The organism is Streptomyces sp. NPDC127098 (assembly GCF_042722465.1).
Lineage (GTDB): Bacteria > Actinomycetota > Actinomycetes > Streptomycetales > Streptomycetaceae > Streptomyces > Streptomyces millisiae.
Genome location: NZ_JBHXFJ010000063.1, coordinates 1 through 45610, shown reverse-complemented (window position 1 = coordinate 45610; position 45610 = coordinate 1). Strand labels below are relative to the sequence as shown.

37 protein-coding genes and 3 tRNA genes are annotated in these 45610 nt (G+C 72.2%); 13 read left to right on the top strand and 27 right to left on the bottom strand.

The genetic code is table 11. The annotated features are described in order from the left end of the window. Window positions 1–172: 172 nt before the first annotated feature. From ACFWI8_RS29410 to ACFWI8_RS29365, 10 genes are all read right to left on the bottom strand, one after another. Entirely contained in the window at window positions 173–4072 is a 3900-nt protein-coding gene (locus ACFWI8_RS29410; protein WP_387097706.1) for a DNA-directed RNA polymerase subunit beta', read from the bottom strand. A 94-nt stretch (window positions 4073–4166) separates the two neighbouring features. Next, on the bottom strand, window positions 4167–7652 hold the full coding sequence (gene rpoB / locus ACFWI8_RS29405) for a DNA-directed RNA polymerase subunit beta (RefSeq protein ID WP_387097696.1): 3486 nt from the start codon (window positions 7650–7652) through the stop codon (window positions 4167–4169). A 480-nt stretch (window positions 7653–8132) separates the two neighbouring features. Further along, window positions 8133–8519, bottom strand: coding sequence for a 50S ribosomal protein L7/L12 (gene rplL, locus ACFWI8_RS29400; RefSeq protein ID WP_387097693.1), 387 nt, complete (start codon window positions 8517–8519; stop codon window positions 8133–8135). A gap of 71 nt (window positions 8520–8590) precedes the next feature. Then, window positions 8591–9136, bottom strand: a complete 546-nt coding sequence (gene rplJ, locus ACFWI8_RS29395) for a 50S ribosomal protein L10 (RefSeq protein ID WP_311603824.1) — start codon at window positions 9134–9136, stop codon at window positions 8591–8593. Between the two features lie 311 nt (window positions 9137–9447). Then, window positions 9448–10371, bottom strand: coding sequence for a hypothetical protein (locus ACFWI8_RS29390; protein ID WP_387097690.1), 924 nt, complete (start codon window positions 10369–10371; stop codon window positions 9448–9450). A 134-nt stretch (window positions 10372–10505) separates the two neighbouring features. After that, window positions 10506–11225 carry a 50S ribosomal protein L1 gene (gene rplA / locus ACFWI8_RS29385; protein WP_311603827.1) on the bottom strand — a complete coding sequence of 240 codons (720 nt, stop codon included), beginning with the start codon at window positions 11223–11225 and terminating at the stop codon, window positions 10506–10508. Between the two features lie 77 nt (window positions 11226–11302). After that, window positions 11303–11734: a 50S ribosomal protein L11 gene (gene rplK, locus ACFWI8_RS29380; RefSeq protein WP_113689416.1), complete on the bottom strand. Its 432-nt coding sequence runs from the start codon at window positions 11732–11734 to the stop codon at window positions 11303–11305. Window positions 11735–11910: 176 nt separating this feature from the next. Beyond that, entirely contained in the window at window positions 11911–12729 is an 819-nt protein-coding gene (nusG, locus tag ACFWI8_RS29375; protein WP_311603829.1) for a transcription termination/antitermination protein NusG, read from the bottom strand. A 42-nt stretch (window positions 12730–12771) separates the two neighbouring features. Continuing rightward, window positions 12772–13041 carry a preprotein translocase subunit SecE gene (gene secE / locus ACFWI8_RS29370; protein WP_132934052.1) on the bottom strand — a complete coding sequence of 90 codons (270 nt, stop codon included), beginning with the start codon at window positions 13039–13041 and terminating at the stop codon, window positions 12772–12774. Window positions 13042–13122: 81 nt separating this feature from the next. Next, a tRNA-Trp gene (locus ACFWI8_RS29365) sits at window positions 13123–13195 on the bottom strand. Window positions 13196–13364: 169 nt separating this feature from the next. On the opposite strand from ACFWI8_RS29365, the gene ACFWI8_RS29360 reads away from it, so the two are divergent. Together ACFWI8_RS29360 and ACFWI8_RS29355 are read left to right on the top strand one after the other, a co-directional pair. After that, window positions 13365–14597 (top strand): pyridoxal phosphate-dependent aminotransferase, encoded by a 1233-nt coding sequence (locus ACFWI8_RS29360; protein ID WP_387097685.1) that lies wholly within the window; start codon window positions 13365–13367, stop codon window positions 14595–14597. A 69-nt stretch (window positions 14598–14666) separates the two neighbouring features. Continuing rightward, window positions 14667–15686 carry an adenosine deaminase gene (locus tag ACFWI8_RS29355; protein ID WP_387097682.1) on the top strand — a complete coding sequence of 340 codons (1020 nt, stop codon included), beginning with the start codon at window positions 14667–14669 and terminating at the stop codon, window positions 15684–15686. A 10-nt stretch (window positions 15687–15696) separates the two neighbouring features. Here ACFWI8_RS29355 and ACFWI8_RS29350 read toward each other — a convergent pair whose 3' ends face one another. The 7 genes from ACFWI8_RS29350 to ACFWI8_RS29320 all read right to left on the bottom strand — a co-directional run bounded on the left by ACFWI8_RS29350 (window position 15697) and on the right by ACFWI8_RS29320 (window position 19004). Further along, a complete protein-coding gene (locus ACFWI8_RS29350) occupies window positions 15697–16752 on the bottom strand; it encodes a UDP-N-acetylmuramate dehydrogenase (RefSeq protein WP_387097679.1) in 1056 nt (351 codons plus the stop codon). A 70-nt stretch (window positions 16753–16822) separates the two neighbouring features. Further along, on the bottom strand, window positions 16823–17257 hold the full coding sequence (locus tag ACFWI8_RS29345; RefSeq protein ID WP_387097676.1) for a PPOX class F420-dependent oxidoreductase: 435 nt from the start codon (window positions 17255–17257) through the stop codon (window positions 16823–16825). Window positions 17258–17550: 293 nt separating this feature from the next. Next, on the bottom strand, window positions 17551–17985 hold the full coding sequence (locus ACFWI8_RS29340) for a MaoC family dehydratase (protein ID WP_387097673.1): 435 nt from the start codon (window positions 17983–17985) through the stop codon (window positions 17551–17553). 2 nt (window positions 17986–17987) lie between these two features. Then, a complete protein-coding gene (locus ACFWI8_RS29335; RefSeq protein WP_387097670.1) occupies window positions 17988–18443 on the bottom strand; it encodes a MaoC family dehydratase N-terminal domain-containing protein in 456 nt (151 codons plus the stop codon). A gap of 109 nt (window positions 18444–18552) precedes the next feature. After that, window positions 18553–18717 carry a 50S ribosomal protein L33 gene (rpmG, locus tag ACFWI8_RS29330; RefSeq protein WP_062207566.1) on the bottom strand — a complete coding sequence of 55 codons (165 nt, stop codon included), beginning with the start codon at window positions 18715–18717 and terminating at the stop codon, window positions 18553–18555. 96 nt (window positions 18718–18813) lie between these two features. Beyond that, a tRNA-Met gene (locus ACFWI8_RS29325) sits at window positions 18814–18886 on the bottom strand. A gap of 45 nt (window positions 18887–18931) precedes the next feature. After that, a tRNA-Thr gene (locus ACFWI8_RS29320) sits at window positions 18932–19004 on the bottom strand. Between the two features lie 138 nt (window positions 19005–19142). Between ACFWI8_RS29320 and ACFWI8_RS29315 the strand changes: the two genes are divergently transcribed. From ACFWI8_RS29315 to ACFWI8_RS29300, 4 genes are all read left to right on the top strand, one after another. Then, the gene (locus ACFWI8_RS29315) at window positions 19143–20321 is read left to right on the top strand and encodes a hydrolase (RefSeq protein ID WP_387097667.1); all 1179 of its coding nucleotides are present in this window, start codon (window positions 19143–19145) and stop codon (window positions 20319–20321) included. Between the two features lie 128 nt (window positions 20322–20449). After that, window positions 20450–22333 (top strand): exo-alpha-sialidase, encoded by a 1884-nt coding sequence (locus ACFWI8_RS29310; RefSeq protein ID WP_387097664.1) that lies wholly within the window; start codon window positions 20450–20452, stop codon window positions 22331–22333. Between the two features lie 23 nt (window positions 22334–22356). After that, window positions 22357–23028: an NAD(P)H-binding protein gene (locus ACFWI8_RS29305; protein WP_387097661.1), complete on the top strand. Its 672-nt coding sequence runs from the start codon at window positions 22357–22359 to the stop codon at window positions 23026–23028. Between the two features lie 79 nt (window positions 23029–23107). Then, window positions 23108–24301: an exo-alpha-sialidase gene (locus ACFWI8_RS29300; protein WP_387097658.1), complete on the top strand. Its 1194-nt coding sequence runs from the start codon at window positions 23108–23110 to the stop codon at window positions 24299–24301. A gap of 1 nt (window position 24302) precedes the next feature. Here the strand turns inward: ACFWI8_RS29300 and ACFWI8_RS29295 are convergent, their stop codons facing one another. Genes ACFWI8_RS29295 through ACFWI8_RS29275 form a run of 5 tightly spaced genes read right to left on the bottom strand, consistent with a single transcriptional unit; the run spans window position 24303 to window position 31115 of the window. After that, complete coding sequence (locus tag ACFWI8_RS29295; RefSeq protein ID WP_387097655.1) at window positions 24303–25235, bottom strand: dihydrodipicolinate synthase family protein; 933 nt, start codon at window positions 25233–25235, stop codon at window positions 24303–24305. A 42-nt stretch (window positions 25236–25277) separates the two neighbouring features. Continuing rightward, window positions 25278–26300 carry an oligopeptide/dipeptide ABC transporter ATP-binding protein gene (locus ACFWI8_RS29290; protein WP_387097702.1) on the bottom strand — a complete coding sequence of 341 codons (1023 nt, stop codon included), beginning with the start codon at window positions 26298–26300 and terminating at the stop codon, window positions 25278–25280. An 11-nt stretch (window positions 26301–26311) separates the two neighbouring features. Beyond that, on the bottom strand, window positions 26312–28540 hold the full coding sequence (locus ACFWI8_RS29285; protein ID WP_387097652.1) for a dipeptide/oligopeptide/nickel ABC transporter permease/ATP-binding protein: 2229 nt from the start codon (window positions 28538–28540) through the stop codon (window positions 26312–26314). After that, complete coding sequence (locus tag ACFWI8_RS29280; protein WP_387097699.1) at window positions 28537–29478, bottom strand: ABC transporter permease; 942 nt, start codon at window positions 29476–29478, stop codon at window positions 28537–28539. The genes ACFWI8_RS29285 and ACFWI8_RS29280 overlap by 4 nt, the downstream gene beginning before the upstream one ends. A 14-nt stretch (window positions 29479–29492) precedes the next feature. Further along, window positions 29493–31115, bottom strand: a complete 1623-nt coding sequence (locus tag ACFWI8_RS29275; RefSeq protein ID WP_387097649.1) for an ABC transporter substrate-binding protein — start codon at window positions 31113–31115, stop codon at window positions 29493–29495. Between the two features lie 192 nt (window positions 31116–31307). On the opposite strand from ACFWI8_RS29275, the gene ACFWI8_RS29270 reads away from it, so the two are divergent. From ACFWI8_RS29270 to ACFWI8_RS29260, 3 genes are all read left to right on the top strand, one after another. After that, window positions 31308–32045 (top strand): FadR/GntR family transcriptional regulator, encoded by a 738-nt coding sequence (locus ACFWI8_RS29270; RefSeq protein ID WP_387097646.1) that lies wholly within the window; start codon window positions 31308–31310, stop codon window positions 32043–32045. Between the two features lie 63 nt (window positions 32046–32108). Then, complete coding sequence (locus tag ACFWI8_RS29265; RefSeq protein ID WP_387097643.1) at window positions 32109–33113, top strand: S1 family peptidase; 1005 nt, start codon at window positions 32109–32111, stop codon at window positions 33111–33113. 108 nt (window positions 33114–33221) lie between these two features. Continuing rightward, on the top strand, window positions 33222–34883 hold the full coding sequence (locus tag ACFWI8_RS29260; RefSeq protein WP_387097640.1) for a DNA repair helicase XPB: 1662 nt from the start codon (window positions 33222–33224) through the stop codon (window positions 34881–34883). Between the two features lie 14 nt (window positions 34884–34897). On the opposite strand, the gene ACFWI8_RS29255 is transcribed toward ACFWI8_RS29260, so the two are convergent. Next, a complete protein-coding gene (locus tag ACFWI8_RS29255) occupies window positions 34898–35077 on the bottom strand; it encodes a hypothetical protein (protein WP_387097637.1) in 180 nt (59 codons plus the stop codon). A 297-nt stretch (window positions 35078–35374) separates the two neighbouring features. Between ACFWI8_RS29255 and ACFWI8_RS29250 the strand changes: the two genes are divergently transcribed. Next, window positions 35375–37498 (top strand): HelD family protein, encoded by a 2124-nt coding sequence (locus ACFWI8_RS29250; RefSeq protein ID WP_387097634.1) that lies wholly within the window; start codon window positions 35375–35377, stop codon window positions 37496–37498. Here ACFWI8_RS29250 and ACFWI8_RS29245 read toward each other — a convergent pair. The 4 genes from ACFWI8_RS29245 to ACFWI8_RS29230 form a co-directional block, all read right to left on the bottom strand. Next, the gene (locus ACFWI8_RS29245) at window positions 37412–38497 is read right to left on the bottom strand and encodes a YbhN family protein (RefSeq protein WP_387097626.1); all 1086 of its coding nucleotides are present in this window, start codon (window positions 38495–38497) and stop codon (window positions 37412–37414) included. The genes ACFWI8_RS29250 and ACFWI8_RS29245 overlap by 87 nt on opposite strands. Next, complete coding sequence (gene ftsH, locus ACFWI8_RS29240; RefSeq protein WP_387097623.1) at window positions 38487–40466, bottom strand: ATP-dependent zinc metalloprotease FtsH; 1980 nt, start codon at window positions 40464–40466, stop codon at window positions 38487–38489. The genes ACFWI8_RS29245 and ftsH overlap by 11 nt, the downstream gene beginning before the upstream one ends. Window positions 40467–40583: 117 nt before the next feature. After that, on the bottom strand, window positions 40584–41849 hold the full coding sequence (locus ACFWI8_RS29235) for a Cmx/CmrA family chloramphenicol efflux MFS transporter (protein ID WP_387097620.1): 1266 nt from the start codon (window positions 41847–41849) through the stop codon (window positions 40584–40586). A 156-nt stretch (window positions 41850–42005) separates the two neighbouring features. Further along, entirely contained in the window at window positions 42006–42380 is a 375-nt protein-coding gene (locus ACFWI8_RS29230) for a hypothetical protein (protein WP_387097617.1), read from the bottom strand. A gap of 108 nt (window positions 42381–42488) precedes the next feature. Here ACFWI8_RS29230 and ACFWI8_RS29225 point away from each other — a divergent pair, with 108 nt between their 5' ends. From ACFWI8_RS29225 to ACFWI8_RS29215, 3 genes are all read left to right on the top strand, one after another. Then, on the top strand, window positions 42489–43436 hold the full coding sequence (locus tag ACFWI8_RS29225) for a MurR/RpiR family transcriptional regulator (RefSeq protein ID WP_311603860.1): 948 nt from the start codon (window positions 42489–42491) through the stop codon (window positions 43434–43436). 103 nt (window positions 43437–43539) lie between these two features. Next, a complete protein-coding gene (gene murQ / locus ACFWI8_RS29220; protein WP_387097613.1) occupies window positions 43540–44451 on the top strand; it encodes an N-acetylmuramic acid 6-phosphate etherase in 912 nt (303 codons plus the stop codon). Then, complete coding sequence (locus ACFWI8_RS29215; RefSeq protein WP_387097610.1) at window positions 44448–45377, top strand: phosphotransferase family protein; 930 nt, start codon at window positions 44448–44450, stop codon at window positions 45375–45377. The genes murQ and ACFWI8_RS29215 overlap by 4 nt, the downstream gene beginning before the upstream one ends. Window positions 45378–45610: the final 233 nt, after the last annotated feature.

Below are 45610 nucleotides of genomic sequence, written 5' to 3'. Positions count from 1 at the left end.
GCGCGGCACCGCACGGCCGCAGGCCGACACGGCCGCAGGCCGACACGGCCGCAGGCCGACACGGCCGCAGGCCGACACGGCCGCAGGGCCCGGCGCGTGGCGGCGAAGCCGCCGAGCCGGGCCCTGCGAGCCGGCCGCTCGGGCACAGCGCCCAGCGAACCGGTGGTGAGATTCAGCCCTGGTAGGGGCCGTAGTCGTAGTCCTCCAGCGGAACCGCCTGGCCGGAGCCGGTGCCGAACGGCGAGTAGTCGATGTCGTCGTAGCCGACCGCCGAGTACATCGCCGCCTTCGCCTCCTCCGTCGGCTCGACCCGGATGTTCCGGTAGCGGGACAGGCCCGTGCCGGCCGGGATCAGCTTGCCGATGATCACGTTCTCCTTGAGGCCGATCAGCGAGTCCGACTTGGCGTTGATCGCCGCGTCGGTGAGGACCCGCGTCGTCTCCTGGAAGGACGCCGCCGACAGCCACGACTCGGTGGCCAGCGACGCCTTGGTGATACCCATCAGCTGCGGACGGCCGGAGGCCGGGTGGCCGCCCTCGGCCACGACCCGCCGGTTCTCGGACTCGAACTTCGAGCGCTCGACGAGCTCGCCCGGCAGCAGCTCCGCGTCGCCGGACTCGATGATCGTCACCCGGCGCAGCATCTGCCGGACGATGATCTCGATGTGCTTGTCGTGGATGGCCACACCCTGCGAGTTGTAGACCTTCTGGACCTCGCCCACCAGGTAGACCTGGACGGCACGCTGGCCCAGGATCCGCAGCACGTCGTGCGGGTTGGCCGCGCCGACGGTCAGCGGCTGGCCGACGGTGACCTGGTCGCCCTCGCCCACCAGCAGCCTGGCGCGCTTGGAGACCGCGTAGGAGGTCTCGTCCGAGCCGTCGTCCGGGGTGACCACGACCTTCTTGGTCTTCTCGGTCTCCTCGATCCGCACCCGGCCGGCCGACTCGGAGATCGGCGCGACACCCTTCGGGGTCCTGGCCTCGAAGAGCTCGACCACACGCGGCAGACCCTGCGTGATGTCCTCACCGGCGACACCGCCGGTGTGGAAGGTACGCATGGTCAGCTGGGTGCCGGGCTCACCGATCGACTGGGCGGCGATGATGCCGACCGCCTCGCCGATGTCGACCAGCTTGCCGGTGGCCAGCGAGCGGCCGTAGCACATGGCGCAGGTGCCGACGGCGGACTCGCAGGTCAGCACGGAGCGGGTCTTGACCGTCTCCACGCCGTGGTTGACCAGCTCGTCGATGAGCACGTCGCCCAGGTCGGTGCCGGCCGGGGCCAACACCTTGCCGTCGACGACGATGTCCTCGGCCAGGCAGCGGGCGTAGACGCTGCTCTCGACGTTCTCCGCCTTGCGCAGCACGCCGTCCGCACCGCGGGACGCGATCGCCAGCTTGAGGCCGCGCTCGGTGCCGCAGTCCTCCTCGCGGATGATGACGTCCTGCGAGACGTCCACCAGACGCCGGGTGAGGTAACCCGAGTCGGCGGTACGCAGCGCGGTGTCGGCCAGACCCTTACGGGCACCGTGCGTGGAGATGAAGTACTCAAGCACGGACAGACCCTCGCGGAACGAGGCCTTGATCGGCCGCGGGATGGTCTCGTTCTTCGCGTTGGAGACCAGGCCACGCATACCCGCGATCTGACGCATCTGCATCATGTTTCCGCGGGCCCCGGAGTCGACCATCATGAAGATCGGGTTCGTCTTCGGGAAGTTCTCGTTCATCGCGGTGGCGACCTCGTTGGTCGCCTTGGTCCACAGGGCGATGAGCTCCTGCGTCCGCTCGTCCTTGGTGATCAGACCACGCTCGTACTGCTTCTGGACCTTCTCGTCCTGAGCCTCGTAGTCGGCCACGATCTGCTTCTTGGCCTCGGGCACGACGATGTCCGAGACCGCGACGGTGACACCGGACCTGGTGGCCCAGTAGTAACCGGCGGACTTGAGGTTGTCCAGCGCGGCCGCGACCACGACCTTGGGGTAGCGCTCGGCCAGGTCGTTGACGATCTGGGAGAGCTGCTTCTTGCCCACGGACTGGTCGACGAACGGGTAGTCCTCGGGCAGCAGCTCGTTGAAGAGCGCGCGGCCCAGCGTGGTGCGCAGCCGGAAGCTGTCGCCCGACTGGTACTCCGGCTCGCCCTCGACCGGCTCCGGCGCGACCCACTCCCGCGGCGGGACGGTGCCCACCGGGAAGCGGATGTCGATCTTCGCCTGGAGCGAGAGCTCGCCGGCGTCGAACGCCATGATCGCCTCGGCGGTCGAGGAGAACGACCGGCCCTCGCCGCGGACCTCCCGCTCCTCCTCGTCGGTGGTGAGGAAGAACAGCCCCAGCACCATGTCCTGGGTGGGCATGGTCACCGGGCGGCCGTCGGCCGGCTTCAGGATGTTGTTCGAGGACAGCATCAGGATGCGGGCCTCGGCCTGCGCCTCGGCGGACAGCGGCAGGTGCACCGCCATCTGGTCGCCGTCGAAGTCCGCGTTGAACGCGGTGCAGACGAGCGGGTGGATCTGGATCGCCTTGCCCTCGACCAGCTGCGGCTCGAAGGCCTGGATGCCGAGGCGGTGCAGGGTCGGGGCGCGGTTCAGCAGCACCGGGTGCTCGGCGATGACCTCTTCGAGGACGTCGTACACGACGGTGCGCTGGCGCTCGACCATGCGCTTGGCCGACTTGATGTTCTGCGCGTGGTTGAGGTCCACGAGCCGCTTCATCACGAACGGCTTGAACAGCTCGAGCGCCATCGCCTTGGGCAGGCCGCACTGGTGCAGCTTGAGCTGCGGGCCGACGACGATGACGGAGCGGGCCGAGTAGTCGACGCGCTTGCCGAGCAGGTTCTGCCGGAAGCGGCCCTGCTTGCCCTTGAGCATGTCGGACAGCGACTTCAGCGGCCGGTTGCCAGGCCCGGTGACCGGACGACCACGGCGGCCGTTGTCGAACAGCGCGTCGACGGCCTCCTGGAGCATCCGCTTCTCGTTGTTGACGATGATCTCGGGCGCGCCCAGGTCGAGCAGCCGCTTGAGGCGGTTGTTCCGGTTGATGACCCGGCGGTACAGGTCGTTCAGGTCGGAGGTCGCGAAGCGGCCACCGTCCAGTTGCACCATCGGGCGCAGGTCCGGCGGGATCACCGGGACGCAGTCGAGGACCATGCCCTTGGGGCTGTTGGAGGTCTGCAGGAACGCGGAGACCACCTTGAGCCGCTTGAGGGCGCGGGTCTTCTTCTGACCCTTGCCGGTGCGGATGATCTCGCGGAGGCGCTCGGCCTCCTCGTCCAGGTCGAAGGTCTCCAGCCGCTTCTGCAGCGCGGCGGCGCCCATCGAGCCGTCGAAGTAGGTGCCGAAGCGGTCCCGCAGCTCGCGGTAGAGCAGCTCGTCGCCCTCCAGGTCCTGGACCTTGAGGTTCTTGAAGCGGTTCCAGACCTCGTCGAGGCGGTCGAGCTCGCGCTGCGCGCGGTCCCGGAGCTGCTTCATCTCGCGCTCCGCGCCCTCGCGCACCTTGCGGCGGGCGTCGGCCTTGGCACCCTCGGCCTCGAGCTCGGCCAGGTCGGCCTCCTGCTTCTTGGCCCTGGCCTCCAGGTCGGCGTCGCGGCGCTGCTCGATCTGCTGGCGCTCGACGGAGATGTGCGCCTCAAGCGACGGCAGGTCGCGGGTGCGACGCTCCTCGTCCACGTACGTGATCATGTACGCGGCGAAGTAGATGACCTTCTCCAGGTCCTTGGGGGCCAGGTCCAGCAGGTAGCCGAGCCGGGACGGCACGCCCTTGAAGTACCAGATGTGGGTCACCGGCGCGGCGAGCTCGATGTGGCCCATCCGCTCGCGACGCACCTTGGCGCGGGTCACCTCGACGCCGCAGCGCTCACAGATGATGCCCTTGAAGCGGACGCGCTTGTACTTGCCGCAGTAGCACTCCCAGTCCCGGGTGGGGCCGAAGATCTTCTCGCAGAAGAGGCCGTCCTTCTCGGGCTTGAGGGTGCGGTAGTTGATGGTCTCCGGCTTCTTGACCTCGCCGTGTGACCACTGACGGATGTCGTCGGCGGTCGCCAGGCCAATCCGCAGTTCGTCGAAGAAGTTGACGTCGAGCACTCTCGTCAATCCCTCTCAGTGTCGTGTCATCAATGGTCTGATCGGGGTCTCGGGGCGGCCGGCGGAGCCGTGTGCGCTCCGCCGGCCGGACCCGTCAGACCTCTTCGACGCTGCTCGGCTCGCGCCGGGACAGGTCGATACCCAGCTCTTCCGCGGCGCGGAAGACGTCCTCGTCGGTGTCGCGCATCTCGATGGACATGCCGTCCGAGGACAGCACCTCCACGTTGAGGCAGAGCGACTGCATCTCCTTGATGAGGACCTTGAAGGACTCCGGGATGCCCGGCTCGGGGATGTTCTCGCCCTTGACGATGGCCTCGTAGACCTTCACGCGGCCGGTGACGTCGTCGGACTTGATGGTCAGCAGCTCCTGGAGGGCGTAGGCGGCGCCGTACGCCTCCAGCGCCCATACCTCCATCTCGCCGAAACGCTGTCCGCCGAACTGGGCCTTACCACCCAGCGGCTGCTGGGTGATCATCGAGTACGGGCCGGTCGAACGGGCGTGCAGCTTGTCGTCGACGAGGTGGTGCAGCTTGAGGATGTACATGTAGCCGACCGAGATCGGGTCGGGGAACGGCTCGCCGGAGCGGCCGTCGAACATCCGCGCCTTACCGGTGGGCAGCACCAGGCGGTCGCCGTCGCGGTTGGGGATGGTGGACTCGAAGAGACCGGCCATCTCGTCCTCGCGGGCACCGTCGAACACCGGGGTGGCGACGTTGGTGCCGGGCGCGACGTCGTCGGCGCCGATGGCCGCAAGACGCTGCTTCCACTCCGCGTCCGTGCCCTCGACCTTCCAGCCCTGGGAGGCCAGCCAGCCCAGGTGGATCTCGAGGACCTGGCCCGGGTTCATCCGGGAGGGCACGCCCAGCGGGTTGAGGATGATGTCGACGGGGGTGCCGTCCTCCAGGAACGGCATGTCCTCGACGGGCAGGATCTTGGAGATCACGCCCTTGTTGCCGTGCCGGCCGGCCAGCTTGTCACCGTCGGTGATCTTGCGCTTCTGCGCCACGTAGACGCGGACCAGCTGGTTCACGCCCGGGGGCAGCTCGTCGCCCTCCTCGCGGTCGAAGACGCGCACGCCGATGACCTTGCCGGTCTCACCGTGCGGCACCTTCAGCGAGGTGTCACGGACCTCACGCGCCTTCTCGCCGAAGATCGCGCGCAGCAGCCGCTCCTCGGGGGTCAGCTCGGTCTCGCCCTTCGGGGTGACCTTGCCGACCAGGATGTCGCCGGCCTCGACCTCGGCGCCGATACGGATGATGCCGCGGTCGTCCAGGTCGGCCAGGACCTCCTCGGAGACGTTCGGGATGTCCCGGGTGATCTCCTCGGGGCCCAGCTTGGTGTCCCGGGCGTCGACCTCGTGCTCCTCGATGTGGATCGAGGAGAGGACGTCGTCCTGCACAAGACGCTGGGAGAGGATGATCGCGTCCTCGTAGTTGTAGCCCTCCCACGGCATGAAGGCGACCAGCAGGTTCTTGCCGAGCGCCATCTCGCCGCGCTGGGTGGAGGGACCGTCGGCGATGACCTGGCCCGCGATCACCCGCTCGTTCTCCTCGACCAGGACCTTCTGGTTGTAGGAGGTGCCCTGGTTGGAGCGGTGGAACTTGGCCAGCCGGTGGGTGACGTGGGTGCCGTCGTCGTTGGCGATGGTGATGTAGTCGGCGGAGACGTCGCTGATGACGCCGTCCTGCTCGGCCTTGATCACGTCGCCCGCGTCGACCGCGGAGCGGTACTCCATGCCGGTGCCGACCAGCGGGGACTCCGCCTGGATCAGCGGCACGGCCTGGCGCATCATGTTCGAGCCCATGAGCGCGCGGTTGGCGTCGTCGTGCTCGAGGAAGGGGATCATGGCCGTCGCGACCGACACCATCTGGCGCGGCGAGACGTCCATGTAGTCGACCTCGGTGCCGGCGACGTAGTCGACCTCGCCGCCCCTCCGGCGGACCAGCACGCGGCCCTCGGCGAACCGGTAGTCGTCGGTCAGCCGCGCGTTGGCCTGCGCGATGACGAACCGGTCCTCCTCGTCCGCGGTCAGGTAGTGGACCTCGTCGGTGACGACGCCGTCGGTGACCTTGCGGTAGGGGGTCTCCACGAAGCCGAACGCGTTCACCCGGCCGAAGGCGGCGAGCGAACCGATCAGGCCGATGTTCGGGCCCTCTGGGGTCTCGATCGGACACATCCGCCCGTAGTGCGACGGGTGCACGTCACGGACCTCGAGGCCGGCCCGCTCACGGCTCAGACCACCGGGGCCGAGCGCGTTCAGGCGGCGCTTGTGCGTCAGCCCGGAGAGCGGGTTGGTCTGGTCCATGAACTGGGACAGCTGGCTGGTGCCGAAGAACTCCTTGATGGAGGCGACGACCGGCCGGATGTTGATCAGGGTCTGCGGCGTGATCGCCTCGACGTCCTGGGTGGTCATGCGCTCGCGGACGACGCGCTCCATCCTGGCCAGGCCGGTGCGGACCTGGTTCTGGATGAGCTCGCCGACGTTGCGCAGGCGGCGGTTGCCGAAGTGGTCGATGTCGTCCGTCTCGACGACGATCGTCCGACCGCTCGCGGTGGTGGTCTCGGTCTCGCCCGCGTGCAGCTTGACCAGGTACTTGATCGTGTTGACGATGTCCTCGACGGTGAGCACGCCGGCGTCCAGCGGCTCGTCCCCGCCGAGCTTCTTGTTGATCTTGTACCGGCCGACCTTGGCCAGGTCGTACCGCTTCGGGTTGAAGTACAGGTTCTCCAGCAGGGTCTGCGCGGCCTCGCGGGTCGGCGGCTCGCCCGGGCGGAGCTTGCGGTAGATGTCGAGCAGCGCGTCGTCCTGGCCCTGGGTGTGGTCCTTCTCCAGGGTGGCCCGCATCGACTCGTACTCGCCGAACTCCTCGAGGATCTGGTCCGAGGTCCAGCCGAGGGCCTTGAGCAGCACGGTCACGGACTGCTTGCGCTTGCGGTCGATGCGCACGCCGACCATGTCGCGCTTGTCGATCTCCATCTCCAGCCAGGCACCCCGGGAGGGGATGATCTTGGCGGAGAACAGGTCCTTGTCGGACGTCTTGTCGATCGTGCTGTCGAAGTACGCGCCCGGCGAGCGGACCAGCTGCGTCACGACGACGCGCTCGGTGCCGTTGATGCAGAAGGTGCCCTTGTCGGTCATGAGCGGGAAGTCGCCCATGAAGACCGTCTGGGACTTGATCTCACCGGTCTCGTTGTTGGTGAACTCGGCGGTGACGAAGAGCGGGGCCGCGTACGTGAAGTCGCGCTCCTTGCACTCGTCGATCGAGTTCTTCGGCGGCTCGAAGCGGTGGTCACGGAAGGTCAGGGACATGGAGCCCGAGAAGTCCTCGATCGGGGAGATCTCCTCGAAGATCTCCTCCAGACCCGACTTCGTCGGAACGTCCTGTCCACTTTCCAGCGCGGCCTCGACGCGGGCTTTCCAGGCGTCGTTACCGAGGAGCCAGTCGAAACTCTCGGTCTGCAGCGCAAGGAGATTCGGAACCTCGAGCGGTTCCTTGATCTTCGCAAAGGAGACGCGCAGCGGTGCGGTGCTGGCGCCGTTGTTCGTACTGTTGGTCGAGGCGTTGCGCGAGGCGGCCAAGAGGGGGTCCTTCCGAGGGCTCGGACTCTCTGCGCGCGTGCCCGCCCCCCTGGTGACGGGCAGAGAGAAGCTAGGCAGCGCAAAGGGTCAGTGTAGCCACATGACCCACTGATGTCCAATGCCACTATCAACCATCGAGGAGCCACCCTCGGTGTTCTCTCAAGCCGACCCGCTCCCGACCGCCTCGGTCGCCGGGTGCGGACCCGTCTGCCGGATGTTTCCCGCGTGCGCCGGGATCCATGCCTCGGAACATGGACCTATCTGGCCACGCGACCTGAGAATCGCGCGCCCGCCGCGGTTCGTCAAGGCCCGAGGCGACCCCTCGGCCCCCGTCGACGGCCGAAGATCACCATACCCGTCACCCGCGTCAGGGCAAGCAGGCGGCCGACACAAAGCCGCGGGGCGACCACCCTGATGGGTGATCGCCCCACAGCGACCGCGTGGACGGCGGTCAGAGGATCTCTCGGCAAGAGACCGGGGTCACTTGACCTCGACGCTGGCGCCGGCGCCCTCGAGGGCCTCCTTGGCCTTGTCGGCGGCCTCCTTGTTGACCTTCTCGACGACCGCCTTCGGGGCGCCGTCGACGAGCTCCTTGGCCTCCTTCAGGCCGAGCGAGGTCAGCTCGCGCACGACCTTGATGACCTGGATCTTCTTCTCGCCGGCACCGGTCAGGATGACGTCGAACTCGTCCTTCTCGGGCTCGGCCTCGGCGGCGGCGCCACCACCGGCCGGGGCGGCGGCGACGGCGACCGGGGCGGCGGCCTCGACGTCGAACCTCTCCTCGAACGCCTTCACGAAGTCGGAGAGCTCGAGGATGGTCATGCCGGAGAACTGCTCGAGCAGCTCGTCCTGGGACAGCTTCGCCATGATGGCGGTCCTTCCTGCTAAGTCGGCTGGGTGCCGGGGAAACCGGGTGTGTGACGTGAGTGGGCGGATGCCTACTCGGCGGGAGCCGGCTCGCCGGCACCTTCCTGCTCGGCCTTCGCGCGCAGCGCGTCCACGGTGCGGACGAACTTCGTGAGCGGGGCCTGGAAGGTCGCCGCGGCCTTGGCCGTGGTCGCCTGCAGGGCACCCGCCAGCTTGGCGAGCAGTACCTCGCGGGACTCGATGTCCGCGAGCCTGTTGACCTCGTCGGCGGTCAGCGACTTGCCGTCGATGAAACCGCCCTTGATGACGAGCGCCGGGTTCTCCTTGGCGAAGTCGCGCAGGCCCTTCGCCGTCGCGACCGGGTCACCGGTCACGAAGGCGACGGCCGTGGAGCCCTTGAAGTACTCGTCGAGTCCGTTGACCCCGGCCTCCTTGGCCGCGATCTTGGACAGCGTGTTCTTCGCCACGCTGTACTGAGCGTTCTCACCGAGCGAACGGCGCAGCGTCTTGAGCTGCGCGACGGTGAGACCGGTGTACGCGGTGACGACGGCCGCGTTGGACTTCGCGAACTTCTCCTGAAGTTCCGCGACGGCTGCCGCCTTGTCGGTGTTCGCCATAACCTCGGCCCTCCTTCCGGGTTCTGCCGGGTGATGAAAACCGCACGGAAGGAAGGGTCACGCAGAAACGGACAGCGCCCCAAAAAGAAAGCGCCCCGGCGCAGGCGCTCAGGGCGTAGAACGGGGACCATGGGTCCACCACATCGCACACGATCACCTGCGCAGGCCGTCCGCACTCGGCGGATCCTTCGGCCACCTGAACCCTGACGGGACCAGGCAGCGACCAGCGGTCTTTGGCTACCGCAGCAATGTACGCGAACGGCTCGGCGCCAGGCAAATCCAGTGCCCGGCGCCGGCCGGCGGGGGTGCGGTCAGAGGGACTCGGGCTGGACGCCCATGCTCTCCATCAGCTCCATGAAGTCGACGTAGGAGCCCTCCTCGGGGGCAGCCACGTCGACGTCGGCGCCGAGGTCCGTGTAGCGCACCTCGGTGGTCACCGGGCCCATCTCGGAGTCGAACGCCTGGCGGATCTGGATCGGGAAGTCGTTCTCGTCGACCCAGACGTCGATGTCGTACGACTCGATGCCCGACTGCTCCATGTTGTCGGTGAGCTGCTGGAGCTCCTCCTCGGTGAAGACGTCCGCCGCGCCGTTGTTCTGCAGGGCATCCTCGACGGAGACCGTGCCCTGGTAGTGCTCGACGGTCACGCCGTCGATCTCCTCCTCGCCGACCGACTCGATGTCGGGTGACTGGAGCAGCAGCCCCATCTGCGCGGACGGGTCCTGGCTGGCCTCGTCGAAGCCCATGTCCATGGCCTGCGCGAGGGCCGGGTCGCCGGACTCCTCGGCGAGCGCGCCCATGTCCATCATCATCCACTCGCGGCCGTCGAACTCGGCCGCGAAGGACTCGCCCAGGTTCATGTACATCACGTCGTTGAGCATGACCATGCGCATCTCGGAGGGAGCCTCGGGGCCGAGCTGCATCGCCTCGCCGCTCAGGGTGGCGTCCAGCACGACGCCGTCGCCCCAGGACATGAAGCCCGAGATCTCGACCTCACCGCCGGTCGCCGTCGTGGGCCCCGAGGTCGTCGCCGTGAAGCCGGCGGAGGTGATCTCGGTGGTGGACTCGGCTGCGGCCTGCACCGCGCTGAAGGCGTCGCCCGACGTGGCCCCACCGTCGCGCTCGCCGCCGCCGAAGGCGCCCTCGTCACCGTCCTCCGAACCGCTACAGGCCGCCGTGGCGCCGACCAGCACCACCGCGGCGGCGCTCAGTGCGGCTCGGTGTATGGAACGCATGCTTCCCCCCTGGGAATTGTGAACAAGTACACCAGTTCTCCACCTTAACCCGGGCTGCCGACAACGGCGAACGCCCGCTCCCGCTCTGTGACAGAACGGGAACGGGCGTGGTGGTGCTCGCGGTTCGTCGCGCGTCAGGCGGCGACGCCGTCCTCCTCGAGGAGGTCACGCGTGCGGTTGGGGTCGACCGGCACACCGGGGCCCATCGTCGTGGTGATGGTGGCCTTCTTGAGGTAACGCCCCTTCGCCGCGGACGGCTTGAGCCGCAGGATCTCGTCCAGCGCGGCGGCGTAGTTCTCCACGAGCTGCTGCTCGCTGAAGGACACCTTGCCGATGATGAAGTGGAGGTTGGAGTGCTTGTCCACCCGGAACTCGATCTTGCCGCCCTTGATGTCGGTGACGGCCTTGGCGACGTCGGGGGTGACGGTGCCGGTCTTCGGGTTCGGCATCAGGCCGCGCGGACCGAGCACCCGGCCCAGGCGACCGACCTTGCCCATCAGCTCGGGCGAGGCGACCACGGCGTCGAAGTCGAGGAAGCCCTTGGCGACGCGGTCGATCAGCTCGTCGGAGCCGACGATGTCGGCGCCGGCGGCCTCCGCCGCCGCCGCACGGTCACCGGTCGCGAAGACCAGGACCCGGACGGTCTTGCCGGTGCCGTGCGGGAGGTTGACGGTGCCGCGGACCATCTGGTCGGCCTTGCGCGGGTCGACGCCCAGGCGCATGGCGACCTCGACGGTCGCGTCGAACTTGGCCGTCGAGGTCTCCTTGGCGAGACGGACGGCGTCGAGCGGTGCGTAGACGGCGGTCTTGTCGACCTTCGCGTCGGCGCCGCGGAGATTCTTGCTGCGCTTCACTGCTGCTCCTGCAAGCTGGCGAATGGAGTCGTGGTCCGGACCAGCGCCTGGCCCTGCCACGGTTGGGGTTGCTGCGATCAGCCCTCGACGGTGACGCCCATGGAACGGGCGGTGCCGGCGATGATCTTCTCGGCGGCGTCCAGGTCGTTGGCGTTGAGGTCGGGCATCTTGGTCGTGGCGATCTCACGGACCTGGGCGCGGGTGATCTTCGCGACCTTGGTCTTGTGCGGCTCGCCCGAGCCCTTCTCGACGCCGGCGGCCTTGAGGATCATCTTCGCGGCCGGCGGGGTCTTGGTGATGAAGGTGAAGGAGCGGTCCTCGTAGACCGTGATCTCCACCGGGATGACCCAGCCGCGCTGCGACTCGGTCGCCGCGTTGTAGGCCTTGCAGAACTCCATGATGTTGACGCCGTGCTGACCCAGCGCCGGGCCGACCGGCGGAGCCGGGTTGGCGGCACCCGCCTGGATCTGGAGCTTGATCAGCCCCGTGACTTTCTTCCTGGGAGGCATGCTCTCCGGGTCCTTAACCTCGTGAACGGTGCGCGTCCGCCCTGGCCGGGCGGAGGCATACCGCACCACGGTACCGGCCGCCGCTTCCCCGCCCAAATCCGGGCCCTCACGGCCGCAGGGGCCCTGACCGCGGCGGAACCGCGGTCAGGGCCCCTGCGGGCCGAACGTGCGAGGCGTCAGTTCTTCTGGATCTGGTCGAAGCTCAACTCGACCGGCGTCTCGCGGCCGAAGATCTCGACGAGGCCCTTGACCTTCTTGGAGTCCGGGTTGATCTCGTTGATCGTGGCCTGCAGCGTGGCGAACGGGCCGTCGGTGACGGTGACCGAGTCGCCGACCTCGAAGTCGAGGACCTGGACCTCGACCTTGCGGCCGCCGGCCGCCGCGCCCTCGGCGCCCGCCTCGGCCGCGGCCTTCTGCTCGGCCTCGGGGGCCAGCATCTTGACGATCTCGTCCAGCGTCAGCGGGTACGGGTCGTAGGCGTTGCCCACGAAGCCGGTGACGCCCGGGGTGTTGCGGACCACGCCCCAGGACTCGTTGGTCAGGTCCATCCGCACCAGGACGTAGCTCGGCAGCTTGTTCTGCTTGATGGTGCGGCGGTCGCCGTTCTTGATCTGGACGACTTCTTCCTGCGGCACCTCGACCTGGAAGATGTAGTCCTCGACGTTGAGCGAGACGGCGCGCTGCTCGAGGTTGGTCTTCACGCGGTTCTCGTAACCCGCGTAGGTGTGCACGACATACCACTCGCCGGGGAGGACCCGCAGTTCCTCGCGGAGCTGCGCCACGGGGTCCACCGGCTCCTCAACCGCTTCTTCCGCGGGCTCGCCGGCCTCGTCCTCGTCCTCGACGCGGACCGCGGCCTCCTCGGCGGGCTCGCCGGCCGCGGCCTCGGCAGCTTCCTCCTGGTCGACGGTGTCCGCTGCCTCGACAATGTCACGCGCGGTGTCCTCGCCCTCGACCTCGGCGGACGCGGCGTCATTGTGGTTCGGGTCAGACACGGTAGCTGCTTCTTCCTGACTTACGACACGGAGGTGAATGGGTCAGCCGAAGACGTACTCGACGGCCCGGCTGAATCCAAAGTCAATCACGGTCAGGATGCAGATGACGACGATCACGAAGACGATCACCGCCGTCGTGTAGGTCGAGAGCTGGCGCCTGGAGGGCCAGACCACCTTGCGGAGCTCGGCGACGACCTGGCGGTAGAAGAGTGCGAGCCGACCCAACGGGCCGCGCTTGGCGCGACGGCCGCGGCGTTTGCCGGTGCCCTCCCCCTGGGGCTGGGGCTCGGGGGTCTCCACGGAGTCTGTGATCCCAGCCACTCGTCCTCACCTGATCCCGGTCATGGTCAAAGGCCGCCCGGCCACCCGGACGGCTGTTCACCTTACGTGTAGCAGGGCCGGAGGGACTTGAACCCCCAACCGCTGGTTTTGGAGACCAGTGCTCTACCAATTGAGCTACGACCCTTTGCCGCGTGGTGCCCGACAACGTACCGCATCGGAAGCGCCACCGGTGAGGAGTGTACGTGCTGAATCGCCGCCCGTCGAACGGGTAGGAGCGCGGGAGCAGTGATCCACGCGAGGACGGTGGGAGATCCCATGTGCCACAGCCGTGCCATGTCTGGGACGATGCCCCTATGAGTGCCGCGACATCCCCAGCTCCCGAAGCGCCCCGGGTCTCGGCCCGGATCGGCGCCATCTCCGAGTCGGCCACGCTGGCCGTGGACGCCAAGGCCAAGGCCCTCAAGGCCGCCGGCCGTCCGGTGATCGGATTCGGCGCCGGCGAGCCCGACTTCCCGACCCCCGACTACATCGTCGAGGCGGCGGTCGAGGCGTGCCGCGCCCCCCGGTTCCACCGCTACACGCCGCCGGGCGGGCTGCCGGAGCTGAAGGAGGCGCTGGTCGCCAAGACGCTGCGCGACTCGGGTCTGACGATCACGCCGTCCCAGGTGCTGGTGACCAACGGCGGCAAGCAGGCGATCTACGAGGCGTTCGCGGCCCTGCTCGACCCGGGCGACGAGGTCATCGTGCCGGCCCCTTACTGGACGACGTACCCGGAGTCGATCCGGCTCGCGGGCGGCGTGCCCGTGGAGGTGGTCGCGGACGAGACCACCGGATACCGGGTGAGCGTCGAGCAGTTGGAGGCGGCGCGCACCGAGCGCACCAAGGTGCTGCTGTTCGTCTCGCCGTCCAACCCGACCGGCGCGGTGTACTCGCGTGCGCAGACCGAGGCGATCGGCCGCTGGGCCGCCGAGCACGGCCTGTGGGTGCTGACGGACGAGATCTACGAGCACCTGGTGTACGGCGACGCCGAGTTCAGCTCGCTGCCAGTGCTGGTCCCCGAGCTCGCCGACCGCTGCGTGATCGTCAACGGCGTGGCCAAGACGTACGCCATGACCGGCTGGCGGGTGGGCTGGCTGATCGGCCCGCAGGACATCGTGAAGGCCGCCACCAACCTCCAGTCGCACGCCACCTCCAACGTGAGCAACGTGGCGCAGGCCGCGGCGCTCGCCGCCGTCTCCGGCGACCTGACGGCGGTGGCCGAGATGCGGTCCGCCTTCGACCGGCGCCGCCGCACGATCGTGCGGATGCTCGACGAGATCGAGGGCGTCGACTGCCCGGAGCCCGAGGGCGCGTTCTACGCCTACCCGTCGGTCAAGGCGCTGCTCGGCAAGGAGATCAGGGGCCGGCGGCCGGCCACCAGCCTGGAGCTCGCCGCGGTGCTGCTCGAGGAGGCGGAGGTGGCGGTGGTGCCGGGTGAGGCGTTCGGCACCCCCGGCTACCTGCGGCTGTCCTACGCGCTGGGCGACGACGACCTGGTCGAGGGCGTCTCGCGGATCCAGAAGCTGCTGGCCGAGGCACGGGACTGAGGTTCGGGGAGGTCCCCCTGGGGGGTATGCGACTACCGGACGTCGCCGCGTATACGGCAGGATCTGAAGATGGATCGTGTACGTGACGTCCGGTCGCTCCCCAAGGCGCACCTGCATCTGCACTTCACCGGGTCGATGCGTCCCGGAACGCTGCTCGAGCTGGCCGACAAGTACGGGGTCAGCCTGCCGGATGCGCTGAGCGGGGACCGGCCGCCACGGCTGCGGGCCACGGACGAGCGCGGCTGGTTCCGCTTCCAGCGGCTCTACGACGCGGCGCGCGCCTGCCTGCGGGCCCCCGAGGACATCCAGCGGCTGGTCCGCGAGGCGGCCGAGGAGGACCTGGCGGACGGCTCGCGCTGGCTGGAGATCCAGGTCGACCCGACGTCGTACGCGCCGCGGCTCGGCGGCCTGATCCCCGCGCTGGAGATCATCCTGGACGCGGTGGAGACCACGGCCCGGGAGACCGGCCTCGGGATGCGGGTGCTGGTTGCGGCCAGCCGGATCAGGCACCCGCTGGACGCCCGCACGCTGGCCCGCCTCGCCGTCCGCTACCGGGACCGCGGGGTCGTCGGGTTCGGCCTGTCCAACGACGAGCGCCGGGGCATGGCGCGCGACTTCGACCGGGCCTTCGCGATCGCCAGGGACGGCGGGCTGCTGGCCGCGCCGCACGGCGGCGAGCTGTCGGGCCCGGCCAGCGTCCGCGACTGCCTCGACGACCTGCGGGCCGCGCGGATCGGCCACGGGGTGCGGGCGGCCGAGGACCCCTACCTGCTGGAGCGGCTGGCCGCGGCACGGGTGACGTGCGAGGTGTGCCCCGCGTCCAACGTGGCGCTCGGGGTCTACGAGACGCTGGCCGACGTGCCGCTGCGGACCCTGTGGGGCGCCGGCGTGCCGATGGCGCTCGGCGCGGACGACCCGCTGCTCTTCGGCTCGCGGCTGGCCGCGCAGTACGAGATCGCCCGGGAGCACCACGGCTTCACCGACGTCGAGCTGGCCGAGCTGGCCCGCCAGTCGGTGCGGGCCTCGGCGGCGCCGGAGGACGTGCGGGAGAAGATCCTGGTCGAGATCGACGAGTGGCTGGCCGTGTAGGGCCCGGCGCTCAGAGGGCGATGCCGACCAGCACCGGCTCGTTGACCAGGGTGACGCCGAACGCCGCGCGGACCCCGTCCCGCACCTCGCGGGCGAGGTCGAGCACGTCGGCGGCCGTGGCCTCGCCGCGGTTGGTGAGGGCGAGGGTGTGCTTGCCCGAGATGCGGGCGCGGCCCGTGCCGTACCCCTTGGTGAAGCCGGCACGGTCGATCAGCCAGGCGGCCGACGTCTTGGTGCGGCCCTCGCCGGCCGGGTAGGCGGGCGGCGCGGCGTCGGGCCCGAGGCGGTCGGCGACGCGGGCGAGGAACGCGGCGTGCTCGGCGTCGTCCAGGATCGGGTTGGTGAAGAACGAGCCGGCGGACCAGGTGTCGTGGTCCTCCGGGTCGAGCACCATGCCCTTGCCGGTGCGCAGCTTGAGGACGGCCTCGCGCGCCCTGCCGACGGGCACCCGCGCCCCGGGGGCCACGCCGAGCAGCCTGGCGGCCTCGGCGTAGCGGATGGGCCCGGAGAGGCCGCCGGCGTCCTCCAGGTCAAGCCGGACCCGCAGCACGACGTGGCGGTCGGGCTCGGCCTTGAAGCGGCTGTGCCGGTAGGCGAAGCCGCACTCGGCGCCGGGGATGGTGACGACGGCGCGGGCGACGCGGTCGTAGGCGACGACCTCGCTGATGACGGAGGAGACCTCCTGGCCGTAGGCGCCGACGTTCTGGATCGGGGTGGCCCCGGCGGAACCGGGGATGCCGGCCAGGCACTCGACGCCGGCGAGCCCGGCGTCCACGGTGCGGGCGACGGCGTCCGACCAGTTCTCGCCGGCGGCGAGCTCCAGGCGGGTGCCGTCGAGGTGGTGTCCCGTGGTGGCGACGCGCAGCGCGGTGCCGGGGAAGCCGGCGTCGCCGACGAGCAGGTTGCTGCCGCCGCCGACGACCAGCAGCGGCGTCCCGGCCTCGTCGGCGGCGCGCACCTCGGCGACCACCTCGTCGTCGGTCTCGGCCACCACGAGCCGCCGCGCCGGGCCTCCGACCCGGAGGGTGGTCAGGGGCGCGAGCGATGCGTTCTGGGTCTCCTGCACCACCCCAGCCTAAGCGCCCTGCCGGGCGCGACGGCCCGAAGGGCGTGGGTGGCGCGGCCGGTCCGGTACGTCAACCGACGCGGGCGCCGTAGACGTGGTCGACGGTCATGGTCATGAGCACCCGGCGGTCCGAGACCATCACGGAGCGGTACTCGTCCCAGTCCGGGTGCTCGCCGGCGGCCCTGCGGTAGTACTCCACCAGGGCCTCGACCTCGGGCCCGTGCGGGTCGGTCCCGGGACCGGTGAGCGTGGCCACGCCCTCGGCCGTGGCCCACGACCACCCGTCGGCGCTGGTGACCTCCAACGTGGCCCGCGGGTCGCGCCGCAGGTTCACCGTCTTGGCCCGCCCCTCGGTAATGGAGACGAGGATGACCTCGGCCTCCCGGTCGTAGAACGGCATGACGGGCGACAGCTGCGGCCGCCCGTCGGCCTTGATGGTCGCCAGCACCCCGAGCCGGCTCTCCGCGAGCAGCTCACGCGGATCGAAGGACGCGGTCGTCGTCATGAGACGATCATCGCCCCTGACACCGTGTCAGGGTCAAGCGGAGCCCCCTCCGGCCGGCGGCCGCCGAGGAACTGCGCCGAGCCGAGTGGCGAGCCTTCGGCCCGGTACCCGCTTCGCGGGACGGGACCGGCGAAGCCAGCCCCTGCGGGCGGCCGGGGGGACATCGAGCCGGTCCGCCGGGCGGCCACGGCCGGCACGGATACCCGAGCCCTGCGGCCTTCCGAACCCGGAGCGGCGAAGCCGCCGGCAGGGCTGAGGCCCCTTCGAGGCGTTCAGCCCGCCAGGGCGGCCTGTCACGAAAGGCGGACGACCGCCCGGGCGAGGCCGAGGACCTTCTGGCCGGCGCTGCGCGCGGTGATGTCGACGCGGACGGTGCGGGCCTCGTCGTCGAGGAGGGCCGCGACCTTGGCGGTGACCTCGATCTCCGCGCCCTTGTCGTCGTCGGGGACGACGACCGGCTTGGTGAAGCGCACGCCGTACTCGAGCACCGCGCCCGGGTCACCGGCCCAGTCGGTGACGACGCGGCCCGCCTCGGCCATGGTGAACATGCCGTGCGCGATCACGTCCGGCAGGCCCACCTCCCTGGCGAACCGCTCGTTCCAGTGGATGGGGTTGAAGTCGCCCGAGGCGCCCGCGTACCGCACCAGCGTGGCGCGGTCGACCGGGAAGACGACGCCCGGCAGCTCGGTCCCGACCTCGACGTCCGCGTACGCGATCCTCGCCGCCACGCCTACTCCCCCGCCCCGCTCATCCTGGCCACCAACTTGGTGTGCACGGTCACCACATGCTCGCCGGACGCGTCGTGCACGTCGCCGCGCACGTCCACGATCTCGTTGCCGGCGCGCGAGCTCACCGCCTCGATGACCGAGGTCACCGAGAGCCGGTCGCCGGCGCGCACTGGGCGGGCGTAGGCGAACTTCTGGTCGCCGTGGACCACCCGGCTGTAGTCGAGGCCGAGCTGCGGGTCCTGGATGACCGTCTGGGCCGCCGCGAAGGTGATGGAGAACACGAAGGTCGGCGGGGCGATCACGTCCGGGTGGCCGAGCGCCTTGGCCGCCTCCGGGTCGGTGTAGGCCGGGTTGGCGTCCCCGATGGCCTCGGCGAACTCGCGGATCTTCTCGCGCCCCACCTCGTAGGGCACGGTGGGCGGGTAGCTCCGCCCCACGAAGGACTCGTCCAGTGGCATGGGACCCCTCTCGACTCGACTGCCCGGCCTGACGGTGACCGGCCAGACAGCCTACGAGGCCGCTCCCGGGGACGGGAGCGGCCTCGTCTACGAAACTCTGCGATCGCTGTTAGCGGGTCTCGCGGTGTGCGGTGTGCGCGTTGCAACGCGGGCAGTGCTTCTTCATCTCCATACGGTCCGGGTCGTTACGCCGGTTCTTCCTGGTGATGTAGTTCCGCTCCTTGCACTCCACGCAGGCCAGCGTGATCTTCGGGCGGACGTCGGTGGCAGCCACGTGAGTGCTCCTTGACGGATGGACGGGTAAAACACTTGCTTCAACACAGAGAGAGTAGCCGATCGGAGGACTTAGCCCTCAATCGGCTACTGGGGGTAGCGGCGACCGGACTTGAACCGGTGACACAACGATTATGAGCCGTTTGCTCTACCGACTGAGCTACGCCGCCCCTGAGATGAGAGTCCCCGCCCGATGACGGAGACCGACATCCCAGAGCCCCAAAACGGAATCGAACCGTTGACCTTCTCCTTACCATGGAGACGCTCTGCCGACTGAGCTATTGGGGCGAGCGCTGAAGAGATTACACGGTCCCGGGCAGAAGGAGAAATCCATAGGGAGTGGGGACCAACCGCCGGCCACCACGGCGGTACGACTATTCCCTCCTTGCCCTCCCGGGCCCCGCCCGCCCCGTACGCTCCATGCCGATGCTTGCACTCAGGGGACCTCGGCTCGCCGACGGGCGCACCGTCGACCTCCTGCTGAGCGCGGAGCGGATCGAGGCCGTCGGCACCCCGGGGAGCCTGGCCCCGCCCGCCGGCGCGCAGGAGGCGGATCTCTCCGGCTATCTGCTGCTCCCGGCGCCCGCCGAGCCGCACGCCCACCACGACACGGCCCTGACCGGCTCCGGCGGCGGGCCGCCGGCGACCGGCCAGGCGGCGCTGCGCCGCCGCATCACGGAGGCGGCGCTGATCCAGCTCGGGCACGGGGCCACCGCCCAGCGCAGCCACGTCAGGATCGGCGGCGCCGAGTCGCTGGCGGCGCTCGAGGCCGCCCTGGAGACGGCACGGGCGCTGCGCGGCCTGGCGGAGCTGAGCGTGGTCGCGGTGCCCCGGCTGCTGACGGGCCTGGCCGGGGCCGAGAACCGGGCGCTGCTGAGCGAGGCGGCCAAGATGGGCGCCGGGGCGCTCGGCGGCTCGCCCGATCTCGACCCTGATCCGGCCGGCTACCTGGACGTCGTGCTGGGCATCGCGGAGGAGCACGGTTGCGCGATCGACCTGCACACGGACGGCGCCGACCCGGCCAGGCTCGCCCGGCTGGCGTCGGCGGCCGGCGCCTGCCGGTCCGGGGTGGTGATCGGCCCCTGCGGCGGGCTCTCGCTGCTGGCGCCGGAGGACGCGGCGCGGGCGGCGGGGCGGCTCGCGGCCGCCGGGATCACCGTGGTCTGCCTGCCACAGGGCCCGTGCGGGCTCGCCGCCGCACGGGGCGGGGCGGCGGTGCGGCTGCTCACGACGGCCGGGGTGCGGGTGGCGGCGGGCGGCGGGGCGCTGCGGGACGCGGTCAACCCGGTGGGGCGCGGGGATCCGCTGGACACGGCGCACCAACTGGCGGCGCGCGGCCTCTACCGCCCGGCCGAGGCCTACCGGGCGGTCAGCGGCCGGGCCAGGGCCGCGCTCGGGCTGCCCGAGGTGCGGATCGAGGCGGGTTTTCCGGCCGAGCTGCTCGCGGTGCGGGGGCGCACGGTGGCCGACGCGCTCTCCCTGGCATACAGCAGGCTGGTGATCCACCGGGGCCGGATCGTGGCCAGGACCAGCGCCGTTCGCGAGTACTGCGGTGCGGGGGCGGCCGGTGGGCCGGAACTCCCGCGCCAGGCCACCGGATACTGACCGGCCACGGCTCCTTGTCACAGTCTTCGCAACAGGAGACACTTCGTGACGGTTCGTCGGACGTGGGATGTCGGACGTACCGAGCCGCGTTCGTCGAGCGATGCCCGAGCCGGAAGGCAGGTCCTGGCATGGCGTTGACCCTTCGTCGAGCGGCGGTCGCCGCCGCGACCCTCGCTCTCACCCTCCCCCCCCTCCCCTCACTCGCCGCCGCGCCGAGCGCCGAACCGGGCGTCGCGCCAAGCGCCGACCCGACGGCCATCGAGCAACAGGTGATCTTCCGCGCCGCCGAGGACGGCGGGTACGCCTGCTTCCGCATCCCCGCCATCGTGCGCACCAACGCCGGCACCCTGCTGGCGTTCGCCGAGGGCCGCACCAACGACTGCACGGACGGCGGCGACATAGACATCGTCGTCAAGCGGTCCACGGACGGCGGCCGCACGTGGAGCCCGTACCAGGTGATCGACGAGGGCGACGGCGACACGCACGGCAACCCGGCGCCCGTCGTGGACACCAGGACCGGCCGGATCCTGCTGCCGTCCACCCGCAACCCGGGCGTGCCGGGCGGCGGCGACTGCCAGGCGCCGTGCCAGCGGATCCCGTACCTCTCCTACAGCGACGACGACGGCCTCACCTGGTCGGAGCCGCGCAGCCTGGCCGAGGAGCTGCGTCCCGACGACTGGAACTCCTGGTACGCCACGGGCCCGGTGCACGGCGTCCAGCTGACCAGGGGCGAGCACGCCGGCCGGCTGGTGTTCACCGTCAACGCGGAGAGCTACGCGGACGGTCGCATCACGCACGGCCATGCCGCACTCGCCTACAGCGACGACGGCGGGGACAGCTGGACGCTCGGCGCGGTGGACAGCTACCCGGTGGCTGTCGACGGCACCTGGCGGCAGCGGCCTTCCGAGGCGACGCTGGCCGAACTGCCCGACGGCACGCTCTACATCAACGGCCGGGAGCAGGGCGGCACCGACCTGGGCCACCGCACGCACGCCTGGAGCAGGGACGGCGGCGAGACCCTCACCGCGCCGTACCGGGCGGTGCCCGACCTCTACGCGCCGCAGGTGCAGGGCTCGGTGCTGCCGTTCGACGACGAGCGGCTGCTGCTGGCGGTGCCGTCCGATCCCGACCGGCGGCGCCGGATGATGGTGCGCTCCTCGTGGGACGGCGGCCGGACCTGGGAGAGCGTCGAGCAGGGCGCGCTGGTCACCACCGACTGGTCGGGCTACTCGGACATGGTCAGGATCGACGGCGCGACGGTCGGCCTGATGTACGAGGCGGGCCCGGTGGACGCGCGGGACGAGATCAGGTTCGCGCGCTTCGGCGCGGACTTCCTCGGCCCACGGGACGGCGCGGGGCCGACGACCCGCGACGCGGCGCGCGGCGCCGCACCCGCCACCGTGCACGGCGGCGCGGCCACGACGGACGGGCGGTTCGGTGCCGGCGTGGCGTTCGACGGCGCCGACGACGCGGTGCGGCCACCGTACCGGGAGGAACTCCCGCTCGGCGACGGCGACTTCACGGTGAGCCTGTGGTTCAGGTACGAGGCGACGAGCGGGCAGCACCCCTTCCTGTGGATGGGCGGGGTGGGCGGGAACAATCCACAGGTGTGGATCCGCGCCGAGCCCGGCAGCGGGCGGATCCGCGCGCTGCTGACCGCCAGGGACGGCGGGTCGCCGCCCGCCTCGGCCTCGGTGGACGCGCCGGCCGCCCACAACGACGGCCGGTGGCACCACCTGGCGTTCACCCGGTCCGACGGCCGGCTCTCGCTGGCGGTGGACGGCGGCGAGCCGGTGACGGCGGCCGACGTGGCGGGCAGCGTCAGCCGCAACTCCACGTTCGGCGTCCACCTCGGGCAGCGTCCTGACCGCCTGCAGTGGATGTCGGGAGCGCTCGACGAGGTGCGGGTGTACGACCGGGCGCTGTCGGCGGGCGAGTTGGCGTGGCTCAGGGCGTTCAACGTCGGCCCCCGGGACGCCGTCGTGTCGCTGCCGCTGGACCGCGTCCGGTAGCGGCATGACGTACGGTCGCCGGTATGCGCACAGTCATCGCGGGTGGACACGGAAAGATCGCGCTGCGGCTGGAGAAGCTGCTGGTGGCGCGGGGCGACGAAGCGGTGGGGCTGATCAGGAACCCGGAGCACGCCGCGGAGCTGCGGGCGCTGGGTGCCGAACCGGCGGTCTGCGACCTGGAGTCGGCCTCGGTCGCGGAGGTGGCCCGCGCCCTGGAGGGCGCGGACGCGGCGGTCTTCGCGGCGGGCGCGGGCCCGGGCAGCGGGGCGGCCCGCAAGGAGACGATGGACCGGGCCGGTGCCGTGCTGTTCGCGGACGCGGCGGAGCTGGCCGGGGTGCGGAGGTTCCTGGTGGTCTCGGCCATCCACGCGGACCGGGAGCCGCCACCCGGCACCGACCCGGTGTTCGTCGCCTACCTGCGGGCCAAGGCGGCGGCGGACGCGGACATCAGCGCCCGCACCGGGCGCCTGGCGTGGACGATCCTGCGGCCCGGCGGCCTCACGGACGAGCCGGGCACCGGCCGTGTGACGCTGGCGGAGTCGACGGAGCGCGGTTCCATCAGCCGGGACGACGTGGCGGCGGTGCTGCTCGCCCTGCTGGACACTCCCACCACGACCGGCCTCAGGCTCGACCTGGTGGGCGGGGAGACGCCGATCGCGCAGGCGGTCTCGGAGGTGGCGCACGTCGCCCGCTGAGCCGGCGGAGCCGACTGTCGGTGGCGGGGGTTACGGTGAGTAACGACCAGTCGGTCTCCGAAGGAACGGGAGAAGGCCCATGGGTTCCTGGCACTGGGCGGCGCTCGGCGCCGCGGTCGTGACGTTGGTCGGCACCACCGCCGGCGGGGGTGGCTCCGCCAGCGCCGCGGCGCCGGAGCGCGTGACATCCGTGCCGTTCGTCTCCGGCGAGGGCGGCTACGACACCTACCGGGTGCCGGCCGCCGTCACCACGCCGACCGGGTCGCTGCTGGCCTTCGCCGAGGGCCGGGTCGGCGGAGCGGGGGACAGCGGCGAGATCGACGTCGTCGTCCGCCGCTCGGAGGACGGCGGCCGCACCTGGGGGCCGCTGGACGTGGTGGCCCGCGGCGAGGGCGACACCCGGGGCAACCCGGCGCCCGTCATCGACCCGGCCACCGGCCGGCTCGTGTTGCTCACCTGCTACAACAGCGGCGAGGTCACCGAGGCCCAGATCATCCGCGGCGAGGTGACGCCCGAGCAGAGCCGCCGCGTCTTCGTGCAGTACAGCGAGGACGACGGCCGGTCGTTCACCGAGCCCCGCGAGATCACCGCGGACGTCAAGCCGGAGGAGTGGCGCTGGTACGCCACGGGTCCCGGGCACGCGCTCGCGCTCACCGAGGGCCCGCACGCCGGGCGGCTCGTCGTGCCGGCCAACCACTCGGCCGCGCCGCCGGCCGGCTCACCCGACACCGGCGCGGAGCCCGGGTACTACGGTTCGCACGCGCTGCTCAGTGACGACGGCGGCGAGACGTGGCGCATCGGCTATGTGGACGACAGCTACGACGGCGTCATCAACTCCAACGAGTCGACCGCCGCCGAACTGCCGGGCGGCCGCGTCTACTTCTCCGCCCGCGACCAGCACGGCACCAGCACGGGCAACCGGGCGGACGCCGTCTCGACGGACGGCGGCGAGTCGCTGCGGGGCGGCACCTTCGCCATCCAGGACAGCCTGAACGACGTGCCGGTGGTGCAGGGCAGCGTGCTGCGCCCCGGCGGGGCGGGCGCGCCGCTGCTGTTCTCCGGGCCGTCCAACCCGACCGCCAGGGAGGCCCTGACGGTCTGGCGCAGCGACGACCGGGGCCGCTCGTTCACGCGGGTGGTCACGCTCTCCGCGCTGCCGGCGGCCTACTCGGACCTGGTCGCGGTGGACGACGACACGGTCGGGGTGCTGTACGAGACGGGCGACGAGGGCCCCTACGAGCGGATCGAGTTCCGCTGGCTGGGGGCCCGCTAGGTCAGGAGACGGGGTGGAGGCCGGCGGCGCGCAGCAGTTCGGCGACCCGTGCCTCCTCGTCCGCGGAGAGTGGGACCTGCGGCTCGGCCGTCGTCGCGTGGTCGATGACGCCGAGCAGCCGCAGCGCCGTCTTGAACGCGCCGATGGCGGCCGAGCCGCGGCCCATCCGCTCGGGCGGGGCGGCGTCCACCATGGCGAACAGGGCGAGCAGCCGCTCCTGTTCGGCCCGTGCCAGGTCCCACGCGCCGGCCGCCGCGTGCCGCACGATGCGCACATAGCCGTGCGGGTCGACGTTGCCGAGTCCCGGCACGACGCCGTGCGCGCCGAACTGCAGGGCGGTGTCGACGAGGAGCTCGGAGCCGGTGAGGACGCTGAAGCCGTCCGGGGCGCCGATGGCGACCGACCGCAGCGTGGCCTGGTCGCCGCTGGAGTCCTTGAGCCCGGCCAGAGTCCCGTCGGCGGCGAGGCCGAGCACCAGGTCGGCGTCGAGCTTGCTGTGCACCGAGGACGGCAGGTCGTAGGCGAGGAGCGGGGCCCCGGTGTGCTTGGCGATCAGCTGGAAGTGCCGGGCGATCTCCACCGGGTGGGTCCTGGCGTAGAACGGCGCGGTGGCCACCACGGCGTCGGCGCCGGCGGCGAGCGCCGTCTCCGCGTGGGCCAGCACGCGGGGCGTGGTCATGTCGATGGCGCCGGCGAGCACGGGCAGCGCGCCGGCCACGTGGCGGGTCACGGTCTCCACCACCAGGCGGCGCTGGTGGTCGGTGAGGTAGGCGGCCTCGGAGCTCGACCCGAGGACGAACAGGCCGTCGACGCCGGCGCCGGCGAGGTGGTCGACCAGCCGGGTGAGCGAGCGGGTGTCCACCGCCCCGGCCGGGGTGAGGGGGGTGCAGACGGGCGGGATCACTCCGGTGAGACGGCCGGGCGGCAGGGTCATGTGCGTTCCCTCGTGCGTTGTGCGTTCTCGCGGATGGTTCTCTCAGGCGGGTTCTGGGGAGGTGGCGGCCCGGGCGCGGCGCGCCTGGTCGACGAGGTCGCCGGTGGACTCCGCGCCGGCCACCGGGTGGTGGCAGCGGTACCGATGGTCGCCCTCGTCGGTCGCGAAGTCCGGCATCGACGCGGCGCACGCCTCGTCCGCCTTCCAGCAGCGGGTGCGGAAGGGGCAGCCGCTCGGCGGGTGCACGGCCGAGGGCACGGGACCGACCAGCGGAATCGGCTGGATGGGGTGGAGCAGCCCGGGCGTCGCCGAGAACAGCGCCCTGGTGTACGGGTGCCGCGCGTGCTCGGTGACACGCGCCGCCGGCGACTCCTCGACGACGCGACCCAGGTACATGGTGACGACCCGGTCGCTCATCCGCCGCACGGTCTGGATGTCGTGCGAGACGAACACCAGGGCGAGGCCGAGCCGCTCCTTCAGGTCGAGGAGGAGATTGAGTATCTGGGCGCGGACGGAGACGTCGAGCGCGCTGGTCGGCTCGTCGGCGATCAGCAGCTCGGGTTCGAGGGCGAGGGCGCGGGCGATGGCCACCCGCTGCCGCTGGCCGCCGGAGAGCTGGCCGGGCAGCCGGGCGGCGAGCGACGCGGGGAGCCCGACCAGCGCCATCAGCTCGCGGACGCGCTCGGCGCGCTGCGCCGGGGTGCCGCGGCCGTGCACGTCGAGCGGGTCGCGCAGCACGCGGTGGATCGGCAGCCGGCGGTTGAGCGCGGTCGCCGGGTCCTGGAAGACCATGCCGAGCCGGGTGCCGACGGTGACGCGGCGCTCGCCGGCCGGCATCACCCACAGGTCGCGGCCGCGGTACGCGACGGTGCCGCTGGTCGGGCGCTGCACGCCGATCAGCACCCGGGCCAGGGTGGACTTCCCGCAGCCGGACTCGCCGACCACGCCGACCGTCTCGCCGGGCGCGATGGAGAGGCTGGCGCCGGTCAGCGCGTGCACCCGGTCCCTCCTGAACAGGCCGCCGCTCCTGGCCGGGAAGACGACGTGGGCGTCGGTGACCGCCATCAGGGGCTCGCTCACGGGGCCACCTCGCTTTCCGCAACGGCTGGGTGGTGGCAGAGGACGACGTGCCCCGGCCCCTCGGCCGGGCGCTCGGGCGGCACGGCGGCGCAGTCGGCGTCGGCGAACGGGCAGCGGTCGGCGAACCGACAGCCGGGCGGGAAGTCGGCGGGCGAGGGGACGACGCCCGGGATCTGCGTCATGCGCTCGGCCGTGGCCTCCAGGGAGAGGACGGAGCCGAGCAGGCCGCGGGTGTAGTGGTGGGCCGGGGCCGCCACCAGGTCGGCGGTGACGCCGGTCTCCACGATGTGGCCGCCGTACATGACGGCGACCCGGTCGGTGACGTCGGCCACCAGCGCCAGGTCGTGGGAGACGAGGACCAGCGCGAACCCGAGCTCCTCGCGGAGCCGCAGCAGCAGCTCGATGACCTGCGCCTGGACGGTGACGTCCAGGGCGGTGGTCGGCTCGTCGGCGACGATCAGCCGTGGGTCGCGGGAGAGCGCCATGGCGATGAGCACGCGCTGCCGCTGGCCGCCGGACAGCTCGTGCGGGTAGCTGCTGAGCACCCGCTCCGGGTCGAGCCCGACGAGCTCCAGCAGTTCGGCGGGGGTGCGGTGGCCGCCACGGCGGACCAGCTGCCTGAGCTGGGCGCGGATCGTCATGGCGGGGTTGAGGGAGGAGAGGGCGTCCTGGTACACCATCGCCATCTCGTGCCCGAGCAGCCGCCGCCGCTCGCGGGCCGACAGGCCGACGAGCTCCCGCCCCTGGAACCGGACGCTGCCGCCGACCCTGGCCTCGCGGGGCTGGAGCCCCATGACGGTGAGCGCGGTGAGCGTCTTGCCACAGCCGGACTCCCCGACCACGCCGAGCACTTCGCCGGCCCGGACCTCGAAGCTGACCCCGGCCACGACGTCGGTCGCGCCGAACCCGACGACCAGCCGGTCGACGGCCAACACGGGCTCCCCCGCCCGCCCGCCCCCGTCCCGCCGCAACCGCCGCCCGGCCTCGGCGAGCACATCGGAGAACGGGAACACGTCCCGCGGCCCGGCGAGGACCTCGTCCGCCACCGGGGCCTGGCCGGCCGGGCCAGACCGGTCAACGGCGGCTCCGCCGCCGGGCCCGCTGGCGCCGGAGCCGCCGGCCACGGCTTCGGCCGCGCGAGCGGCCGGCACGGCGGCGGCTACGCCGCCAGCCGAGTCGCCGGTCCCGGACGGCCGGACCGGAACCGGGCCAGCGGCCTGGCCGGTGGCGGCTGCGCCACCGTGTCCGCCTGGCGTCGTACCGCCGGCTACACCGCGCGGCTCCGCCGCGGCGCCGGCAGGAGCCGGCCCGGACGCTTCGGCCGCGCCAGCGGCCGGCACCGGCGCGCCAGCGCCGGACGCCGCGGTTGGCGCCTCCGGCGCCGATGGCGCCGTACGCGCCGATGGCGCCTGGCCGGCCGCCAAGGCCATCGTGTCGGAGAGGGATTCGGACAGGACGTTCAGGCTCAGGACCGTCAGCAGCATCAGCAGGCCGGGGAAGACCGTGGCCCACCAGCCGCCGAGGAGGACCATGTTCTTGCCGTCGGCGATGACGCTGCCCCAGGACGGCTCGGGGGGCCGGACGCCGGCGCCGATGAAGGAGAGGGACGCCTCGAAGACGATCGCCTCGGCCACCATCACCGTGCAGAACACCAGCACCGGCGCGGCGCAGTTGATCGCCACGTGCCGGATCAGGATGTGCGGCGTGCGGGCGCCGATGACTCGTTCCGCGACGACGTAGTCCTCGCCGTACTGCGCCATCACGTTGGCCCGCACGACCCGCGCCACCGGCGGGATGTTGAGGAAGGCGATGGCGCAGATCAGCACCGGGATGCCGCCGCCGAAGACGGCGATGAGGACCGCCGCGAGCGCGATGCCGGGGAAGGCCATGATCACGTCGAGGCCGCGCATCACCGCCTCGTCGACCGCGCGCCGCGACGTGGCGGCGATCGCGCCGAGCACCGCGCCGGCCAGCAGCGCGAGCAGCGTCGCGCCGAGCCCGATGGCCAGCGACCAGCGCGCCCCGTGCATCAGCCGGCTGAGGATGTCCCGACCGAGGCTGTCCTGGCCCATCCAGTGGTCGGCCGAAGGCCCCTCGACCGTCGGCGCCTGCTCGTACGGGTCGTAGGGCGAGAGCAGCGGGGCGAGGAGCGCGGTGAGGACGACGACCGCGAGGACGCCGAGCGCGATCCGCGAGAGTACCGGGAGCCTGCGCAGCCACCTCATGTCGCGCTCCTGAGCCGGGGGTTGACCAGCAGGTAGAGGATGTCGATCAGCAGGTTCACGACCACGAAGCCGACCGCGGTGGTCAGCACCACGCCCTGGACCACCGCCGGGTCGCCGTTGCGCACCGCGTCGATCATCAGCTTGCCCATCCCCGGCAGGGCGAAGATGGTCTCGATCACGACGGCGCCGCCCAGCAGGTAGCCGACCCGGAGGCCGAGCACCGTCAGCGGGTTGATCAGCGCGTTCCGCAGGACGTTGCGCCCGACGACCACCACCGGCGGCAGGCCGCTGCCGACGGCGGTGCGCACGTAGTCCTTGTCCAGCTCCTCGACCACGGCCGTCCGCACGATGCGCGTGAGCTGCGCGGCGACCGGCAGTGAGAGCGCCAGCGCCGGCAGGGTCATGGTCTCCAGCCAGCCGGTGAACGAGTCGTTCGGGTTGATGTAGCCGCCGGTCGGGAACCAGCCGTGGTCCACGGCCGCGTACTGGATGAGCAGCAGCGCCAGCCAGAACGCCGGGGCGGCGACGCCGGTCAGCGAGACGACACGGATCAGCTGGTCGGGCAGCCGGTCCCGGTAGACGGCGGCGGTGACGCCGAGCAGCAGCGCGAGGACGACGGCGATGCCGAGGCCCATGAAGGCCAGTTGCATGGTGAGCGGCAGCGCGGTGGTGACCTGGTCGACGACCGGCGCCCTGGTCAGCACGGAGATGCCCATGTCGCCGCTGAGCAGGTCGCCGACGAAGTCGACGTAGCGCACCGGAAGCGGGTCGAGCAGGCCGTTCTCCTCGCGGAACTGTTGCAGTTGCTCCTGGGTGGGGTTGGCGCCCTGGAAGTACGCGGAGGCCGGGTCCGCGTCGGAGAACCGCATGACCAGGAAGACGAAGAGGACGATGCCGAGCAGCAGGGGCACCAGCAGCAGCACGCGCCGCAGCAGCATTCGGGTGACGATGATCACGACGAGGCCCGCGCCCTTGCCTGGAGCAGGTTGATGCCGGGGTAGGGCTGCGCGCGGACGCCGACGATCCGGTCCGGGTCCCAGGCGGTGAGCAGCTCGTTGTGCACCACGGGGTAGAGGACGGCCTGTTCGGCGATGACGTCCAGGTACTCGTGGACGAGTTCGAGCTTGCGGTCCGGGTCCGGCTCCTCGGTGGCGCGGTCCATCATCGCGAACAGCTCGGCGGCCTCCTCGGTGGTGTCCCAGCCGGTGTAGGCCATCCAGGTGCCGCCCGCCGTGTAGTTGTAGCGGAGGATCAGGTCGGGGTCGAGGCCGAACTGGTTGGGGTTGGAGACGGCGGCGACCACCTGGTAGTCCTGGTCCTGGTCCATCTTGGCGAACAGCGCCGAGGTCTCCTGCGGTTCGAGCGTGGTGCGCACGCCGATCGCGTCCCAGCATTCCTTGATGGTCGGCAGGCAGTCCACGGCCCAGCTGACGTTCACCGACATCAGGGTGAGGTTCAGGTCGCCGACGCCGGCCTCGTCGAGCAACTGGCGGGCCCGCTCGGGGTCGTACGTGTAGACGGTGGCCGCGGGCCGGTGCGCCGGGTGGTCCTCGTTGAGGAACGAGGTGGCCGGCCGGCCGTTGCCGCGGAGCGCGACGTCGACGATCTGCTCGGTGTCGATGGCGTGGAAGAGGGCCTGCCGCACCCGCACGTCGTCGAACGGCGGGTTGTTGGTGTTGAACATCAGGAACAGGTGGTTCATGCCGGCGCCGCCCGCCACCTCCAGGCCGTCGCCGCGCAGCTGCTCGACGTTGGCGTAGGGGATGTTGTCGGCGATCTGGGCGTCGGCGCTGCCGCCGGAGATCCGGGCGACGCGGGGCGCGGCGTCGATGACCGACAGCCAGTTCATGGTGCGGAAGGTGGGCGGCCGGGGGCCGTTGTAGCCGTCGAACGCCTCGAAGACGGTGTTGGACTTGGGCGTGTGGGCGGCCTGCCGGTAGGGGCCGGAGCCGAGCGCGAAGCCGCCGGCCGCGTCGTCCCAGGCGCCCTCGCGGCTGAAGACGTGCCTCGGCATGATCTTGGCGATGGTCAGCCGGGGCGCCGCGTCGGGGAAGGGGAAGCGGAACTCCAGCTCCACGGAGCGCTCGTCGAGCGCCCGGACCTCGGCAAGCCAGGTGACGAAGAAGGAGCGGGTGAGCGGGTTGGCCTCGGCGTCCAGGATCCGCTCGAAGGTGAACACCACGTCCTCGGCGGTGACCGGCTCGCCGTCGTGCCAGACCGCCCCGTCCCGCAGGGTGAACCGCCAGGTGGTGGCCGTCTGGTCGATCGGCAGCGCGGTGGCAAGCGCCGGGTAGGGGGCGCGGGTGATCGGATCGGTGTCGAGCAGCCCCTCGTAGATGTGGTTGTTCCCCGCCATGCCGAAGGCCGAGGCCGTCATGGTCGGGTCCCAACTGCCGTCGTTGCCGTAGCCGATGACCGCGGTGATGTCGGTCATCCCGCCGCCGCCCCGGCCGCCACCCGGGTCGATGGTGGAGGGCGGCCCCGTGCAGGCCCCGAGGGAGGCACTGATGGCGCCGGCCGCGCCCAACGCGCCGGTGAACCTGAGAAAGTCCCTGCGGGCCAGGGCACGTTCCATCGAAGCCTCCAGACGGCTCTGGCGGGAGGTCCTACGTTCTACGTCCGATGTTCACGGTAGGAGCGCCCGCGAAGAGTGGTCAAGACCTGTGCGCCAGAGCGCTGTTGACCAGACGTCCGATGTCCCATCTCCTGGCACAATGTGAACTCCCGGTGTTAGCTCTGCTCTGGTGAGTCGGAAGGGGAGCGCGGCATGGCACGCAGCGTGATGTCGGACGAGGTGCAGCGGCGGATCAAGCAGTTGATCCTGGACCGCCGGCTCGCCCCCGGCGACCCGCTTCCCACCGAGAGCGAGCTGATGGGGCGGTTCGACGTCAGCCGGAACTCGGTGCGGGAGGCGCTCAAGGCGCTCCAGGCCGTGGACATCGTCGACATCAGGCACGGCTTCGGCACCTATGTCGGCGGCCTCAGCCTGGACTCGTTCGTCGAGGGCATGGTGTTCCGGGCGGCGGTCCTGCACGGCCGTGGGCAGGCCAGCCTCTACGAACTGCTCGAGGTGCGCGAGGCGTTGGAGGCCGGCCTGATCGTGGGCGTGGCCGGGAAGGTGCCGGCCAAGGACCTGGCGGTGCTGCACGAGATAGTCGAGACGATGGAGCGGGAGGCGGAGCTCGACCGGGTGACGGCGGCCACCGACCGGGCGTTCCATCTGGCGCTCTACCGCTCCCTCGGCAACCACCTGCTGAGCGAGGTGCTCGACGCCTTCTGGGCCGCGTTCCACGCCGCGTTCCACGGGGTCGGCGAGGAGTCACGCGAGGACCGGGGCGACCCGCACGTGACCACGGCCCGCCACCAGGCCATCCTGGCGGCGCTCGAATCGGGCGACGGGCCGCGTGCCGCCGAGGCGATGCGGCACCATTTCGCCGGCATCCGGCGGGTGTTGGGCGACGCCCCGCCGCCTCTTGAGACTGACGGGAACCTGACCGCGCGGTAGCGGGCCGCGAGCGCGGGGTATGGCCGCGGGGAGGAAGATCAACCTCCCCCACAGGAGCCCGAGTTGAGACCACGCACCGTGCTCGCCACCGCCCTGCTGCTCGCCGCGCTCACCGCCTCGCCGGCGTCGGCGGAGACCCCGACGGCCGCCCTCCAGGAGCGGCTCGGCGACCGCACCGCCGGCTCCTACCTCGACGACGACGGCGACCTGGTCGTCACCGTCACCGACACCTCGGCCGCCCGGGCGGTCACCGCGGCCGGCGCCACGCCGCGCCTCGTCGACCGCGACGCGGCCGACCTCGACGCCGCGGCCGACCGACTGGCCGAGCGGGCCGCCCTACCCGGCACCACCTGGGCCGTCGACCCGGTCGCCAACCAGGTGCTGGTCACCCACGACGACTCGGTCACCGGCGACGCCCTCGCCCGGCTCCGCGCCGTTGTCGCCGGCCTCGGCGACGCCGCCCGCCTGGAGCACTCCCCCGGCACGCTCAGCCCGACGATCGCCGGCGGCGAGGCCGTCTACCGCGGCGGGCGCCCCTGCTCCCTCGGCTTCAACGTGACCGACGGCGAGGACACCTACTTCCTCACGGCGGGCCACTGCACCGACGGCTTCACCGACTGGTTCGCCGACGCGGCGGCCTCGGTGCCGCTCGGCACCACCGTCGACGGCAGCTTCCCCGGCGACGACCACGGCATCGTCCGCTACACCAACGCCACCATCGCCAAGGACGGCGGCGTCCACACCTACGCCGGCCACCAGGACATCACCGCGACCGGCACCCCCGTCGTCGGCCAGCCGATCGCCCGCAGCGGCCGCTCCACCGGCGTCCGCACCGGCGAGGTGACCGCCCTCGACGTCACCGTCAACTACGCCGAGGGCACCGTCACCGGCCTCATCGCCACCACCGCCTGCGCCTTCTCCGGCGACAGCGGTGGCCCCCTCTACTCCGGCACCACCGGCTACGGCCTGCTCTCCGGCTCCAGCGGCTCCTGCGACGGGCCCGGCTCCACCACCTTCTTCCAGCCCGTCGACGAGGTGCTCGCCGCGTACGGGGTGGCGGTGTACTGAGCGTGGGAGCGGATCGGACCGACGCACCCGCCCCGGGTGGCGAGGTAGTATTTCCCGTTTCCCACGTATGGCGTAGTGCCGTCGTGAGCCGGCCCGGCGGAGGTGTGCGTGTCCTGCCTGATCGTCCAGAGTGACAAGACGCTGCTGCTCGAGGTGGATCACGAGCAGGCCGAGGAGTGCCGGCGGGCCATCGCGCCGTTCGCCGAGCTGGAGCGGGCGCCGGAGCACATCCACACCTACCGGGTGACGCCGCTCGGGCTGTGGAACGCGCGGGCCGCCGGGCACGACGCGGAGCAGGTCGTGGACGCGCTGGTGACGTACTCGCGGTACCCGGTGCCGCAGGCGCTGCTGGTGGACGTGGCCGAGACCATGGCGCGGTACGGGCGGCTGACGCTGCTGAAGCACCCGGCGCACGGGCTCGTGCTGCAGAGCAACGACCGGGCGGTGCTGGAGGAGGTGCTGCGGTCGAAGCGGATCGCCCCGCTGGTGGGGGCCAGGATCGACGACGACACCGTGGCGGTGCACCCCTCGGAGCGCGGGCAGATCAAGCAGATGCTGCTGCGGCTCGGCTGGCCCGCCGAGGACCTGGCCGGGTACGTGGACGGCGAGGCGCACCCGATCGAGCTGCGGCAGGACGGCTGGCGGCTGCGGCCGTACCAGGAGCAGGCGGTCGCCGGGTTCTGGCACGGCGGCTCGGGCGTCGTGGTGCTGCCGTGCGGCGCCGGCAAGACGCTGGTCGGCGCGGGGGCCATGGCGCGGGCCGGGTCGACCACGCTGATCCTGGTCACCAACACGGTGTCGGCCCGGCAGTGGAAGTCCGAGCTGATGCGGCGCACCTCGCTGACCGAGAGCGAGATCGGCGAGTACAGCGGCACCCGCAAGGAGATCAGGCCGGTCACCATCGCCACCTACCAGGTGCTGACCACCAAGCGGAAGGGTGTCTACCCGCACCTGGAGCTGTTCGACTCCCGCGACTGGGGGCTGATCGTCTACGACGAGGTGCACCTGCTGCCGGCCCCGGTCTTCAAGTTCACCGCCGATCTCCAGGCCCGCCGCCGGCTCGGGCTGACCGCCACCCTGGTCCGGGAGGACGGTCGCGAGTCCGACGTGTTCTCGCTGATCGGGCCCAAGCGGTTCGACGCTCCCTGGAAGGAGATCGAGGCGCAGGGCTACATCGCGCCGGCGGACTGCGTCGAGGTCCGGGTCGACCTGACCGAGTCGGAGCGGCTGGCCTACGCGATGGCCGAGCCGGAGGAGCGCTACCGGTTCTGCGCCACCACCGACTCCAAGCGGCGCGTCACCGAGATGCTGGTGCGCCGGCACGCCGGCGAGCAGACGCTGGTCATCGGCCAGTACATCGACCAGCTGGACGAGCTCGGCGAGCTGCTCGACGCCCCGGTGATCAAGGGCGAGACCAGCAACGCGCAGCGCGAGAAGCTGTTCGACGCGTTCCGCGCCGGCGAGCTCCAGGTGCTGGTGGTCTCCAAGGTGGCCAACTTCTCGATCGACCTGCCGGAGGCCACGGTGGCGATCCAGGTGTCCGGCACCTTCGGCTCCCGGCAGGAGGAGGCCCAGCGCCTCGGGCGGGTGCTGCGGCCGAAGGCCGACGGGCACGAGGCGCGCTTCTACTCGGTGGTCGCGCGGGACACCATCGACCAGGAGTTCGCCGCGCACCGCCAGCGCTTCCTCGCCGAGCAGGGATACGCCTACCGGATCATGGACGCCGGCGAGCTGCTCACCGCGGACGGCGAGGAGATGGACGGGGTCTGAGGGCGGGCCCGCGCTCAGCGCAGCCGGCGGCGGACGATCGTCTGGTCCTGCTCGTCGATCCGGCCGAGCACGACGATGTCGACGGCGGTCTCGGCGACCACGCGGACGGCGCGCAGCGCGTGCCCCAGGAGCTGCCTGGGATGGCTCACATGTCCCGAGGCGCTGGCCCCCGGGTGGACGGTTGCGGTGCTCATGGGTTCAAGGGTGCCGCCGGGCGCCCGGCCGCGGCATCGGCCGGAGGACCGAGAGTGACCGGCCGTCCGTCCACCTTCCGGCCGAACGTCCCCTAGGGAGCGGGGCCGACCCGCCCCTGACGGTGGGGGGAGGCCGGGTGGGCAAATGATTTGCGCGCCGCGGGGGCGCGCGCCTAGGCTCCCTGGCTCCGCCTCCACCCGGGACGTCACGCGGGCCGCCGCGCGCGCTGGGCTGGAGCCGGCCGGACGGCAACCGGCCGGCACTGTCTCACCCCTACCCACCCCGGAGGCCCCGCCGTGTCCGCCCCTGAGCCGACCGCCCCCTCACCGCTCGATGCCGAGCGCGCCCACCTGGCCGCGTCCCGCTCCGCGCTGCGCGCCATGCGCGCGGACGCCGAGGCCCTCGACATCCGCGACGTCACCGCGAACTGGGTGAACGCCGAGGTGCTGCAGTCCGAGATCGAGCAGCGGATCAAGTCGCTGGCCGACCTGGCGGACACCCCGCTGTTCTTCGGCCGCCTCGACTACCTGCACGACCTGGACGAGGAGGGCGAGCACGGCAGCCGCTTCTACATCGGCCGCCGCCACGTCCACGACGCCCACGGCGACCCGATGGTTATCGACTGGCGCGCCCCCGTCTCGCAGCCGTACTACCAGGCCACCAAGCAGGACCCGAAGGACGTGGGGCTGCGCCGCCGCTTCGGGTACGACGGCGGCGAGCTCACCGCGTACGAGGACGAGCACCTGTCCGACCCGGAGGAGGCGGAGACCACCAGCCGCCTGCTGCAGCGCGAGATCGAGCGGCCGCGCGTGGGCCCGATGCGGGACATCGTGGCCACCATCCAGCCCGAGCAGGACGAGATCGTGCGTGCCCCGCTCTCCGGCACGGTGTGCGTCCAGGGGGCGCCGGGCACCGGGAAGACGGCGGTCGGCCTGCACCGGGTGGCCTACCTGCTGTACGCCTACCGGGAGCGGCTGGCCCGCGCCGGCACCCTGGTGGTCGGCCCGAACCGGTCGTTCCTGCGCTACATCGAGCAGGTGCTGCCAGCGCTCGGCGAGCTGGAGGTCAGGCAGGCCACCGTGGACGAGCTGGTGGCGCACGTCGAGGTGCGGGGCGCGGACGGCGCGGCGGCGGCGCACGTCAAGGGCGACGCGCGGATGGCGCAGGTGCTGCGCCGGGCGGTGCGCGCCGGGGTGCGGATGCCGACGGAGCCGCTGATGGTGGTCCGTGGCTCCCGGCGGTGGCGGGTGCCGGCTCACGAGCTCGGTGAGATCGTCCAGGAGTTGCTCGACCGGGACATCCGCTACGGGGCGGCCCGCGAGGCGCTGCCGCAGCGGATCGCGCACGCCGTGCTGGTGCGCATGGAGCAGGCGGGCGAGGCGCCCGACGACCGGGTGCAGAACGCGGTGGCCCGCACCCCGGCCGTCAAGGCGGTGGTCAAGGAGTGCTGGCCGCAGGTGGACCCGGCGAAGCTGGTGCTGCGGCTGCTGTCCGACGCCGATTTCCTGGCCGAGATGTCCGAGGGGATCCTCACCGAGGAGGAGCGGAAGGCGATCCTGTGGGAGCGGCCGGCGCGCAGTGTGAAGTCGGCCCGCTGGTCGGCGGCCGACGCGGTGCTGATCGACGAGGCGCACGACCTGGTGGAGCGCACCGGGTCGCTCGGCCACGTGGTGCTCGACGAGGCGCAGGACCTCTCCCCCATGCAGTACCGGGCGGTGGGCCGGCGCTGCTCCACGGGTTCCGCGACCATCCTCGGCGACATCGCGCAGGGCACCACCCCGTGGGCGACGGAGAGCTGGGCGGCGGCGCTGACGCACCTGGGTAAGCCGGACGCGGTGGTGGAGGAGCTGACCCAGGGGTTCCGGGTGCCGCGCGCGGTGATCGCGTACGCCTCCCGGCTGCTGCCGGCGATCGCGCCCGAGCTGTCCGAGGCCACCTCGATCCGGGACTCGGCCGGCTCGTTCGCGGTGTGGCCCTTGGCGCCGGCCGAGTTGGAGGCGGCCGTGGTGGCGGCCTGTCGGGAGGCGCTGACGCGGGAGGGCTCGGTGGGTCTGATCGCGGCCGACGCCCGGGTGCCGGGGCTCGCGGCGGCGCTGGCGGCGGCCGGGCTGCCGCATCTGTCGCCTGGCGAGGAGACCTCGCGGGGGGCGCGGCTGACGCTGGTGCCGGCGTCGTTGGCCAAGGGTCTGGAGTACGACCACGTGGTGCTTGACGAGCCGGCCGCCGTGGTGGCCGGCGAGCCGGACGAGCGGACCGGCCTGCGGCGGCTCTACGTGGCGCTGACCAGGGCGGTCTCGGGTCTTGCCGTGGTGCACGCGGCGCCGCTGCCGGCGCTACTCACGGGAGTCGGGCCGGGAGTCGGATCCGCCGTCGGGACCGGCGTCGGGACCGCTGTCGGACCCAGTGTCGTCGTCGCCTGACCGGCGGCCGTGCAGGGTGAGGGCGATCCAGAAGCCCCAGCCCACCGGCTGCAGCAGCCAGTAGCTCCAGAACCGGTAGAGGAGGGTGCCGGCCAGCGCCTGCTGCGGCGAGAGCCCGTAGACGACGAGCAACGCCGTGAGGCTGGCCTCCACGATGCCCACGCCGCCGGGGGTCAGCCGCAGGCTGCCGGGGATCTGCGCCAGCGCGTACGCGATCAGCACGCCGTGCCAGGGCACGCCGATGTCCAGCGCCCACAGGCTGGCGGCCAGGCAGGCGGCGTCGAGCACCCAGTTGAACTGGGCCAGCGCGTACGGGCGCAGCCACGGGCGCAGTCCCGGCTGCACGCTCCTGGCCTGCTCGACGAGCCCGCGCACGGCCTCCTCGGCCCGGCGCATCCGGTCGTGGCGCGCCTTCACGCGCCGCCACCCGCGCCCGCAGGCCGCCCGCACCCGCGCGGAGCGGAAGACCGCGAACACCACGACGGCGACCAGACCCAGCACGACCAGGACGCGACCGATCACCGCGCCTGGGCCCCTCGCCCCCGTGGTGAGGAGCCCGACCACGATGATCACCAGCAGCCCGAGCGCGGACAGGGCGCCGGCCACCACGAGCGAGGCGGCGGCCAGCGCCTGCCCCGCGCCGCGCCGCCGCAGCTGCCGGTAGAGCCAGGCGGTGGAGAACGCGGCACCGCCCGGCAGCGCGCCGGCCACCGCGTTGGACGCCAGGGTGAGGGCGAACATGCTGGTCAGCCGCACCCGGAGGCCGCCGGCGAGCAGCAGCCAGCGCTGCACTCCGGTCAGGCAGAGCAGCGCGCCGGCCTCGCAGGCCAGCGCGAGGGGCAGCTTGACCAGGCTGACCCGGGAGAGCAGGTCGAACGCCTTGCCCAGCTCGTCCCGGCGGGAGATCGCGACGAACACCGCTCCGCCGACCAGCAGGACGGCGATCGGCCACCACGCCCGGCCGGCCCGCCCCGGGGTCCTGCTCTCCTCAACCCCCATCCCCGCCCGACCGTTCCGGGTGCTCCTCCCCCGGCCCGCCCGGACCGTGCTCACGGAGGATGTCGAGCACCACGGCGCCGTCCACGGTCTCGCGGGCGACCAGCAGGTCGGCGAGCCGGTCGAGCGCCGCGCGGTGCCCGCGCAGCAGTTCGACGGCGCGGTGCTCGGCCTCCCGCACCAGCCTCGCCACCTCCTCGTCCATGGCCCGCTGGGTCGCCTCCGAGTACGGCCGCCGCAGCATCTCGTCCAGGCCGTGGCCGCCCAGGTACTGCGGGGTGCCGTCCGCGTAGCCGATCGGGCCGAGCTCCGAGGAGAGGCCGAACTCGCGCACCATCCGGGTGGCGATCTGGGTGGCCCCTGCCAGGTCGTTGGCGGCTCCCGTCGAACCCTCGCCGAACACGACCAGCTCGGCCGCGCGGCCGGCGAGCCGCACGGTCAGCAGGTCGGTCAGGTAGCTCTCGCTGTACAGGTGGCGCTCGGACTCCGGCAGCTGCTCGGTGATGCCGAGCGAGGGCCCGGCCGGCAGGATGGTGACCTTGGCCACCGGGTCGGCGTGCTCGCAGACCGCCGCGGCCAGCGCGTGGCCCGACTCGTGCACGGCGACGGAGCGGCGCTCCTCGGGGAGCAGCGCGTTGGAGGAGTCACGGCGGCCGAGCAGCACCCGGTCCCTGGCCGCGTCCAGGTCGTGCGCGTCGACGGTGGCGCGGTCGGCGCGGACGGCGTTGATGGCGGCCTCGTTGACGAGGTTGGCGAGATCCGCGCCGGAGAAGCCGGGGGTGGCGCGGGCCACCACGTCCCAGTCGACGTCGTCCGCCACGTTCTTGTCGCGGGCGTGCACCCGCAGGATCGCGGCGCGCTCCTTCTGGTTCGGCAGCGGCACGGTGACCTGGCGGTCGAAGCGGCCGGGGCGCAGCAGCGCCGGGTCCAGCGCCTCGGGGCGGTTGGTGGCGGCGAGCACCACGATGCCGCTGCGCGGGTCGAAGCCGTCCATCTCGGCGAGCAGCTGGTTGAGGGTCTGCTCGCGCTCGTCGTTGCCGCCCGGATGGCCGCCGGCGCGGCGGGCGCCGAGCGCGTCGATCTCGTCGATGAAGACGATGGACGGCGCGCGCTTGGCCGCCTCCTGGAAGAGGTCGCGGACCCGGGACGCGCCGACGCCGACGAACATCTCGACGAACGCCGAGCCGGTCACGGAGAGGAACGGCACCTGGGCCTCGCCGGCCACGGCGCGGGCCAGCAGCGTCTTGCCGGTGCCCGGCGGGCCGACCATGATCACGCCGCGCGGCCCCTTGGCGCCGGCTGCCGCGTAGCGCTCGGGGCGGCGCAGGAAGTCGACGATCTCGCTGACCTCCTGCTTGACGCCCTCGTAGCCGGCGACGTCGGGGAAGCGGGTGGTCGGGCGCTCGGCCTCGATGATCTTGGCGCGGGAGCGGCCGATGCTGGAGAGCCCGCCGCCGAGCGAGCCGGCGGCGCGGCGGCCCGCCCACAGGAAGAAGCCGATGAGGATGAGGACCGGCAGGAAGACGAAGAGCAGCGCGAGCAGCGTGTTGCCGACCCCGCCGCCGGCGCGCTGCTGACTGCCGGTGATCTTGACGTCGTGGTCCTGGAGGCGCGCGTTGAGGCGGCTGGTGTCGAGGGCGGTCGGGATCTGGCTGGTGAAGTGGCCCCCGTCCCGGTAGGTGCCCTGGACGCCGCCGCGGTCGTTGATGGTGACCGACTTGACCTTGTCGTCGTCCACCCGCCTCAGGAAGTCGCTGTAGGCGAGGGAGGGCCCCTCGCGGCCCGGCACAAGCAGCAGGAGGAGGAAGACGACGGCCGCGACGACCACGATCAACGGCCACAGCCAGCGGCGCCAGCCGGCCGGCGGCGTCGGCCGGTCCTGCTGGTCCCCGGGCGAACGCTCGGGCGGTGGTCCGGGCCGCGCCGACCTGCTGAGCAGGCGGCTTGGCCATCGAATGCGTGCAGCGATCACCGGGCGGCTCCGTTGGTCATTTGCCCGGGTTTGACCGTAGCAGTGAGCCGGCGCTCTCTCCTCCCGAAGCGGTCCGTTCGGGGACCGGGGCCCCGGGGAGCCGGGGCGACGCCGGCGCTAGATCCTGACGCTCACGTCAGACGCGGCCTCGTGCCGCGCCACCACCCGGGAGCCGCGCGAGGCGCGGGACTGGAGGAAGGCGCAGGCCAGCGCGCCGAGCACCAGGATCGCGCCGAGCCACGCCGTCCAGACGTAGCCGAGGCCGCCGTCGATCACCAGGCCGCCGGCCCAGGGGCCGATGGTGTTGCCGGTGTTGAAGGCGGAGGTGGCGGTCGCCCCGGCCAGGGTCGGCGCCGCGGCGCCCGCGACGTTGAAGATGCGCGCGTTCAGCCCGGGCGCGCAGAGGAACGAGGCGAAGCCGAGCAGCCCGGCCAGCGTCACGACGGCCACCGGCACCGAGACCAGCAGCGCGACCAGGACCAGTACGCCGGCGGCGGAGGCGAGGCCGGCGTAGAGCGTGCCGAACATGTGCTGGTCGGCGAGGCGGCCGCCGAGCGCGGTCCCGCCGAGCGCGCCGACGCCGTAGAGCACGAGCGCCACCGGGACCCAGCCCTCGGCGAGCCCCGAGACGTCGGTGAGCAGCGGGGCGAGGTAGGAGAAGAAGCAGAAGGTGCCGGCGGCGAAGAGGGCGATGGTGGCGCTGGCGAGCCAGACCATCCCGCGCCGGTAGATCCGCAGTTCGTCGCGGAGCCTCGGCCCCTCGCCCGCGGCCGGCCGCGGCGTGTGCGGCACGAGGAGCAGCACGCCGACCAGGCCGATCGCGGCCAGCAGCGCCACCGCCCAGAACGCGGAGCGCCAGCCGAGGGACTGGCCGAGCACCGCGCCGCCCGGCACGCCGGTGATGTTGGCGATGCTGAGGCCGCCGATCATCACCGCCATCGCCCGGGCCCTGGCGTCGCTCGGCACCAGCGAGATGGCCACGGCGGCGCCCACCGCCCAGAAGCCGGCGCAGGCCAACGCGCTCACCACCCGGCAGACGAAGAGCACGGCGTAGTTCGGGGCCAGCGCGCCCACCACGTGGCCGGCCGCGAACACCGCGAGCAGCCAGACCAGAGTGAGCCGCCTTGGCAGCTTCCCGGTGGCGGCGGCCAGCACCGGCGCGCCGACCACCATGCCGATGGCGAACGCCGATATCAGCAGGCCGGCCGCCGGGATGGAGACGTCGAGGTCGTCGGCCACCTCGGGCAGCAGCCCGGAGAGCATGAACTCCGAGGTGCCGAGGGCGAAGACCGCAGCGCCGAGGACGTAGACGGCGACGGGGAGTCGGGAGCGGTTCGCGCCGGCGGGCGCGTCGGACGTGACTGAGCCATGGGGAGGGGACACGTTCCGCTGCAACGCGACGGGCGCCGCGTGGCATTCCCCCACGTTCCACCCCAAGTCGAATCCGGCCACCGGGAACCCGCCGCGGGGACATGCCGCCGAGACATGCCGCCGTTGGGCGGATCTCTGAAAAACGGCCGGGAAGAGGTCGGACGCGCGTCAGCCGCGGGCGTCGGCGAGCGAGCCGAGCGGCGCCACCTCGCGGCCCGTCACCCCGCACACCCAGCGCGGATCCTCGCCGAGCTCGGGTTCCAGATCCAGCGCGTGCGGCTCTCCCTCGGGCGCGGTCTCGCACAGCGGACACAGCGGCCAGCGGCCGTGCTGCTCGAGGATCGCGTCCTGCATGTCCTGGGCCAGCAGTCCGGGGACGAAAACGGCGCCCTCCGGCCACTGGTCGGACCACCAACGACGGTGGGAAACTGCCTTCTCCAGCATGGAAACTTCCTTCGGACCCGCCAGTCCGTCGGCGGTCAGATCTGCCAGCACCAGGGCCCTGCCCCGGTGGATGGCCTCTTCCGAAGTCGGCTGCTCCATACGGACCATTGGACCATCACCTGGGACCCCACGGACAGCGACCAGCGCACCACGGGGGGCTTGACGGACCCTCGCTCCCGAAAATACGTTTCGCCTGTGAGGAATGCGATGAAGGAAAATTTCGTCCGACGTGTCGGCAGACCCCGACCCGTCGCCGCCGTCGCACCCCGTCCAGCTCCCCCGGAGCCCGGGGCGCTCGCCGCGAAGGTGCGAACCATGGTGCCTTCCATGACCCGTTCCATGCAGCGCGTCGCGGAGACCGTCGCCGGTGACCCGGCCGGCTGCGCGGCACTCACCGTCACCGGCCTCGCCGAGCGCACCGGCACCAGCGAGGCCACCGTCGTCCGCACGGCCCGGCTGCTCGGCTACCCCGGCTACCGGGACCTGCGGCTCGCGCTCGCCGGGCTCGCCGCCCAACAGGCGTCGGGCGCCGCCCCGGCCGTCACCGCCGACATCTCGGTCGACGACCCGCTGAGCGACGTCGTCGCCAAGCTCGCCCAGGACGAGCGGCAGACCCTCACCGACACGGCCGGCGCGCTCGACCTGGCCCAGTTGGAGGCGTCGGTCAGCGCGCTCGCGTCCGCCCGCCGGATCGACGTCTACGGCGTCGGCGCCTCGGCGCTCGTCGCCCAGGACCTGGCCCAGAAGCTGCTCCGCATCGGGCTCGTCGCCCACGCGCACTCCGACCCGCACCTGGCCGTCACCAACGCGGTCCAGCTGCGCGCCGGGGACGTCGCCGTCGCCATCACCCACTCGGGCCGCACGGTGGACGTCATCGAGCCGCTCCAGGCCGCGTTCGACCACGGCGCGACCACGGTGGCCATCACCGGCCGTCCGGACGGCGAGGTCACCCAGTACGCGGACCACGTGCTGACGACCTCGACCGCGCGGGAGAGCGAGCTGCGGCCGGCCGCCATGTCCAGCCGGACCAGCCAACTCCTGGTCATCGACTGCCTGTTCATCGGCGTCGCCCAGCGCACCTACGAGTCGGCCGCGCCCGCGCTGCACGCCAGCTACGAGGCCCTGGCCCACCGCCACTCACCGCGCGAGCGCTGAACCTCCCCCAGCCAACGCTGGGAGATGCCCCCTGCCGCCCACGCGCACGGCCGTCATCTCCCGGCCCGGCCCCCTGGCCCAGAACATGGAGAGCCGACCCGCCATGTCCACGGATTTTGACTCGTTGACCACCGAGGCCCACCGGCCGGAACTCGCCGAGATCGACCAGCGCTCGACGCTGGACATCGCCCGCGCCATGAACGCCGAGGACGCCCTCGTGCCGGCCGCCGTGGCGGCCCAGCTGCCGAGCATCGCGGCCGCCATCGACGCGGCGGCCGAGCGGATGGCTCGCGGCGGCCGCCTGCTCTACCTCGGCGCCGGCACCGCCGGGCGGCTCGGGGTGCTGGACGCCAGCGAATGCCCGCCCACCTTCAACACGGAGCCCGGCGAGGTCATGGGCCTGATCGCCGGCGGTCCCGAGGCCATGGTGTCGGCCGTGGAGGGCGCCGAGGACAGCGAGGCGCTGGCCGCCGCCGACCTGGACGCGCTCGGCGTCACGGCCGACGACGTGGTGGTCGGCGTCTCGGCCTCGGGGCGCACGCCGTACGCGGTGGGCGCGGTGCGGCACGCGCGCGCCAGGGGCGCGCTGACCGTCGGGCTCTCCTGCAACCCGGGATCGCCGCTGGCCGCCGCCGCCGACCACGGCATCGAGGTCGTGGTGGGTCCCGAGCTGATCGCCGGCTCCACCAGGCTGAAGGCGGGCACGGCGCAGAAGCTGGTGCTCAACATGATCTCGACCATCAGCATGATCCGGCTCGGCAAGACGTACGGGAACCTGATGGTGGACGTGCGGGCCTCGAACGAGAAGCTGCGGGCCCGCTCGCGGCGGATCGTCCACCTGGCGACGGGCGCGCCGGACGCGGCGGTCGAGGAGGCACTCACCGCCACCGGCGGCGAGGTCAAGAACGCCATCCTCACCATCCTCGGCAAGGTCGACGCGGACACCGCGGTCCGGCTCCTCGCCGAGAGCCACGGCCACCTGCGGTCGGCGCTCGCGGCCGCCGGCGTCCGATGACGGCCGACACGCTGGCCGGGGAGCTGTCCACGGCCGGCCTCGACCCCGCCGAGGTGCTCGCGCGCGAGCGGCTGACCGGCGGCACCTACAACACCCTCCACCGCCTCGTCCTGCGGGACGGCCGGCGACTGGTCCTCAAGCTGCCGCCGCCCGTCGACACGCCGGGGCTCGCCTACGAACGCGCGCTGCTGGTCGGCGAGACCGCCTTCTACCGGGCGGCGGCGGGCACCGCGCCGGTGCCCGAGGTCGTGTCCTGGAGCGAGGACCACCTGCTGATGACGGAGTGCCCCGGCACGTCCTGGCACGAGACGCCACCCTCGGAGGGCGAGCGGGCGGGGCTGCGGCGCGAGTTGGGGGCGCTCGTCGGCCGGCTGCACGCCGTCCACGGCCCGGGCTTCGGCTACCCGGGCGGCGCGCTGCCGCCCTCGGCCGACTGGCGCGGCACCTTCACCACCATGCTCGACGCGGTGCTGACCGACGCCGAACGGTACGCGGCGCCGCTGCCGGTGCCGCCCGACCGGATCCGCGAACTCGCCGCCGGGGCCGCCCCGGCACTGGACGAGGTACGGGCGCCGGCGCTGGTCCACTTCGACCTGTGGGCGGGCAACGTGCTGCTCGCGGACGGCCGCGTCAGCGCCCTGATAGACGGCGAGCGGATGTTCTGGGGCGACCCCCTGGCGGACTTCGCCTCGCTCTGCCTGCTCGCTCCGCTCGACCGGGACCTGCTCGACGGCTACGCCTCGGTGGGCGGCACGGTCGACTTCACGCCGGCGGCGCGGGTGCGGATGGCGCTCTACCGGGCGTACCTCCACGTGATCATGCTGGCCGAGTGCGGGCCGCGGGGCTATGTGGGCGACGAGCTGGCGTGGCGAGTGCGAACGGTGACGCCCCACCTGCGGGACGCCCTCGGCGAACTGGCCGGCTGAGATTCCCCCACCCACCCGCCCTTCTCCGCGCTACGCACGGGAATGCGCGGCTGCGCCGCGTGCGCGCTTCGCGCGGAGCGGGCGTGGCCGGCCGGCGCACCGAGGCGGCTACGCCGCCGGTGCCTGACCGCGGCGCTGCGCGCCGGGTTCTCCCCGCCCACCCGCCCCTTTTCGCGCCGCGCGCGGGCGCGCGGCGGTCGTAACGGCGTGGGCCCGCCCCGGCGGCTGGAAGC

Bases quoted from the DNA above. Each gene is read 5' to 3' on its own strand.
- rplL (WP_387097693.1), bottom strand. From the start codon at position 8,519: ATGGCGAAGCTGTCCCAGGACGAGCTGCTCGAGCAGTTCTCCGGCATG.
- rplJ (WP_311603824.1), bottom strand. From the start codon at position 9,136: ATGGCGAACACCGACAAGGCGGCAGCCGTCGCGGAACTTCAGGAGAAG.
- ACFWI8_RS29390 (WP_387097690.1), bottom strand. From the start codon at position 10,371: ATGCGTTCCATACACCGAGCCGCACTGAGCGCCGCCGCGGTGGTGCTG.
- rplK (WP_113689416.1), bottom strand. From the start codon at position 11,734: ATGCCTCCCAGGAAGAAAGTCACGGGGCTGATCAAGCTCCAGATCCAG.
- ACFWI8_RS29360 (WP_387097685.1), top strand. From the start codon at position 13,365: ATGAGTGCCGCGACATCCCCAGCTCCCGAAGCGCCCCGGGTCTCGGCC.
- ACFWI8_RS29355 (WP_387097682.1), top strand. From the start codon at position 14,667: ATGGATCGTGTACGTGACGTCCGGTCGCTCCCCAAGGCGCACCTGCAT.
- ACFWI8_RS29345 (WP_387097676.1), bottom strand. From the start codon at position 17,257: ATGACGACGACCGCGTCCTTCGATCCGCGTGAGCTGCTCGCGGAGAGC.
- ACFWI8_RS29335 (WP_387097670.1), bottom strand. From the start codon at position 18,443: ATGCCACTGGACGAGTCCTTCGTGGGGCGGAGCTACCCGCCCACCGTG.
- ACFWI8_RS29315 (WP_387097667.1), top strand. From the start codon at position 19,143: ATGCTTGCACTCAGGGGACCTCGGCTCGCCGACGGGCGCACCGTCGAC.
- ACFWI8_RS29310 (WP_387097664.1), top strand. From the start codon at position 20,450: ATGGCGTTGACCCTTCGTCGAGCGGCGGTCGCCGCCGCGACCCTCGCT.
- ACFWI8_RS29305 (WP_387097661.1), top strand. From the start codon at position 22,357: ATGCGCACAGTCATCGCGGGTGGACACGGAAAGATCGCGCTGCGGCTG.
- ACFWI8_RS29300 (WP_387097658.1), top strand. From the start codon at position 23,108: ATGGGTTCCTGGCACTGGGCGGCGCTCGGCGCCGCGGTCGTGACGTTG.
- ACFWI8_RS29295 (WP_387097655.1), bottom strand. From the start codon at position 25,235: ATGACCCTGCCGCCCGGCCGTCTCACCGGAGTGATCCCGCCCGTCTGC.
- ACFWI8_RS29290 (WP_387097702.1), bottom strand. From the start codon at position 26,300: ATGGCGGTCACCGACGCCCACGTCGTCTTCCCGGCCAGGAGCGGCGGC.
- ACFWI8_RS29285 (WP_387097652.1), bottom strand. From the start codon at position 28,540: ATGAGGTGGCTGCGCAGGCTCCCGGTACTCTCGCGGATCGCGCTCGGC.
- ACFWI8_RS29280 (WP_387097699.1), bottom strand. From the start codon at position 29,478: ATGCTGCTGCGGCGCGTGCTGCTGCTGGTGCCCCTGCTGCTCGGCATC.
- ACFWI8_RS29275 (WP_387097649.1), bottom strand. From the start codon at position 31,115: ATGGAACGTGCCCTGGCCCGCAGGGACTTTCTCAGGTTCACCGGCGCG.
- ACFWI8_RS29270 (WP_387097646.1), top strand. From the start codon at position 31,308: ATGGCACGCAGCGTGATGTCGGACGAGGTGCAGCGGCGGATCAAGCAG.
- ACFWI8_RS29255 (WP_387097637.1), bottom strand. From the start codon at position 35,077: ATGAGCACCGCAACCGTCCACCCGGGGGCCAGCGCCTCGGGACATGTG.
- ACFWI8_RS29245 (WP_387097626.1), bottom strand. From the start codon at position 38,497: ATGGGGGTTGAGGAGAGCAGGACCCCGGGGCGGGCCGGCCGGGCGTGG.
- ACFWI8_RS29230 (WP_387097617.1), bottom strand. From the start codon at position 42,380: ATGGAGCAGCCGACTTCGGAAGAGGCCATCCACCGGGGCAGGGCCCTG.
- ACFWI8_RS29225 (WP_311603860.1), top strand. From the start codon at position 42,489: ATGAAGGAAAATTTCGTCCGACGTGTCGGCAGACCCCGACCCGTCGCC.
- murQ (WP_387097613.1), top strand. From the start codon at position 43,540: ATGTCCACGGATTTTGACTCGTTGACCACCGAGGCCCACCGGCCGGAA.
- ACFWI8_RS29215 (WP_387097610.1), top strand. From the start codon at position 44,448: ATGACGGCCGACACGCTGGCCGGGGAGCTGTCCACGGCCGGCCTCGAC.